51 protein-coding genes, 2 tRNA genes and 1 riboswitch (2 of these 54 cut by a window edge) are annotated in these 57,671 nt (G+C 45.7%); of the genes, 7 read left to right on the forward strand and 46 right to left on the reverse strand.

The features are described 5' to 3' along the window. The 10 genes from TCA2_RS02690 to TCA2_RS02735 all read right to left on the reverse strand — a co-directional run. Positions 1–550: the start of a cell wall metabolism sensor histidine kinase WalK gene (locus TCA2_RS02690; RefSeq protein WP_047909984.1), read on the reverse strand. 923 nt of this gene lie to the left of the window's left edge; 550 of the gene's 1,473 nt are visible here — the first part of the coding sequence; it begins with the start codon at positions 548–550; the stop codon falls past the left edge of the window. 1 nt (position 551) lies between these two features. Then, positions 552–1,241, reverse strand: a complete 690-nt coding sequence (locus TCA2_RS02695) for a response regulator transcription factor (protein ID WP_047909985.1) — start codon at positions 1,239–1,241, stop codon at positions 552–554. 174 nt (positions 1,242–1,415) lie between these two features. Then, complete coding sequence (locus TCA2_RS02700) at positions 1,416–3,077, reverse strand: S1C family serine protease (RefSeq protein ID WP_047909986.1); 1,662 nt, start codon at positions 3,075–3,077, stop codon at positions 1,416–1,418. 165 nt (positions 3,078–3,242) lie between these two features. Next, on the reverse strand, positions 3,243–3,902 hold the full coding sequence (locus tag TCA2_RS02705) for a response regulator transcription factor (RefSeq protein WP_047909987.1): 660 nt from the start codon (positions 3,900–3,902) through the stop codon (positions 3,243–3,245). Between the two features lie 36 nt (positions 3,903–3,938). Next, positions 3,939–4,967, reverse strand: coding sequence for a sensor histidine kinase (locus TCA2_RS02710; protein ID WP_047910236.1), 1,029 nt, complete (start codon positions 4,965–4,967; stop codon positions 3,939–3,941). Between the two features lie 4 nt (positions 4,968–4,971). Beyond that, positions 4,972–5,991: a cell wall-active antibiotics response protein LiaF gene (liaF, locus tag TCA2_RS02715; RefSeq protein WP_047909988.1), complete on the reverse strand. Its 1,020-nt coding sequence runs from the start codon at positions 5,989–5,991 to the stop codon at positions 4,972–4,974. Positions 5,992–6,184: 193 nt separating this feature from the next. After that, complete coding sequence (locus TCA2_RS02720) at positions 6,185–6,418, reverse strand: hypothetical protein (protein WP_052511688.1); 234 nt, start codon at positions 6,416–6,418, stop codon at positions 6,185–6,187. Between the two features lie 202 nt (positions 6,419–6,620). Further along, complete coding sequence (locus TCA2_RS27420; RefSeq protein WP_152557595.1) at positions 6,621–7,184, reverse strand: 3D domain-containing protein; 564 nt, start codon at positions 7,182–7,184, stop codon at positions 6,621–6,623. 105 nt (positions 7,185–7,289) lie between these two features. Further along, the gene (gene thrS, locus TCA2_RS02730) at positions 7,290–9,227 is read right to left on the reverse strand and encodes a threonine--tRNA ligase (protein WP_047909990.1); all 1,938 of its coding nucleotides are present in this window, start codon (positions 9,225–9,227) and stop codon (positions 7,290–7,292) included. Positions 9,228–9,579: 352 nt separating this feature from the next. Further along, positions 9,580–10,515, reverse strand: coding sequence for a putative sporulation protein YtxC (locus tag TCA2_RS02735; protein ID WP_047909991.1), 936 nt, complete (start codon positions 10,513–10,515; stop codon positions 9,580–9,582). Positions 10,516–10,697: 182 nt separating this feature from the next. On the opposite strand from TCA2_RS02735, the gene TCA2_RS02740 reads away from it, so the two are divergent. The 4 genes from TCA2_RS02740 (at position 10,698) to TCA2_RS02755 (ending at position 13,844) form a co-directional block, all read left to right on the forward strand. Next, positions 10,698–11,075, forward strand: coding sequence for a hypothetical protein (locus TCA2_RS02740; RefSeq protein ID WP_047909992.1), 378 nt, complete (start codon positions 10,698–10,700; stop codon positions 11,073–11,075). Positions 11,076–11,171: 96 nt separating this feature from the next. After that, entirely contained in the window at positions 11,172–11,666 is a 495-nt protein-coding gene (locus TCA2_RS02745) for a cation:proton antiporter regulatory subunit (protein ID WP_047909993.1), read from the forward strand. Between the two features lie 4 nt (positions 11,667–11,670). After that, on the forward strand, positions 11,671–12,912 hold the full coding sequence (locus TCA2_RS02750; RefSeq protein WP_047910238.1) for a cation:proton antiporter: 1,242 nt from the start codon (positions 11,671–11,673) through the stop codon (positions 12,910–12,912). Between the two features lie 38 nt (positions 12,913–12,950). Next, positions 12,951–13,844 (forward strand): YitT family protein, encoded by an 894-nt coding sequence (locus TCA2_RS02755; protein WP_052511690.1) that lies wholly within the window; start codon positions 12,951–12,953, stop codon positions 13,842–13,844. Between the two features lie 49 nt (positions 13,845–13,893). Here the strand turns inward: TCA2_RS02755 and mqnC are convergent, their stop codons facing one another. From mqnC to metA, 4 genes are all read right to left on the reverse strand, one after another. Then, entirely contained in the window at positions 13,894–15,033 is a 1,140-nt protein-coding gene (mqnC, locus tag TCA2_RS02760; RefSeq protein WP_047909994.1) for a cyclic dehypoxanthinyl futalosine synthase, read from the reverse strand. Between the two features lie 159 nt (positions 15,034–15,192). Beyond that, positions 15,193–16,362, reverse strand: a complete 1,170-nt coding sequence (locus tag TCA2_RS02765; protein ID WP_047909995.1) for an aminotransferase class I/II-fold pyridoxal phosphate-dependent enzyme — start codon at positions 16,360–16,362, stop codon at positions 15,193–15,195. Continuing rightward, positions 16,355–17,542 carry an aminotransferase class I/II-fold pyridoxal phosphate-dependent enzyme gene (locus TCA2_RS02770; protein ID WP_047909996.1) on the reverse strand — a complete coding sequence of 396 codons (1,188 nt, stop codon included), beginning with the start codon at positions 17,540–17,542 and terminating at the stop codon, positions 16,355–16,357. Before TCA2_RS02770 ends, TCA2_RS02765 begins: the two co-directional genes overlap by 8 nt. Before the next feature lie 36 nt (positions 17,543–17,578). Then, complete coding sequence (gene metA / locus TCA2_RS02775) at positions 17,579–18,496, reverse strand: homoserine O-succinyltransferase (protein ID WP_047909997.1); 918 nt, start codon at positions 18,494–18,496, stop codon at positions 17,579–17,581. 137 nt (positions 18,497–18,633) lie between these two features. Further along, positions 18,634–18,760, reverse strand: a riboswitch (SAM riboswitch). Between the two features lie 463 nt (positions 18,761–19,223). Between metA and corA the strand changes: the two genes are divergently transcribed. After that, positions 19,224–20,159, forward strand: coding sequence for a magnesium/cobalt transporter CorA (gene corA, locus TCA2_RS02780; protein ID WP_047909998.1), 936 nt, complete (start codon positions 19,224–19,226; stop codon positions 20,157–20,159). 82 nt (positions 20,160–20,241) lie between these two features. Here the strand turns inward: corA and TCA2_RS02785 are convergent, their stop codons facing one another. From TCA2_RS02785 to TCA2_RS02865, 17 genes are all read right to left on the reverse strand, one after another. Further along, the gene (locus tag TCA2_RS02785; protein WP_047909999.1) at positions 20,242–21,246 is read right to left on the reverse strand and encodes an HRDC domain-containing protein; all 1,005 of its coding nucleotides are present in this window, start codon (positions 21,244–21,246) and stop codon (positions 20,242–20,244) included. A 191-nt stretch (positions 21,247–21,437) separates the two neighbouring features. Then, positions 21,438–22,340, reverse strand: a complete 903-nt coding sequence (locus tag TCA2_RS02790) for an ROK family protein (protein WP_047910000.1) — start codon at positions 22,338–22,340, stop codon at positions 21,438–21,440. 21 nt (positions 22,341–22,361) lie between these two features. Beyond that, a complete protein-coding gene (locus tag TCA2_RS02795) occupies positions 22,362–22,970 on the reverse strand; it encodes an MOSC domain-containing protein (protein WP_047910240.1) in 609 nt (202 codons plus the stop codon). A gap of 279 nt (positions 22,971–23,249) precedes the next feature. After that, positions 23,250–24,140: a 5'-3' exonuclease H3TH domain-containing protein gene (locus TCA2_RS02800; protein ID WP_076312561.1), complete on the reverse strand. Its 891-nt coding sequence runs from the start codon at positions 24,138–24,140 to the stop codon at positions 23,250–23,252. Between the two features lie 129 nt (positions 24,141–24,269). Further along, positions 24,270–24,629: an arsenate reductase family protein gene (locus TCA2_RS02805; protein ID WP_047910001.1), complete on the reverse strand. Its 360-nt coding sequence runs from the start codon at positions 24,627–24,629 to the stop codon at positions 24,270–24,272. A gap of 4 nt (positions 24,630–24,633) precedes the next feature. After that, a complete protein-coding gene (locus TCA2_RS02810; protein ID WP_047910002.1) occupies positions 24,634–25,611 on the reverse strand; it encodes an RluA family pseudouridine synthase in 978 nt (325 codons plus the stop codon). Further along, complete coding sequence (locus TCA2_RS02815; RefSeq protein WP_047910003.1) at positions 25,608–26,177, reverse strand: cob(I)yrinic acid a,c-diamide adenosyltransferase; 570 nt, start codon at positions 26,175–26,177, stop codon at positions 25,608–25,610. Before TCA2_RS02815 ends, TCA2_RS02810 begins: the two co-directional genes overlap by 4 nt. A 13-nt stretch (positions 26,178–26,190) precedes the next feature. Then, entirely contained in the window at positions 26,191–26,733 is a 543-nt protein-coding gene (locus tag TCA2_RS26025) for a bifunctional adenosylcobinamide kinase/adenosylcobinamide-phosphate guanylyltransferase (protein ID WP_052511692.1), read from the reverse strand. A gap of 65 nt (positions 26,734–26,798) precedes the next feature. Then, a complete protein-coding gene (locus tag TCA2_RS02825; protein ID WP_047910004.1) occupies positions 26,799–27,353 on the reverse strand; it encodes a hypothetical protein in 555 nt (184 codons plus the stop codon). Positions 27,354–27,455: 102 nt separating this feature from the next. Further along, on the reverse strand, positions 27,456–27,719 hold the full coding sequence (locus tag TCA2_RS02830; RefSeq protein WP_047910005.1) for an aspartyl-phosphate phosphatase Spo0E family protein: 264 nt from the start codon (positions 27,717–27,719) through the stop codon (positions 27,456–27,458). Positions 27,720–27,830: 111 nt separating this feature from the next. Further along, the gene (locus TCA2_RS02835) at positions 27,831–29,045 is read right to left on the reverse strand and encodes an aminotransferase class I/II-fold pyridoxal phosphate-dependent enzyme (protein WP_047910006.1); all 1,215 of its coding nucleotides are present in this window, start codon (positions 29,043–29,045) and stop codon (positions 27,831–27,833) included. A 15-nt stretch (positions 29,046–29,060) separates the two neighbouring features. Continuing rightward, positions 29,061–29,561 carry an Lrp/AsnC family transcriptional regulator gene (locus TCA2_RS02840; protein ID WP_047910007.1) on the reverse strand — a complete coding sequence of 167 codons (501 nt, stop codon included), beginning with the start codon at positions 29,559–29,561 and terminating at the stop codon, positions 29,061–29,063. 172 nt (positions 29,562–29,733) lie between these two features. Then, positions 29,734–30,114 (reverse strand): spore coat protein, encoded by a 381-nt coding sequence (locus TCA2_RS02845; protein WP_047910008.1) that lies wholly within the window; start codon positions 30,112–30,114, stop codon positions 29,734–29,736. A gap of 16 nt (positions 30,115–30,130) precedes the next feature. Further along, complete coding sequence (locus TCA2_RS02850; protein ID WP_047910009.1) at positions 30,131–30,367, reverse strand: hypothetical protein; 237 nt, start codon at positions 30,365–30,367, stop codon at positions 30,131–30,133. A 143-nt stretch (positions 30,368–30,510) separates the two neighbouring features. Beyond that, positions 30,511–31,731, reverse strand: a complete 1,221-nt coding sequence (locus tag TCA2_RS02855) for an MFS transporter (protein WP_047910010.1) — start codon at positions 31,729–31,731, stop codon at positions 30,511–30,513. A 202-nt stretch (positions 31,732–31,933) separates the two neighbouring features. Then, positions 31,934–32,551, reverse strand: coding sequence for a hypothetical protein (locus TCA2_RS02860; RefSeq protein WP_047910011.1), 618 nt, complete (start codon positions 32,549–32,551; stop codon positions 31,934–31,936). 148 nt (positions 32,552–32,699) lie between these two features. Next, positions 32,700–35,063, reverse strand: a complete 2,364-nt coding sequence (locus TCA2_RS02865; RefSeq protein ID WP_047910012.1) for an endonuclease MutS2 — start codon at positions 35,061–35,063, stop codon at positions 32,700–32,702. A 149-nt stretch (positions 35,064–35,212) separates the two neighbouring features. Between TCA2_RS02865 and TCA2_RS02870 the strand changes: the two genes are divergently transcribed. Continuing rightward, positions 35,213–35,566, forward strand: a complete 354-nt coding sequence (locus TCA2_RS02870) for a phage holin family protein (RefSeq protein ID WP_047910013.1) — start codon at positions 35,213–35,215, stop codon at positions 35,564–35,566. A gap of 233 nt (positions 35,567–35,799) precedes the next feature. Next, on the forward strand, positions 35,800–36,183 hold the full coding sequence (locus TCA2_RS02875; RefSeq protein ID WP_047910014.1) for a cytochrome c oxidase subunit II: 384 nt from the start codon (positions 35,800–35,802) through the stop codon (positions 36,181–36,183). A gap of 66 nt (positions 36,184–36,249) precedes the next feature. Here TCA2_RS02875 and TCA2_RS02880 read toward each other — a convergent pair whose 3' ends face one another. From TCA2_RS02880 to TCA2_RS02950, 15 genes are all read right to left on the reverse strand, one after another. Beyond that, the gene (locus tag TCA2_RS02880) at positions 36,250–39,198 is read right to left on the reverse strand and encodes a hypothetical protein (protein ID WP_047910015.1); all 2,949 of its coding nucleotides are present in this window, start codon (positions 39,196–39,198) and stop codon (positions 36,250–36,252) included. A 144-nt stretch (positions 39,199–39,342) separates the two neighbouring features. Further along, positions 39,343–41,793: a phenylalanine--tRNA ligase subunit beta gene (pheT, locus tag TCA2_RS02885; RefSeq protein WP_047910016.1), complete on the reverse strand. Its 2,451-nt coding sequence runs from the start codon at positions 41,791–41,793 to the stop codon at positions 39,343–39,345. Between the two features lie 57 nt (positions 41,794–41,850). Further along, the gene (gene pheS / locus TCA2_RS02890) at positions 41,851–42,885 is read right to left on the reverse strand and encodes a phenylalanine--tRNA ligase subunit alpha (RefSeq protein ID WP_047910017.1); all 1,035 of its coding nucleotides are present in this window, start codon (positions 42,883–42,885) and stop codon (positions 41,851–41,853) included. A gap of 454 nt (positions 42,886–43,339) precedes the next feature. Continuing rightward, positions 43,340–45,259, reverse strand: a complete 1,920-nt coding sequence (abc-f, locus tag TCA2_RS02895; RefSeq protein WP_047910018.1) for a ribosomal protection-like ABC-F family protein — start codon at positions 45,257–45,259, stop codon at positions 43,340–43,342. Positions 45,260–45,661: 402 nt separating this feature from the next. Continuing rightward, the gene (locus tag TCA2_RS02900; RefSeq protein WP_047910019.1) at positions 45,662–46,813 is read right to left on the reverse strand and encodes an SGNH/GDSL hydrolase family protein; all 1,152 of its coding nucleotides are present in this window, start codon (positions 46,811–46,813) and stop codon (positions 45,662–45,664) included. A gap of 135 nt (positions 46,814–46,948) precedes the next feature. Further along, positions 46,949–47,019 (reverse strand) — tRNA-Gly (locus TCA2_RS02905). 10 nt (positions 47,020–47,029) lie between these two features. Then, positions 47,030–47,103 (reverse strand) — tRNA-Pro (locus TCA2_RS02910). Positions 47,104–47,364: 261 nt separating this feature from the next. Then, positions 47,365–49,497, reverse strand: coding sequence for a bifunctional diguanylate cyclase/phosphodiesterase (locus TCA2_RS02915; RefSeq protein WP_047910020.1), 2,133 nt, complete (start codon positions 49,495–49,497; stop codon positions 47,365–47,367). Positions 49,498–49,822: 325 nt separating this feature from the next. Then, positions 49,823–50,785 (reverse strand): aldolase catalytic domain-containing protein, encoded by a 963-nt coding sequence (locus TCA2_RS02920; protein WP_238546264.1) that lies wholly within the window; start codon positions 50,783–50,785, stop codon positions 49,823–49,825. Between the two features lie 96 nt (positions 50,786–50,881). After that, positions 50,882–52,183, reverse strand: a complete 1,302-nt coding sequence (locus TCA2_RS02925; protein WP_047910021.1) for a DUF4129 domain-containing protein — start codon at positions 52,181–52,183, stop codon at positions 50,882–50,884. Beyond that, positions 52,180–53,289: a DUF58 domain-containing protein gene (locus TCA2_RS02930; protein ID WP_047910022.1), complete on the reverse strand. Its 1,110-nt coding sequence runs from the start codon at positions 53,287–53,289 to the stop codon at positions 52,180–52,182. The genes TCA2_RS02925 and TCA2_RS02930 overlap by 4 nt, the downstream gene beginning before the upstream one ends. 3 nt (positions 53,290–53,292) lie before the next feature. Beyond that, complete coding sequence (locus tag TCA2_RS02935) at positions 53,293–54,264, reverse strand: MoxR family ATPase (RefSeq protein WP_047910023.1); 972 nt, start codon at positions 54,262–54,264, stop codon at positions 53,293–53,295. Positions 54,265–54,393: 129 nt separating this feature from the next. Continuing rightward, entirely contained in the window at positions 54,394–55,920 is a 1,527-nt protein-coding gene (locus TCA2_RS02940; protein ID WP_238546265.1) for a leucyl aminopeptidase, read from the reverse strand. A gap of 154 nt (positions 55,921–56,074) precedes the next feature. After that, positions 56,075–57,178 carry an ATP-binding protein gene (locus TCA2_RS02945; protein ID WP_047910025.1) on the reverse strand — a complete coding sequence of 368 codons (1,104 nt, stop codon included), beginning with the start codon at positions 57,176–57,178 and terminating at the stop codon, positions 56,075–56,077. Between the two features lie 475 nt (positions 57,179–57,653). Further along, positions 57,654–57,671: the 3' end of a hypothetical protein gene (locus tag TCA2_RS02950; RefSeq protein ID WP_047910026.1), read on the reverse strand. It continues 399 nt past the right edge of the window; the window shows 18 of its 417 coding nt (coding positions 400–417); the start codon falls outside the window, past its right edge; its stop codon occupies positions 57,654–57,656.

The following is a 57,671-nucleotide window of genomic DNA, read 5'->3' on the forward strand; positions in this document are numbered from 1 at the left end:
CTACACTCATGGCCAGAACGAGCGTAATGATGGACACATAGATCAGAATGAGCAGCAGCCTGTCCATTAAACGATCTTCGGATGCCGTAATTGTGCCTACTTGCAGCATACCAATCACCTGATCTGTCGATTGCAGCACCAATGGAAACTGATACACGAGAAAAGGGGAATTATCGACGGTCATTCTTGCCCAGCCCTCGCTCGTTCCCGCTTTCTCAAAGTCAGGCACGCTAAACCGATAATCACGTAAATTATCAGAAGCCACCGCTCTGTCGCTTGTATAGTTATATAATTGGACATAAATTTGTAAATCTGCAAGCTGATTCGCCTTCTCTGGAAGAATCAAATTCAGCTCCTCGGTAAAATCCGGATTTCGAACGAGCACAGCACTAATACGCTGACTGATACTCTTTGTCTGAGTGAGAATCTCGGATTCTACATCTTCGTATGCGTAATAATGCACAAGGGCGTAAATTACGGAACCAAATAGAAGCAGTACGGCAGCAAGCAAGCCTGAATACCATAAAGTCAGCCGTAACCGGATGGACATACTAGTTGTCTCCTCTCAGAATATAACCAGCACCACGAATGGTCTGAATTATACGTTTACCTCCGTGCTCTTCTGTTTTTTGCCGCAGCATTGCAATATATACCTCAAGCACATTCGACTCTCCACTGTAATCAAAGCCCCAGATCTTATCCATTATTAAATCTCTGGACAGCACACGCTTAGGATTCTGCATGAACAAATACAGCAGTTCAAATTCTTTAGCCGTCAGATCAAGGCGCTGTCCTGCACGATGTACCTCACGTGCATCATAATCCAGGATCACATCTTCAAATGTCAGTCGGTTGCTGCTGCTCTCATTTGTTTCCGTCTTACGTCTCAACAGCGCTCTGACCCTGGCGAGGAGCTCTTCCAGCGCAAATGGCTTAACAAGATAATCATCTGCACCAAGGTCAAGACCCTTGACCCGCTGCTCAATTTCGTCTTTTGCCGTCAGCATCAGGATAGGGACCGTGCTTCCCCCTTCCCTAAGCCGTCTGCATACTTCAAATCCATCCACCTTGGGCATCATCACATCGAGAACCACAACATCAGGATCGACCTCAAGCATTTTTTGTAAACCCTCTGCTCCGTTTGACGCCGTAAGCACGTCATACCCTTCAAAGGCAAGGCCTCTTCTAAGCATGGATATAATTTTATCGTCATCATCAATAATTAAGATCTTCGAACGCACCCCAGCATCTCCTTCTTTATCCCATTCAATGAATGGTTCTCTTTCTCTTTCTTCCTTATATTGTATCAGGCATCGCGTTTGCTTTCTATCTCATACGAAGAAGGCAAAAAAAAGCGAAAGGGCGTCTCCCCCTTCGCTTTCAGCTTATCAGATATTCATTCTGATACGTTACACTTACGGCGCAATGCTTTGTGAATTTTGAGTTTCCGTCGTGTCAAAGTCATTCCGATCGCCGATCTTTACTTTGACATCCATCGTGTTCCCATCTCTGTTTACATTCAATGTAATTTCATCACCGACTTTATGCGTTTGAATCTGTTCAATGAGATCGGTGGTTGTTGCATAGTTCTCGCCGTTAATTCCTGTAATAATATCATACGGACGAAGGTCTGCAGTATAAGCCGGAGATTGATAAACCAGGTTCATGACAACAGAGCCTTCTGTAAGATCAGTTCCCATCTGTTTCGCCACTTCCGGAGTCAAATCCATCAGAGACGCGCCAATGAATGGCTCTGGTTCTTTTGGGATTTCTTCATTATTTTTAAGCTTATCAACTACATTCAGAATAACACTGGAAGGAATCGCGAATCCAATACCCTGTGCATCTGCACTTACAGCCACGTTCATACCGATCACTTCACCCTGCAGATTGAGAAGCGGGCCACCCGAGTTCCCTGGGTTAATCGAAGCATCGGTTTGAAGCAGGTTGTTGTACTCATTCGCTTCACCTGTTGTTTCATCATTAATTGTAATCGTACGATCCTTCGCGGACAGCACTCCTGCTGTTACCGTATGCTCGAATCCGCCTGGGTTACCAATTGCGACGAGCCATTCACCTACCTGTACATCATCGGAGTTGCCCATAGCCGCGACTGGAAAATCATCGCCTTCAATTTTGAGCACGGCCAGATCCAGATCTGGACTGCTTCCGAGCAGCTTCGCTTCGTACGGTTTATTGTTGTCCTCCAGTGTGACCTGGATAACATCAGCACCCGAAACCACATGCTCATTAGTCAGAATATAACCGTCTTTCTCAAAGATAAATCCAGATCCTACACCCAGAGGAGTCAGTTGGCTGGAGGATTGTCCGTTGCTTCCATTTCCATTTCCATTTCCGTTTCCGTTTCCGTTGTTCGAGCTGCTTCCTCCGCCATTACCGCCGAAGAAGTATTGATATAGTGGATCATTATAATATGGACTTTGTCTTGAATTGCTTGATGCTGAATTTGAGAAGGTCTCAATTTCTACAACCGCGGGACTTACTTTGCTAACGACACCCGATATATCCTGTGAACCCACAGGCAATGAGGTCGTTACACCCGAGCCGCTTGATGTAACTGGCTCGCTGCTGGCTGTCTCGCCTGCTGAAGTTGTATTGTTCGATAATGCGGCTTCCGGGGTAAATAAATTCATACGATCGGATGTAAACATTAGGACCGCAATAACGAGCATACCTGCAATAAAGGAAAACACACCTGTTTTGAAATTCGATCTCGTTTTGGGCTTGCGATTATAATTCCAGTTCCGCTGATCTCCACCGCCTCCGCCGGAACCTTGAGCTTCACTATCGGAACGGTTGTAGGAGCCTCCGGAACGAGTGAAATGGCTTGAGCTTCTCTCAACCATGGTAGGTATAGGTTTAACGGGTTCAGGGGGTGTAACCTCTACATCGTTTGCCTCAGGCGTATGATTCTCCTTATCGGTATTCATGGATTGAAAGGGTCCATAGGAATAATAGTAAGAGCTGCTGTTTTCGGATTTGCGGGATTCATTAAATGATTGTTCACGCTCATCATCTTCACGACCGAATCTGTTATTGTTGTTATTGTCGCTCATGTCGTTTGACCTCCTAATCTCATATTACAGAAGATGTTCTATTAACTGTCTTTATTTTGTACTTTAAACCTTAAGTACACATTAAAAACAATTAAAAAGGAGATAAAACCGCATAATTTTCATGAAAGAACATATCGGATTGATCTGTTACAGGTAGTGAAGCGATTATGTATTTACCCAGCCTTTGCGATGAGCGTAGATGGCCAGTTGTGTCCGGTCCTCCATTTCACATTTCATCAGCAGATTGCTGACATGCGTCTTTACTGTCTTGATACTGATATGAAGCTCCTCAGAAATATCCTTATTACTCTTACCTTCGGCAATAAGCAGCAGCACTTCCTTCTCCCGCTCTGTCATTCCCGAATCATCTTCCTTGACGGTTTTTTGCCGCAGTCCTCTTGTCAGCGCTCTCGATATATCATTGGTCATGACAGGCATGCCTCTCTTTGCTCCTTGCAAAGCATAGATCAGCTCTTCTGCGGACACGGTTTTTAATACATAGCTCACCGCCCCGGACTCAATAGCCTCAAGTACAAGATGATCCTCCAGAAAACTGGTCAAAATAATGATTTTTACATTCGGGAATTCAGGCAGAATGGCTCTGGTTGCTTCTGCTCCGTTCAGCCGCGGCATCATCAAATCCATCAGAATCAGTTCTGGTAAGTCGTCTGCAGCACAGTTTCGAAGAAGCTCAATGGCATGCTGTCCATCCGTTCCCTCGAGAACGACTTCAAATGAAGGATCCAAACTCAGATACGTTTTTAAGCCCATTCTTACCATATCATGATCATCTACGATCATAATCTTTGTCTTCTGCACGCTCATTCATTCCTTCTCCTTTTATAATAGAAGATACTCAGGTCAGGCTTCATCTGGGAATTTGGGTATAAGCACCCTAATTGTTGTCCCCGCACCTGGCAATGTAATGATATCGACATGACCTCCGAGCTTCTCCGCTCTCTCTCTCATGGTCATTAAACCGTATGATCCCTGTCTTCCAGACGCATCTGCCTTAAATCCCTTGCCGTTGTCACTTACACTAAACGCAATTTGTCTGGGCTCCTCTCTTAGTGACAGGCTTACGAAGCTGGCTCCCGAGTGCTTTACAATGTTCGCCATCGCTTCTTGTATAATCAGAAACATTTGATGCTCGATCGCCTCAGAAATATCACCAATAATTTCCAGCTCTTTAACACCTTTCAGCCCATTCTGCCGACAATAATCCGGAAACCAGATTTCAAGCGCCTCAGCAAGACTTCGATTCTCGAGCTCAACCGGCCGCAGCTGGGCAATGAGTGCCCGCATCTGCTTCTGTGCAGTCTGAGACATCGTGATCAGCTGATCCAGCACCATCTTACCTTGCTCTTCATTCCGATTCTGAAGCAAAGTGGGCAAGGCAGAAGCGGACATATGAATGGCAAATAACTGCTGACTGACCGTATCATGCAGATCTCTGGCCATTCGCCGCCTTTCCTCAAGCACTGCGGTTTCAGCAGCCTTTTCCTTCTCCACAACCTCCTGCTCTCCCCACTTTTGCACCCATTTCACCTTGTGCTCCACGGCATCCATCATCGTATTAAACTGGCGGTACACACTGGAAAAAGAGGAATCCTCCGTTTCACTCATTCGAGTGGAAAGATTCCCTTTAGTCACCTGCAGCATGCTTAAGTCCAGCATATCAATTTTGCGCTGAATGCGCAGCCCCGCAATATATCCGATCACAATGGTTGAGATCACAATCGTAATTACGGAGTAGATCCAGGCTGGAGACTGCGTAAAATCACCAAGCCCCCTCCTGAGTGTCGTATAAATAATTCCGATGGTAATCAGACTGTTTGTGACAAAGAACAACAAGAGCTCCCATTTGGCTGTACGAAATATCATCTTCATCATTTTAACCTACCGAATTTACTTTAACGTCACCGATAAACACACTGACGATAATCCGTACTTTCTTCTCTGCTTCTTTGTAATTCGGTGTCTGGGCGCTGACATTCCCCATAAATCCACTCTTGGTTTCACTCAGTACGGTCATATCACCAATAAACGAATTGGAGTTAACGGTAATGCCAAGATCCATGTCCCTGGGTGTGTATACTTTGATGTCGCCAATAAACGCCGAAATATTAATTCTGGTTTCTCCATAAGGAATTTGGGCTTTGGTCAAATCAATAACGGTGTCTCCGATAAACTGCGATATGTTCGTAGGCTTGAGTTCATAATATTCTTCACCCAGCTTAATTTCACCTATAAATGTAGATTTGTTTATCTTTGAGTCATCATTATACGCGTAGCCCGTGTTCTTCTCGCTGTTGTCCCATTCATAGCTGTGGCTATACTCATGCTTATTCTTATGATGCTTGTTTTTATGGTTGTGATGTTTATGTTTGTGCTTTAGGTTGTCTTCGAAATGGAATTCTTCTTCTATTGAAGACTTCTTACTTTTGCTGCTCTCGTCCTGATCGTAAGTCTTTCCAAACTTCTGCTCGAACTGCTGATCCAGATCACTGTACATTGGAGGCTGAGGCTCAGCTGGAATATGATTCGGAAAAGGGCTTGAATGATGAGACTCCGAATCCTCTGTATGCTTGCGATCTCTTCTTCGCGGGCTAAGGAGGACATACAAACCGCCTCCCACAAGGGCAATTGGTATTGCATACCGGAACAAGTCACCGAATGAGAGCGACACGAATCCTAGATTTTTGCCCATAAAATAAATACCGAGCGCAAGCAGCACCAGACCGCCCACATTATTTTTTTCCTTTAAATTGATAAAACCGAGATACAGCAAGATAACCGGCCAGAACGTCGAAATGATATATCCCAAACTGATATCTCCGGTATACCTGAGCTGAAGAAACACCATAATCCCAACGCCAATAAGAAGGGCTGCACCTACAATTCTGTTAAACATAAGCTCTGATCTCCTCAACTGATTATTGACTTGCTTTAGCGAAAAACTGAATGGTACTGCTTGTATGTATTCATTATATGTCAATAACTTGGAATGAAGGAGCGGCGCTGGAATGAAATTCATCTCAGTCTCTAGACGGAGACACTTCCTTTTTATGTAAAAAACAGACCCCGAAGGGCCTGTCCTCTATACATTATTGTTTTTTGTTCATTTTAGACTGTTGAACTTTTTGTGCAGCAGCGTTTGGCTCTGTGCCAAATTCTGCATCATACTTCTCATCTGGTGTTTGGAAGTTATCTTGCACTTTGTTCGTTTTAGCTTGTTGAACTTTTTGTGCAGCAGAATTTTGTTCTGCTCCAAATTCTGCATCATACTTCTCATTTGGCGTTTGGTAACCTTGAGCGTTTTGAGAATTTGCTTTTTTCACTTGGTTCACCTCCCTTTTCACGCAAGTGAATGATCTGCATGCTGTTGTCTGGGCGGGGTGTCTTTCGATCCCCGAAAAGTATTATGTGACGATCAATGTGTTCTTATTCAGCTCCTTCAAAATTACAAATATATAAAAAGAGCCCAAAGAAATGAACAGAATATGCTGTCAATTTCTTCGGACTCGCCTGATCGTGCAGATATTAAATTTCCTTGTCAAGCAGTGCATCTGGGATAAATTTATTCACCGTTAATGCCTCTCCTAGCTGCTTGATCATTTGCTCTGTACATTTCCCATTCCCTTGCTTCACAACTTGCACCTGCACATCCCGCTTTCCCCATTCACTATATACTGCCTTGGTCGTGGGAAAATAAAGATCGATCTTGGAGCCTTTAATAGCGGAGCCTGTATCAGCTACAATTCCATATCCGTATCCAGGAATATACAGGACGGTACCAAGCGGAAACACCTTGGGATCAGCAGCAATGGTTGAAACCCCTTCTTTATTGCGGTGTACTTTGACGCCGGAATAGGTTATTCCATACTCAGGATGATTCGATCGTTTTCCTGTGGATTCATATCCTGCCGTATAACCCGTAGCTGTCACATTTATCGTGTGGAGCACCTGCTCGCTTTTGGGCGCAAGAACAGCCTCTGATTTCTCGGAGTCCCTCGCCACAGCCTGCGAATTACAGCACAGCAAGAAGTAACAGATCAGCAGGAATTGAAGTAACATCATACATCGCCGAATCATGCGATATTCCATAAGATGAACCTCCCTTTCATAAGCAGAGGTTCTCCATATCGAATCCATATTATGCAAAAGGATCAATTTCATCATGTGTAATGAAATTGATCCTCGCTGTTTTTTTTAAACTGTACGTGAATTAATTTCCTCTTTCAGCATCGCCACAACCTCTTGAAGCGGCTTCGCCCCAAGATCCCCCTCACCGCGTTTGCGGACAGACACACTGCCTTCATTCATTTCATTTTCGCCGACAATGAACATATAAGGAGTCTTCTCGAGCTGAGCTTCACGAATCTTATAGCCCAATTTCTCATTCCGCAGATCGGCATTTACTGAAATACCGGCACGCTTCAGCTGATCTTCAACCTGACGCGCATACTCTTCGAAGTGAATGGATACCGGAATAACTTTGGCCTGAACCGGAGACAGCCAGAGCGGGAAGTTTCCAGCAAAGTTTTCGAGCAAGAACGCAGTGAAACGCTCCATAGTTCCCAAAATGCCGCGATGGATCACGACTGGACGATGCTTCTGACCATCTTCCCCTACATATTCGAGTTCGAAACGCTCAGGCAGCAGGAAGTCCAGCTGTACAGTGGAGAGTGTCTCTTCCTTGCCAAGAGCTGTTTTAACTTGAACATCAAGTTTCGGACCATAGAATGCCGCTTCCCCTTCTGCCTCATAGAACGGCATATCAAGACCTTCTACAACCTCTCTAAGCATACGCTGCGACATTTCCCACATCTCATCGTTTTGGAAATATTTCTCTGTATCCTGAGGATCACGGTAAGACAGTCGGAATCTGTAATCATGAATTCCAAAATCTTTGTATGCAATCATGATCAGTTCAATAACGCGTGCGAATTCTTCCTTGATCTGATCCGGGCGACAGAAAATATGGGAATCGTTCAGTGTCATTGCACGAACACGGTGCAAACCAGTCAGCGCTCCTGACATTTCATAACGATGCTGCATTCCAAGCTCTGCAATACGGACAGGCAGATCCCGATAGCTGTGCATTTCATTTTTATATACCATCATATGGTGCGGACAGTTCATCGGACGAAGTACAAGCGCCTCGTTATCCAGCTCCATAGTAGGGAACATATCCTCCTGATAGTGCTCCCAGTGACCCGAAGTTTTGTATAGCTCGACATTACCCAGTACCGGAGTATATACGTGCTGATAGCCAAGACTTTCTTCCAGATCCACAATGTAACGCTCCAGTGTACGGCGCAGCTTGGCACCATTCGGCAGCCAGATCGGCAGGCCTTGACCTACCAGCTGAGAGAATGTGAACATGCCGAGCTCTTTACCGAGCTTACGATGGTCACGCTTCTTCGCTTCTTCCAAATAATGCAAATGCTCATCTAGCTGAGCTTTCTTGGCAAATGCAGTACCGTATACACGCTGCAGCATTTTGTTCTTGCTGTCACCGCGCCAGTATGCTCCGGCCACGTTCATCAGCTTGAACACCTTGATCTTGCCAGTGGAAGGGACGTGTGGTCCGCGGCACAGATCAAAGAATTCACCTTGCTCGTAAATGGAAATGATGCTGTCCTCCGGAAGATCACGGATCAGCTCCAGCTTGTAAGGATCACCAAGCTCACCAAAGATACGAAGTGCTTCCTCTCTGCTCACTTCCTTGCGGACGATCGGAAGATTCTCATTCACGATTCGCTCCATTTCCTTCTCAATTTTGAGAAGATCTTCGGGGTTAAGCCCATGCTCAAGATCCATGTCATAATAGAAGCCATCTTCAATGACAGGTCCTACACCGAGATGCACCTCTTTGTTCCCGAATAAACGCTTAACCGCTTGGGCCAGCAAATGAGCAGAACTGTGACGAAGCACTTCAAGCCCATCTGATGAATCTCCGGTTACGATCTCAACGACGGCACCTTCCCGAAGTGGAGTGGATAGATCCACCACAATTCCGTCCAGCTTACCCGCTAGTGCATTCTTTTTGAGACCACTGCTAATGGAAGCAGCAACATCTAGAATACTGGCTCCATTGTCGTACTCTCTGACTGATCCATCTGGCAATTTGATACTAACTGACATGTTTACTTCCTCCTCATCGCTTGTATAAGCCGGTGACGAAAGAGTGTATTCTATGCGAACGCAAAAAACACCCGTCCCGGCAAAGGGACGAGTGTGTATACTCGTGGTTCCACCCTAATTCAGCTGCTTCAGTTAAACTACACTGTACAGCCCTCATTTAAGCATGTATGATAACGGACATGATTCCGGCGGTTCTTACTAGCCTCCCCGTGAGGATAAACGTTCTGAACTGCAGCTACAAAGGGGTAAGTCTGTAGCAGGTAACCGGAGGAAATTGCAGCCTGATGTTCCCTCTCTCTGTACTGTCCTTCTCTAAGACCCTTGTCTTTGTCATCGCTTTTAATAAGCAGTATTATAATTCCAAAGTTTCCTCTTCGTCAAGTGACAATGAACCAGCTTCCGTTAAATTCCGGCAATGAACACAGCTCCGGCAGATCTCCACCTTATCTTCAAAGATTTGAGAGATCGTATGGATCAGCGGAAATTCCGGAGTTTTCGTATGCAGCTTCATTTTTTTAGGGGAAATCGAAATTAAGCGGCTAATAATCATATCTTCGACTTCCATCTCAAGCTCCATACCCGGCATTTCCATAATTACACTTTCTTCTTGCGGCATTGGCATCGGCTTATAGGCTTCATCCAGCAAAATAAAATCATGCTTGCCCTTATGAACCACATGAATTAAAGGAACCTTAGGATCCTGAAAATAAACAAAGTATTTCAATAAGCCCATGAATTCTTCATATTGTCGATCCATATAGAACTCGTCTAAAGCATATTCCACAATCTCATGCAGTTCATTCTTGTATTCCTGAAGGCGAAATTGAATGGCTCCCTCTAAGTGAACAACCGGTATGTCCTGAAGCGTATCTAGAATACCTCTTGTAAGCTTGCCATGTCTTAGCTCGCGAGTCCCCTGCTCTGTCTCCATTCTCGATTTCAACAGAGGTGCACATATGCGCTTCACCCGTTCCAGCTCGTCGGGCTCCATGTTGACGCATTCCCTTTCAATCAATCGCCTCAGCTGCTGCTCCTCTTTGCATTCAATGACATAATCCGCAAGACCGGATGCCATAATTTCATACATGCGCGGCAATCCATCTTGGAATCCGGGATGGTTCTCATATCCTTTGCAGATCCAGGCTGCCTTGCCCTCATGCTGACGATAAGAGAATCGGAACCCTTGTTTACTTATATGTAACCCCTTCGTCTTATCTTTGATGAAACGGTAAAAGTGTTCCGCTGTATCTTGGTCCTGGGCTTCCGTCCATACCACGAACAATTCCACAAGGCTCACTCCCTTCTCTTTCTTAGAATTATTATATGGTCAGCAAGAGGGGGATATACGAAGCGGCTTTTTGGAAAGGTTGTCATGTTTTCTCAATATAAAAGAAAATAAATACCTATTTGGAGTCGACACAAATTTGTGTTATTATTTTTATAACAGTATCATGCGAGGAGGGATAAGAGATGAAATACGACAGAACAGTATATAAATTCATATTTGTTGTATTTATTTGTATTATCCCGATCATCTCATTCCAGTATCCGGTGATTGAAGGAGACGTTGACAAGACCCATCTTCTCAAGGTGAAAGGCCATAGCGAGCCGATCTATGAAGAACCGATGGACAATACCATGAGCAATCATCCTAAGTCGATGATCAAGTCACCGGGGTTCCAGCCTAAAGCACTGAATGAGACGAATTTCCTGTTCGTGATGCTGGCGGTATTTATGCTGTTCGAATACCTCATTATTAATCCGCCCTTCAAGGCGTATTACGGCCTTATAAAGCGAAAGCTTTATTTGAAGCCTATAAAATTCACTTCTATGTTTGTTAGTGCTTAACTAGGACGTGTCTAGAGTTTTATGACACGCCCTTGCCTATACTATCTCTATACTATTATAACTAAAACATGATTTATAGGAGGCATTAACACAACCATGGAAATTCGTGAAACTGATCTGCCGGGTATCGGCCGAAAATTTCAGGCTACAACCAGCAGTGGAGATAAAATTGTTGTCGTTATTCATGACGACGGACGTCGTGAATTATATCACTTCGAATATGAAGACCCCGATCAAAGCATCTCCATGATCTCTCTTGAAGATTATGAGGCCCGTCAGCTGGCAGCGATTGTTGGCGGAATGACATACAAGCCTAAGCAGCTCGAGCGTGTCGAGATGACGCTGGACGATTTAATTATAGAATGGTACAAGATTGATGGAAATTACAATTGTGTCGGCAAGACCATTGGAGAGCTGGATATTCGTCAAAATTCCGGTGCGACCATTATTGCCGTTATGGAGAAGAATAACAAAAAGCATATCAGTCCTGGTCCGGATCTGCAGATTGCGGCCGATTCTACATTGATTGCAGTTGGTGAAAGACAGCAACAACAAAAACTAAAACAAATTTTAAAGGATGGAAGATGGTGAGAACGTGGATCATTTGGTACTAGAAGTCGGTCTGGCGATCGCTCTCATCGCGGCTGCCGGACTGATCTCGTCTAAACTCCGGTTCTCCGTTATTCCATTCTACATTTTGATTGGTATGGCGGTAGGACCTCATGCAGCTAAAATATGGCATCTCGACTTTCGTTTTATCGAGAGCGCCGGTCTTATAGATTTCCTTGGCCGTATCGGCGTATTGTTCCTGCTCTTCTATCTGGGACTTGAATTCTCAGTCGGCAGATTGCTGAAGTCAGGCAAGTCCATCGTCGTTGGCGGCAGTATTTATATAGGCATTAACTTTACACTGGGACTCGTTCTCGGCTTTGCCGGCGGCTTCCCGGTTGCAGAAGCACTCATCATTGCAGGTATTACAACCATATCTTCAAGTGCCATCGTAGCCAAAGTGCTTGTCGATCTGAAACGTACAGCCAATCCGGAAACGGAAATGATTCTGGGTATTATCATGTTTGAGGACGTCTTTCTCGCCGTTTATATTTCGATTCTGTCGGGTCTGGTGCTCAGTGACTCGTCATCCATCGGCGGCGTCATTATGTCAGCACTCATTGCACTCGGCTACATGCTGATCGTTATCATCCTGGGACGCAAGCTGGTACCTGTCTTGAATAAACTGCTTAATATCCGAAACAACGAGCTATTCTCACTCGTCATCTTCGGATCCTTATTCCTGGTAGCCGGCTTCTCTGAAACTATTCATGTTGCTGAAGCCATCGGGGCTCTGCTTGTCGGACTTGTTCTAGCAGAAACCACGCATGCGAAGCGGATTGAGCATCTAATTATGCCATTCAAGGATTTCTTCGGTGCGATCTTCTTCTTTAGCTTTGGACTATCTATCGATCCATTGTCTCTTGGAGGAGAAGCCGTATGGCTGGCCATTATTGCCGTAATTATTACCTTAATAGGTAACTTTACAGCGGGTATGCTTGCCGGAAAGAGTGCGGGGTTGTCTCCAAAGGCTTCCTCCAATATTGGTCTAACCATCGTCTCCCGTGGAGAATTCTCTATCCTGCTGGCAAACATGGCCGCAACGGGCGGACTTATGGCGATCATCCAGCCTTTTGCTGCGATCTATGTGCTTATTCTAGCGATACTTGGGCCTCTTCTAACTAAAGAGTCCAAACACATTTACCGTATGCTGGATAAAATCTTCAAGTTCAAGAACACGAAGAAGCAGCAAAAGTCTGAGATGCTGCAAGAAAAGACGATCGACTAATTTGAAAAAGCAAGGATGATGAATAAAGGAGGAATCGGATGAACCAGCCTCCACATTCTCCTCGTCCCATCGATGCGGGATCCAAGGTATCCAGGCAGCCTCATCGTGTCTGGTTGAAGAAGCTGTTGCTCGTAACCTTGGGCGGCATATTGGCTTCGATTGGGCTGGAGCTTTTCCTGCATCCGAATCAGCTCATTGTCGGCGGTGTCACCGGTATATCCGCCATGTTCGCCTATCAAATGGAGATGCGGCTTGGACTATTTTTATTCTTGTTTAACCTGCCATTCATTCTATTCTCTTATGGGAGAGTTCATAAACAATTTGCCATCGTCACTGTACTTGGCTTAACGGTATTCTCTCTAAGTGCATTAATGCTGCATTCTTTGCCTGCAGTCCTGACTCATCCGCTGGCAGCTGCCATATTAGGCGGATTGTTTCTTGGACTTGGCATTGGGCTCGTGCTGAATAATGGGGGAACCCTGGATACACTGGCTGTAAACCATATCAACTCTAACCTTTCTGGAGGAAAGAGATCCAAGAATAAGCTTGAACGTATTATCATGGTCATGAATCTTCTTGTTCTTACCGGAGCAGGCATTAAGTTTGGAGCTCAGCAGGCCATGTACTCGATACTTGCTTACTTGATTGCTGTTGAAGCCGTCCACTTTGCAATGAGGGGCTTCACCTTTAATCGTCAAGTTTGTATTGCCAGTATGCAAACCGATAAGCTGGAGCAGGCAATAAAAGTTAGGATTAACAGAGTACCCAAACCTTCGGCTGCAGCCAATCGAGCGCATGATCCAGACTGGAATCAAATACCGGTTCTCTATTATTCCATACATGTGTTTGAAACGAGACAGTTGAAATCCATCGTTCGTTCTGTTGATCCCCATGCTACTGTAATATTCGATATGGATGAAACAAAATCATAAGAATTAAAATAGCGCAGCAGGTATTGTACCTGCTGCGCTTTCGTTTGATCTAATTCTGCATTACAAAATCATTCTCAATTTTGCTGTTTGGACCGTCGAATACTCTCAGAATCTCGTATTTCGTATTCCGCTGTGCCGGTGTATTCCCTGTCTCACGAATCAGTTCAAGAATGGAATTAATATTCACTTTATGTGTAGCACCTGCGGCAGAAACGACATTCTCTTCAATCATCGTGCTTCCAAAGTCGTTACAGCCGTAACGAAGGGAGAGCTTACCGACCTCCGGTCCCATCGTTACCCAAGAAGACTGAATATTCTTGATGTTATCGAGGAACAAGCGGCTGATCGCTACTGTCTTCAGATACGCTTCCGGAGTTTGGCGCTCTTTTTTCAAGTTGGTGTTATCCGGCTGGAAGGTCCAAGGAATGAACGCCAGGAACCCCTCCGAATCGTATCCATTCTGGATGCATTCGTCCTGGGCGTCACGAACACGCTGCAGATGAAGCGCCCGCTCCTCCATCGTTTCACCAAATCCAATCACCATTGTTGCTGTCGTATTCATGCCGATTCTATGTGCGGTCTGCATGACATCCATCCAGTCACGCCATGAACCCTTAAGCCGGCTGATTTTGCGGCGTGTGCGGTCATCAAGAATTTCAGCGCCTCCGCCTGGGAGGGAATCAAGTCCCGCTTCATGAATCTGCCTAACGACTTCTTCAAGGGTCAAACCATCGGACACTTCTCGCATTTTCATAATTTCAGCTGGAGAGAAAGAGTGCATCGTAATATCTGGGAAACGTTCTTTAATTCCACGCAGCAGATCCGTATAATAGCTGAATGGCAGGTTCGGGTTCGTTCCTCCCTGCATCAGTATTTCTGTTCCGCCCACATCCTGGGTTTCTTTAATTTTTTGGAAAATCACTTCATCCGGCAGTACATAGCCTTCATCTGAACCCGGTCTGCGATAGAACGCACAAAAACGGCAGTACACGTCACATACATTCGTATAGTTGACGTTCCGGCCGATAACAAAGGTTGTGATGGGTTCGGGATGCATTCGCTTCATGATGACATGCGCAGCCTCACCTATTTTTTCGACTTCATCCGATTCAAACAAAAGAGTCGCGTCCTCCACAGTCAGACGCTCACCATTCAAAGCTTTATCTAAGATATGGTTTACTCCGCTCATACGGCAGCCTCCCTTATCGTTAATATGTAACAATAATAGAAATATTGTCTTGTCTATCGTAACATAGGTTAAATGTGAAAAGAAGCACCTATTATAAGCATGCTTCTTTTTCATCTAGATATATAGGTTCAAAATCTTACACAATCGTGTACTTTAATTCTACCGATTAGCTGCTAGTGCCTGATCCAGATCTGCAATCAGATCATCGATATCCTCAAGTCCAACAGAGAATCGCAACAGTCCGTCTGTAATTCCTCTGTCGAGCCGGAAATCCTGAGGCATCGCCGCATGCGACATCATCGCCGGGTAAGAGAGTATACTCTCTACCGCACCAAGACTTACCGCAACGAGCGGAAGCTTAACTGCATTCAGCACCTGCTTGGCACGCTCTCCCGACCCGACGTCAAAGGAGACGACGGCACCATACCCAGTGGATTGACTCTCATGAATCTCTCTTCCAGGATGATTCATAAGACCAGGATAGTAGACAGCATCAATATCTGAGCGATTGGTCAGCCAGGCCGCAAGCTTGGCTGCACTTTGCTCCGAATGCGCCATTCTTGCACCCAGTGTCTTCATCCCGCGCATAAGCAGCCAGGATTCTTGTGCACCAAGAACCGTACCAAGACCATTCTGAAGCTTCTTCAGCTCATTAGCAATGGCTTCTGTCCGGGCAACAGCAAGGCCCGCTAGCACATCGCTGTGTCCTCCGAGGAATTTCGTAGCACTATGCAGTACGATATCGACTCCTTGTTCAATCGGCCGCTGATAATAAGGGGTCATGAACGTATTATCAAGCAGTGTAATAAGTCCTTTCTCCTGAGCCCAAGCTGTCACACCTGCCACATCGGTAATACGAAGGGTTGGGTTCGACGGCGTTTCCATAAATACGGCTTTGGTATTCGAGCGATATGCAGCTTTGACCTTGTCCAGATCCGTCATATCCACAAATGTCGTTTCAATATTCATCCGAGTCAGAATCGTACTGAGCAGACGGTAAGTACCGCCATATACATCTTCCGTAGCGATAATGTGATCTCCCGCAGATAAGATCATTAGCGCACTGGAGATGGCAGCCATTCCGGAGGAGTATGCAAATCCGCGAACGCCTCCTTCCAGTAAGGCAATGTAGTCTTCTAGCGCCTGACGAGTCGGATTCCCTGAACGGCTGTAGTCATGAACCGGCGGAGCGAATATGTCATGATGATGAAAAGTAGATGCCTGGTAGATCGGCACACTGGAAGCCCCCGTGCCTTCATCTATCTCTGCCCCAAAATGCAAGAGCTTCGTATCAAATTTATAGGAGTCGTCACGGTCCTTCTTACTCATGTGCTGCGCCTCCCTCAAGCTCTTGATGAGCCTTATCAAATGCCTGGCTTAAATCAGCAACGATATCATCAATATGTTCTATTCCGACAGAGAAACGAAGCAGGCGCTCATCAACACCAATCGCGTCACGAATTTCTACCGGAATATCCGCATGGGTCTGTACAGCCGGATAGGTCATCAGCGACTCCACTCCACCCAGGCTCTCCGCAAAAGCTACCAGCTTGATGTGTCTCAGGACGGGCTCAACGTATCTTGCATCCTTCACTTTGAAGGACAGAATGCCCGTGTTACCGCTGGATTGTTTATTTTGAATATCATGTCCTGGATGATCTGTAAGTGCAGGATAATAGACATCTGTAATTAAGGAGTGCTCGAGCAGGAATTCGGCCACTTTGGTTGCGTTGTATTCATGGCGCTCCATACGCAGTGCGAGTGTCTTCATACCGCGCATAAGCTGATAGCTGTCGCTTGGAGAGAGTACAGCTCCGATTGAATTATGTAGAAAAGCCATCTCTTCCGACAGCTCTTTTCCCTTGGTTACGATGAGACCACAGAGTACATCATTATGACCGCCCAAATATTTGGTCGCACTATGCACGACAATGTCAGCCCCAAGCTCAATCGGGCGCTGGAAGTAAGGTGTTAGCAATGTATTATCTACAATCGACAATAGACCATGCTTTCTTGCCCAGCCGCACACTTTTTCAATATCCGTAATCATCATAAGAGGGTTCGTCGGTGTCTCAATAAAAATAGCTTTGGTATTTTCATTTCTTACACTTTCGAGTGCATCAATATCATTCGTATCCACATAGCTTGCAGTAATGCCATTCTTGGACAAGATCCGTTCCACCAAACGATACGTACCCCCATAGAGATCAAGCGAAATAATCAGATGATCTCCTTGTCCGAACTTGGCAAAGATCGTCATAATAGCCGCCATACCCGAGCTGCATGCGAATCCTGCATCACCAGATTCCAGCTCAGCTGCTGCTTCTTCAAGAACCTTTCGGGTTGGGTTCGTTGTACGAATGTAATCAAATCCGGTGCTTTGACCAAGCTTCGGATGTCTGAAGGCTGTGGATTGATAGATCGGGAAATTAACTGCCCCCGTTACCGGCTCTTTCACTGATCCAATCTGTGCTAATCGGCTTTCAATGTTTAGTTTGTTGTCTCCCATTCGTAAACATCCTCCTCTAAGTTAGGTAGAATTCACTTAAATCTGTGGTCCAATGTCGTACGGCGTCTCTTGGTACACATAATAGTTGAGCCAGTTAGAGAAGAGTAAATTCGCGTGAGCTCTCCAGGTAGATGGCGGAACCTTACTTGGATCGTTGTTTGGAAAATAGTTATACGGAAGCTTCACATCAAGCCCTTTGTCCTTATCCCGATCATACTCCCATTTCAAAGATAACGGATCGTATTCGGAATGGCCCGTTACAAAAATCTGTTTTCCATCCTCAGTAGCTACAATATAAACCCCAGCTTCTTCTGACTCGGACAGGATCTCAAGACCAGGAACCTGCTCAATATCTTCTCTTGTCACCTCGGTATGGCGAGAATGCGGTGCGAGGAATACTTCATCAAAACCACGAAGCAGCTTGACATGAGATTTGTTGATCGTATGATGGAACACGCCAAAGCATTTCTCAGGAAGCCCTACCTTCGGTACATTAAAGTGATGGTACAGACCTGCTTGAGAGGCCCAACATATATGCATTGTTGAGGTTACATTGGTCTTGGTCCATTCAAAGATCTGCTGGATCTCTTCCCAATACGTCACTTCCTCAAAATCCATCTGTTCAACCGGTGCACCGGTAATGATCATGCCGTCAAAGCGAAGATGCTTAATCTCATCAAATGTTTTGTAGAACATATCCAAATACTCTTGGGACGTGTTCTTGGACACGTGAGACTTGGGATGAATGAGTACAACATCAACTTGAATGGGTGTATTACCAATAAGACGGAGCAGCTGTGTTTCTGTCGTTTCCTTCGTAGGCATCAGGTTGAGTATCCCGATACGAAGCGGCCGGATATCCTGCCTGTACGCATGGCTTTCGTCCATGACAAAGATGTTTTCTCCTGCTAGTACTTCCTTGGCCGGTAGAGCGTCTGGGATTTTAATTGGCATTAATACTCCTCCTTATATGGTGTTTGAAGAGCGAATATCATGAGAGAGCATGGGGGAGCAGAATATTTCGTCCTAACACAAAAAGACCTCACTCAGTAATCGAGAAAGGTCATCTGTTCGTATTCGAAAATGCGCCTCTCTCATCTCTCAATTCGTCTGTACCCTTAATAAATAAGATCAGACGACTGCAAGAATTAGCACCGTGCGTATTCGCCGGTTGCCGGGTATCATCGGGCTAGTCCCTCCACCTACTCTTGATAAGATTTCGCTATATTTTATTGTCATATACCCATTACTATAATGATTAGATCGTTATTCGTCAAGAACTGGACTGTTCAAAATAAGCACCAGAAGACAACTCAAGAAAATAAAGCACCAGATGTGCTTCACATACATAGACTGCCTTTGAATAGTGTAATATTTTCATTCTTGATTGCTTAATTCGAGAGCGTTATACTAGTCAAGTGTTAAATATCTAAAATGATGGGGTGACGTAAAATGGAAGGCGACCCGAGGCCTAGCTGGCAGCCGAATAAATATAACTATATAGGATGTACCATCAGCTTGCCGGTTGGACGGGAGCGCATATTTTACGGGCGAGACCTCTTCTCTATACCTGCTTAAATTGTGTGACCCTTCACTTTACCAGCACTGATGCGTTCACTTTCCTTCGTTATTCAGCTTGTCCCTATAACATTTACGGGAGATTAATAAGGAGTGGATACACATGAAAATAAGACTGGTGAATGAAGGAGTTTTTACTCCGCTTGACAACATTGAAGATACAATTACTCCTCCCGCTGAAGGGTTCTACTGGATTGATGCAGATGTCGACGATCTGGCTGTGCTGCAGCCTCTCTTCTCCATGCATGATCTGGCCGTTGAAGACTGTCTCAGTGAGGAAGAACAGCGTCCAAAGCTCGAAATATATGAAAGCCATTATTTTATCGTTGTAAACAGCATCCGGTTTGATGATGAAGAAATATTTTTACGTGCCGTGAACCTATTTCTGGGTAGACATTATATTATTACGGTTACCAAGCAGAAGATTAACGAGCTTCGCACACTCAAGCCTATTCTCTGGGAGGAAGAAGTCAGCACACCTGACCGTTTCCTCTATTACCTTGTCGATTCGATCGTTGACAATTATTTTACAGTTGGTGACCGGCTTGAGGCACGGATTGATGAGCTGGAGGAAGACATTCTGATGCACACCAAGAAGTCGCATCTGAACGAGATCATTGGTCTGCGAGGTGAGATTCTGTGGTTAAGAAAGGCGCTGTCTCCACAGAAAGAAGTCATCAATACACTTAACAAAAAAGATCTGCGGTTAATTGATGATCAGCTTCAGAAATATTTCAGCGACATTTATGAAAATGCGGTGAAAATATCTGAAACCTTCGATACACTCCGCGATCTGATGGGGAACTTACGTGAGGCTTATCAGTCCAGTATTTCAAACCGTGCCAATGAAATCATGCGTGTGTTCACGGCGATTACTACGGTGTTCATGCCGCTGACTCTGATCACAGGCATCTATGGGATGAACTTCACCAACATGCCTGAACTAGATTATAAATATGCTTATTTTATCGTTATCGGTGTGATCTTCGTGCTCGGTCTATCGATGTATTGGATTTTCCGCAAGAAAGACTGGATATGACCTCATCTTCGATATTGTAAATAAAATGATGTAAGGGTCCAGAGCTGTCTAAGACAGCGTTCGGACCCTTTATATTTTTAATCTAGCCGACTTGTCGATCTGCTTCTGTCTGTCTTCTAAACCGAATACGAACCATGCGCAGACGCTCGTACAGCTGATCCAGCGGCCCTACAGAAGAAGGATCTTCGCCATATACACGCTGCAGTACCGGCTTCAAGAAGCCCGTGCCCAGCTCATCATAAGCATTCCAAATCTGCTCCTGCTCTTCATCGGTCATCCATACCAGCTCCTTGGCAATCAGTGCTTCTGTATCGTACCCTCCTTTCTCCAGCTCCTCGAGAAAATCAACCAATTCTCTCCGTGTTAATCCAGAGCTTGTGCTGATCTCATCCAGAGAAAGATTACTGGCAATACCTGATAATACAGTCTTCTTTAATGTAAAACGCTCCAGCTCCTGCTTATATTTCTGCTCCTTTTGCTTGAATACCCATGATTCATACTCTTCTTCATTCAGGGCTTCATGTACCCAATCAAGCGGAAATGCATGCTCTCTTGCTTCATTTGCCGTAATGGCCAGAATTTCCTCCCCGTACTCTGCCGCCTTATTATCACCGACACCCGGCAGCTCACGCAGCTCCTCAAGGGTATGTGGAACATAGGCACTGATCATTCGAAGCAGCCGATTGCTGGCTATAAAATAAGGGGCTTTCCGCTCTGTTTGAGCCTTCCTTCTCCGCCATACGCACAGCTCCTGATACAATTCCTCACGTCCATAGAGCTCGCTATAGCATTGCAGCTTGGTCGCCCCTTGGCTTCTCGTTCTTGTGTCCCCTGCTTCATGAAACACACCTTCAATCAGCGGTCTATATCCTTCGCTCATCTTGATCGCCAGCTGCAGGCGATAAATATGCATCATTTCATTCCATGACGTACCTTCATACCAAATGTCCGAGACCTCCTCTTCAAGGCTGTTCTTGTTCCAGCCCAGCTTCCACCTTCCTTCTTCCTCTCCAATCCATAACTGTGCATAAGTCACTTCCGCTCCGGGAGCCGTATTTGAAAGCTGGTTCATAAATACAATCTTCATGCTATTCGTCCTCCTCCTTAAGTCAGCCCAGCACGCATAACAAGACAACAAAAAAAGCACCCCTCCCACATTTAAATGCGAGAGAGGTGCTTCCTCATGAAATCCGTACTGTTCTGTTAGTCATCATCATACCATAATTGATAAATATTTCAAGAATGTATATGCCGTGTGTACTCAGAATTTTAATTCGTCTAGTTCAATCCCAGTTCGATTTTGGCTTCTTCTTTGGCCAGCTTGGCCAGTGCAAGCGCACCACAGATCCCGGCATTATCACCCAGTTCAGGATAAACGACATATTCGTCGACTCGCTCCATAATACTTGGATGCTGTACATAACCTCCTAGCAGCTTCTTCAGCTGTGCTCTCACTTGAGGGAAGAGCTGCTCCTGCTTCATAACACCGCCGCCCATAATAATCTTCTGCGGAGAGAGAATAAGCACGTAATTTACCAAAGCCTGAGCCAGATAATAAGCCTCCATCTCCCAAGCCGGATGATCTGCGGGAAGCTCGATGCCTTGTTTGCCCCAACGTTTGGATATCGCAGGACCTGCCGCGATCCCTTCCAGGCAGTCACCATGATATGGGCAAAATCCCTCATAAGTATCCTCCGGATGACGTCTTACACTAATATGCCCCATTTCAGGATGTGACAAGCCGTGAATTAATTGCCCGGATACTACCGCTCCTGCGCCAATACCGGTACCTACCGTAATATAAATGCAGCTATCCAGCCCTTTTGCTGCTCCCCAAGTATATTCTCCCAGCGCGGCTCCATTCACATCGGTATCAAAACTCATCGGAACCTGAAAATGCGATTTCAATTTACCAATGATATTATAACCACCCCAGAAAGGCTTTGGTGTTGTCGTAATATGACCATATGTAGGACTCGATTTAATAGGATCAATAGGTCCAAAAGACCCTACACCAAGTGCCTCGATCTTATGCTGTTCAAAAAAAGAGATCACCTGAGCCATCGTTTCTTCCGGCTTCGTTGTTGGAAAGCTGACTCTTTCAAATACCTCACCTTGCTCATTACCTACACCGCATACAAATTTCGTTCCACCAGCTTCAATTGCTCCAAGTACTCCCATGATTAACCCTCCGTTATTGTTCTAGGTTGTCTCCAGCTTTGCCAGCCGTTTGCTGAGTGTTTCTTTCCAGCTTGCCGCAAGAGCTGAGAGCGATAACAATTTCTTAATGGAGCTAACATCCGTCTTCCGGTGATGCATGATAACATTAGCCTCCATTACACTTAAGGAATCCTGTTCTCTTGATTGCAGCGTCAAGGAATCCTCTGAAGACACATAACCCTCTGTCAAGACACGAAAATAATAGCCCGTCAATCCCGTGGTCTGAAAATGAAGCGGAAGCTCTTTGTGCTGATGCTTCAGTCCAAGCTTGAAGCATGGCACTCGGGGCTGGCTGATCTGTACGACCGCTTCACCCAGCTGAAACGTATCGCCGATATATACATCGGTTTCACCAAACTCCGATACGGTTACATTCTCACCGAATGCTCCAGGATCGAGAGTGCGTCCCAGCAAATCCTCATACACCGGGTATGCTTGATGGCTGAAGACACATACCGCCTTATCCTCACCACCATGATTGACTAGATCCGCCTGTTCATCACCATGAAATCCTGTTCTGGATAAGAACAGCCGCTCCGTTGTAGAAGATTTGAATATCGCGGAATATATCTCTTTGCTGCCATTCATCATCTTCACTTTGCTTCCTACATTTAACGAAACCACACGGGAAGATGCAGCATCTCTCGTCAATTTTAACGCCTCCGTCTATCATTTGATTTCACTTTTATGTAATCGCTTACCAACAAGTTTGAACCTTCCGGGCACACAACTCAAGTACTATCATTACCCGAAATCGATTTTTGGTCAATTGGTAATATACATTTTTTTATATAAAAGAGTGCCGACCCATGATCAGCCAGCACTCCTTTTCTCTAATTCCTTAATCTTATCGACAAGAATAATACAATCTCAGCCGATCGCTACTCCCATTAATGAGCAGAGACTCTTCATCTCCAGCTCCTCAAATTTGCTAATGATCTGCGCATGATCCAGAACAAGCAAACTGCTCTCAAGCGAGCATGCAACAGGAACCTCGCAATGAATTTTTGCAAGCTTGCGAGATAAATGGAGCATGTCCATATCTGCTTCGATCTTCTTGCGAATGGACGGAGACAGATCATCCATATGCTCCAGAATTCCTTCAATGGAATCGTACTCTTGAACCAGCTTCATCGCCGTCTTCTCGCCGATTCCTCTCACGCCGGGGTAGTTATCACTCGCATCTCCCATCAAGCCCTTCATATCAATGATTTGCCGTGGATGAAGCTGCTTCTCTTCGTACAGAGATTCCGGAGTATATACTTTATAATTGCCGTGACCTTTTTTCATAATAATAACTTTGGTTCTTTCGTTCACCAGCTGCAGCAGATCATGATCACCAGACAAGATCATAACGTTCATGTCCAGCTCTTCATTGTATGAACGGCTGAGTGTTCCTAAGCAATCATCCGCCTCATATCCAGCAGCACTAATATTCGGTACGCCCAAGCTGTCCATTACTTCTTGAATCATAGTAAATTGAGGTACAAGATCTTCGGGAGCTTCTGGTCTGTTTCCTTTGTAATCAGCGTAATGTTCACCGCGGAACGTTCCGCCGCCCAGATCCCAGCAGCATACCACATGTGTCGGATTAAAGGTCTGCACTGCATCCCAGAAATAACGGATGAATCCATATACCGCATTGGTTGCAATTCCATCCTTGGTCCGTCTAATATAACCGCCTGAAGCTGTGGCATAATACGCCCGAAACAATACTGCCATACCATCGACTAACAATACCGATTGATCTTTTGTTTCTATACTCACGATTGTTAACGCTCCTGTTCTATTCCATGCTAATCTTTACTCCCCGTATTATAGCACAGCCACATCCACTGTTGGGGGTTAATCGCTGGAAAGAACACTGCTTCCTTATGCTAATTTTAGCAATCAGCTCCACATGTCTTGGTACTGTTCCTCCTTGAAGCCCACAGATACTTTATTTCCGTCAGTAACAATCGGACGCTTGATTAATCTGCCATTGGAGGACAGCAGCTCGATCTGCTCCTGGCTTGACATCTCTTTCAGCTTGTCCTTCAGATTCAATTCCTTGTACACCTCACCGCTGGTGTTAAAAAACTTCTTGAGTTCCAGCCCACTGTTATTAACTAGCTCTGTCAGCTTCTCTGGGCCTGGAGGCTCTTCAAAAATAGGGATCAGCGTAAGCTCATGTCCACGCTCTTCCAGCCATTTAACGGCTTTGCGGCAGGTGCCGCACTTTGCATATTGATATACTGTCAGTTTACTCATGTCGTTAAATCTCCTCATTATTACGATTCATAGTTGTCTTTAGCTTCTGATCCAGCCTCTGTATATCTTCTGGGAGCGGCGCGGTAAAGCGTACGCTATGGCCTGTGATCGGATGAACGATAACCAGCTCGCTCGCGTGAAGGGCCTGTCGCTCAATCCAAGTATGAGCGAGCGCAAGTCTTTCCGTGGAGGCAGCCGTCCAATCCGGTGAAGCTTGTCCATAGAATGAATCACCAATTAGCGGGCAGCCCAAATGCTTCATGTGTACTCTGATTTGATGCGTGCGTCCGCTCTCAAGCTTGATTCGTACTTTGCTGGCCCATTCATAAGCTGTTTCGACTTGATATAACGTCCTTGCAGCATAACCGTCCGTCGTTACAATCCGGCGATGTGGCTCATTCGGGTCACGGTCAATCGGTTCATCCACTACGCCCTTAGAAGGGACAGGATGACCGAAAACAACGGCCGTGTAATATTTATCAACAGTGCCTGCAATCATTTGTTCAGAAATATGCTGATGAATATACGGGTTCTTGGCAATACACAGCACGCCTGAGGTCTCTTGGTCCAGCCGATGCACAGGTCTAAAGCGAACCTGTTCCCCTTTTTGTGCCCAGTAATGCACGACCCCATTCGCAAGTGTTCCCGTATAATGTCCATGTGTCGGATGAACAATGATTCCGGCTTGCTTGTTCACGACGAGCAGATGCTCATCCTCGTATAATATGTCGAAGGGAATATTCTCAGGCAATATATCCGTGGAGGTTTCCTTCTCCATACGAAGCTCTACAAGATCTCCCCTGCGAACCTTGACACTGATATATACCCTTTCACCGTTTAACTGTATTCCCTGCTCTGTCAGCTTGAGCTTCGACATCAGCTTGCGTGACACACCTAATCTGCGCTGCAGAATCGTCTTCAGCAGCATCCCTTCATCTTCTGGTTGTACGGTATAGGTAATAGGTTCATAATACGTTATCATTTACTGCGGAACACCTTTTTACTTCGAATATATTCAACGTCCGGAATACCTGCACGAACATTAGCTGTACGGGCGATGACAAAGAAATAGTCCGACAAGCGATTCATATACAGCCTTACAGCTGGATTAATATCGGTATGTGAACCTAGAGTCACCATTCGACGTTCTGCTCTACGGCACACCGTCCTGCATACATGCAGGGCCGAAGAGAATGGGCTGCCGCCCGGAATAATAAATCGCTCAATTTGAGGATTCTCTTCTTGATGGAGATCAATCCACGCTTCTAGCTGACCAGCTAGCTCAGCAGATACTTTGTAATTCCCTTCTTCAATCTTGACAAAAGCCAGGTCTGATCCGCAATCGAACAGCTCTTGCTGAATTTGTCTTAACTCTTCGCACAGATCCTCGTACTTTGAATCGGTTTCGGCAAGGCTGATTGCCTGACCGACGAAGCAGTTGAGCTCATCGATCGTTCCGTAAGCCTCAATACGGTCATCATCCTTGGGCACTCTTGCACCGATGACCGAAGTTTTTCCCTTATCTCCCGATTTGGTATATATTTTCATCATTACCCTCCAATTAATAGCGAATCTGACCCTTGCTGATCTCTGCAGCTATTCCCGAGATCAGCATAAATACCTGGTCGCTTCTTGAAGCGATCAAATGGTTGACTTCAGTCATCCAGCTGACAAAGCACTTCTCATCCTCAGAAGGGTGGAAGCTTCCATGCATTTCATTTGTTACGATGAGTAGTAACCCTTGATAAGATACAATAACCTCTTTTAATAATTCCACTTTCGCCTTGATCTTCATTCGATCTGCTGTATTCCAGCAGGATTTCATTTCACCTGCCAGCCAAGCCGTCAAGCTATCTACAACGACGATTCGTCTCTCCGCTGCAAACAGGTTGGATTCACGATTGATATGATCCAGCACATCTGGCAGTGAATGCTCAGCACTTATATGTATTGTCCGAAGTCTGGCAGGTGTCCTTAGCTCATCGAGTCTGTCTTGATTGTCTGTTGCTGTAACATAGATCCCTTCACGGGCTAGTCTTGAGGCATAGGAAAGGGCAAATCGGGTTTTACCGCTGCTTACTCCACCTGTTACCATAATCAGCATTTTATAAAACCACCTACCTCAAAAAATAATATACAGCCCCTTCTGAGCAGATGATATATACATTCTTATTCTGTAAGCGCCTTTAAAACTTCTATCGACATTTGCTCATCCTGAGTCGAGATCGGAATCGTCGCAAACAGATTTTTCGCTGCATATTGCAAATCTATGAACATCGACATTTCTTCGAGCGGTATTCCGAATAAGTGCTCTCCTACGACCGGGTCACTAGACAGATCACCATTCTCGTCACGGGTATAAGTTTCTCCTTCGAAGACACCGCGGCTAAATTTTTCCTGATCGAAATCATTTTCGAGGGGAATGTTGGATCCATCTCTGCCGTACATCTTCATATCCTCTTCCGGTAAGATGATTAAATCATGATCCCTTGCAGCATACTCTACTAATAATTTATCCTTGGAATACATGGGACTTGCAGAAATTTCAATCTCCGTAGCTTCTCCGAGCTTCTCCTGCAGCTTTGTCTCCAGCTCTTCAGCAATCACAGACATATTCCCTTGGTTGTCAATCATAAATATGGAGAACTTATCTTCACCGCCACAGCCGGATAACATTCCGACGCATAATGCCATAATAGCTGCCATACTCCATCTGCCTCGCATGTATATGACTCCTCCTTTTTTCCCTTATTTCACATCATATCACAATTAAGATGGACAAAAAAAGAAGACCCGCGCTGGGGTCTTCTCTATAGAACTTATAAGCTAAGCTTTTTTAGGATAGGCCTTCATATATTCATTGATCTTTAAATCCAGCAAGCTGCTGATCTCGATCACAACGTCCGAAGTAAATGACTTCTCTTCCAGAAAGATTCGTTCCATCTTGCTGCGCAGGATATGAATTTCATCTTCCAAAGAAAGACCACGAGAAGATGCTTTCTCCGAGTTGGTGAGCCAAGTTCCGCTGCTTTCATTATCAACAGCATATTGACCACGATATGTCGGCAAATCATATTCAGCACAAAACAAGGTAACCCCTCCCCAGAATCTATATCCTAATGGATTATAACATACAACTTAACATATAGCAGTGATAAAAGTGACATTTTTCGGAAAATATTTGTTATGCTTACATTATTATTAACCCTGTTTCTCAAGTTTGTAAACAAAATTCCCGATTCTTTCTAAAGCTTCGTTAAGCTGAGCTAAGGATGTAGCGTAGGAGCAACGTAAAAAGCCCTCTCCTCCTGCTCCAAAAACACCGCCGGGAACAGCCGCTACTTTGCCATCCGTAAGCAGTCGTTCTGCAAAATCGTCCGACGTCAAACCCGTTTGCTGAATGCTCGGAAACGCATAAAAAGCTCCTTGCGGCTCATGGCAGTCCAGCCCGATATCTCGAAAGCCCTGGACGATAAGGCGTCTGCGCTGATTATAGGACTCAATCATCCGGTCCTTCTCTTCCATACCGTTTGTTAATGCCTCCAGTGCCGCAACCTGTCCCATGGATGGCGCACACATCACCGTGTATTGGTGAATCTTGAGCATCGCCGATATCAGGTCAGAATGGCCGCACATATAACCAATCCGCCAGCCGGTCATTGCAAAGGCCTTGGAGAATCCACTCACGAGAATCGTGCGGTCACGCATTCCGGGAATGGATGGGAAGCTGACATGCTTTTGATTATAAGTAAGCTCTGCATAAATTTCATCAGATATGACGATGAGATCATGCTTTTCCACAACCTCTGCAATGGGCAGCCAGTCCTCATAAGTCATCGTTGCCCCTGTCGGGTTACTTGGATAGCACAATATAAGTACTTTCGATTTGGGAGTAATCTTCGCTTCGAGCGCCTCTGCCGTCAGCTTAAAGTTATTCTCTGCCTTGGTCTCTACACCTACCGGAACACCGCCGCCAATCGATACGATCGGTGAATAAGCAACATAACATGGCTCGGGAACCAGAATTTCATCTCCCTGAATAATCAATGCACGCAGAGCAAGGTCAATCGCTTCACTGCCGCCGACGGTAACCACAATCTCATCCTTAGGATCATAAGGCGTATGGAAGCTCTTATCCAAATATTCGCTGATTGCTTCTCTCAGCTCCGGCATTCCGGCATTAGAGGTATAGCTGGTGAATCCACGCTCAAGTGAATATACAGAGGCCTCCCGCATATGCCAAGGGGTAATGAAATCCGGCTCTCCCACACCAAGTGATATGATTCCTTTGTTATCACCGACGAGATCAAAAAACTTCCGGATCCCCGAGGGCGGGATTTGCTGAACACGAGGAGCGAGATAAGAACTCATCGACCTAGGTTGTGCATCCTTCTGTTGATCTTGGTTAATTAACATATCTCATACTTCCTTTTATGGCGAAATCAAGAGCCGCTTATCTTCTTGATGCGGTTCAAAAATAATGCCGTCTTGTTTGTATTTCTTCAAAATAAAGTTCGTCTTCGTCGATAGCACTGAATCGATCGGCGACAATTTCTCGGATACAAAATTAGCGACTTCACGCAGATTGCGTCCTTCAATTTCTACAAGAAGATCATAGGCGCCGGACATAAGATACACCGATTTGACCTGTGGATACAAGTAAATACGTTCCGCGATCCCTTCAAATCCTCTGCCGCGTTCCGGTGAGATCTGTACTTCAATCAGGGCGGTTACTTTCTCATCGTCCACTTTGTCCCAGTTCACAACGGTTGCGTATTTAACGATAACATTGTCTTTTTCAAGTTCTGCCACTGCACTCTTCACATCTTCCTCCGTGGCTCCTAGGAGCGTCGCGATCAGGGCAGGGCTTCTTCTTGCGTCTTCTTTGAGTAAATCAAGCACTTTTAATTTCAAATCATTAAGTTCTGTCATGCATTTCCCTCCAGTGGTTATACGGGTCCGCTCTAACGGGCCATGCAACACTTCTTATCGAAGATTAAATATAATATTACATGAATTTATTATTACTGCAAATAAAAAAACCGTATCTCCCTTTAATCAACAGAAGATAACGGCTTTCGAGTGAATCGGACAAATTTCGTTTTTACATATAATTTGGCGTGTGAGCTTCGACGTTGGGCTGTTGTGCGTAGGGAGCATTGCCTGCTGACGCATTCTTAGACTGAAGAAATTGCGTAAGCTCCTGCTTCGTCTGTTTTTGCGTTTGGATCTCCTTGTTCAAATCCATCTGCAGTGCGTTGCCTGGAGCCTGATACATATTGTGCTGCTGCATTGTATTGAATATTTGGCCTTGCAGCTTGAGTGTGTTCATCGTGAGATCGGTGAACATCTGTCTAATGGTAGGACATGCTGCTTCTGTCGTAGCCGTCGTATGCTCTCTTACCGTTCTCTTGAGGTTATCTAAAATGGATTGCATCAGATCGGCTTCGGGCATAAACAATGGATTATTTAGCTGGTTGTTCATCTGTATTCCTCCTTCGTTAATTCATCGGATGTGTCGGTGCCAATGGTTGATGCTGCTCAAGTGCCTGAAGCAGTGTATCTGCATGCTGTTGATGCGTCATGATATGCTGTTCAAGGACTTGCTTGATCGCATGATTCTGAATACTCGCTGCTGTGGCAGCACACTGTTTAATCAGCAAATTTTCATTGGACAATGAATCGCTTATATAACTGAGCTCTTTACCAGTAATGGCCTGCATTTGTTGTGATTGCATAATATCCACCTCCTAAATTAAGTACGGATTAATACTTCCTGCTTAACATTTATCCATTCATAGATTCCCATCAGGAATCCTGCATAGCGCCTTACGTAGCTTGTCCTGACGAACAGATGAATATGTACGCTATGCACAAGATCTCACTTTGCAGGTGAGTTGTTGACGGGCTGAGCTTGTAACAGCCTCCGGATCATAAACCAGCTGAGTACAGGCGATAATCCCAGAATAATCATAAGCCACGTGATCGTCTGCGTAGACTGATTGATCTCAAGAACAATAATGAACATGACAATGCCCACTACTCTTCCGATCGTTAGACAAATTTCACGCAATACGACAAGCTCAACCCGCTTGGATACATTTTCGCCGCTGGTTCCCATTAAATCGAACACCGATGAAATCATAGGCAGAATATACAATGGCATGAAAATCGCTGAGCCGACCCCTTGCAGGAGTAAAGTTCCGTAATTGACGGTCCATAATAGCGGAAGTGTGAATATGAATAACAGAGCAGCCCCGACCAAAGTCCCATAGTAGCGATAAGCCGGCTTATACCATTTTCCAATAACATGGTAACTAACTAACGCCACGAAGGAAGTAATCAGATAAAATTGTCCCAGCTTCGCTTCCTGCGTTGTCGCAATGTATACGAGCAGATTTACCAAGAATGAGAATACACCTTCTCGAATCCCTTGAGCTGCAAGCGCAGGACCTGCCCATCTCCAAGGATTCCCCCTCTCACTTAATTGCTTCACAGGCTCGTTCCAGCTGTAAGTGCCTTCTGTCTTCCTCTTTTTTAAGAAAAAGCTGAATACGACCCCAATGCCAAAGACCAGCATAGAGATCATGAAGATATACTGATACCCTTGATTGGCTACGGACATAGAAATAATCATCCCAGAAATCCAGGGTCCGACAATCCCGACAAATGAACCAATCAAGCCCACCCAGCCGTTGAATAGATCACGATTATCACGATCCGTAACCTCGAAGTAAACGACATTAAAGGCAAGCCAAAATAATCCGAGAGACGCTCCGAGCAGTAACCCTAACGGCCAGATATAACTCACCGCATGCTGATCGAGCCCCAGTACGAGCAAATAGAACACACCGGATAACAAGATACCCAATCGAAGCGCATTCATTTTGTTATGTTCCTTCACCCATTTGCCGGCAAGCCAAAAGGTCAGCACCAGCCCGATTTGCTGACTGATCGTGAACCAGCCGATCATGGCAAAGTCTTGTTTGCTTTTCCATAAAAAAACGTTAAGAAAAGTACCGGATAAAGCACCAGCAAGTACAAACAGACCATTAATAAATAGGAGAAGCCTTGATTGTTTGTCGAGTGGAGTTTTACTCATGTGCTATTCCACCTCCACAAATTTTGTTTGGGCATAAGCATATGCCTGCTGAAACAATCCAATCTTAATATGTCCTTCCCAGTGAAAAAAAACGTTTCGTTCAACGAATTACTATAAATTGGATATTGGCACATAAAAAAGCACATGCTGCGCAAAAGCAGACATGTGCTTATATGTTCATAAATTCGAACTCAATGACTTGTTATTGTGAGCTAAGCCGCTTCACCATACGCAGCCGATCTTCGGTTGCCAGGCTATGTGTCGTCGTGAAGCAAGCAGGACATACATACATATGGATACCAAATGGCGCTTCTAATGGATGAAGTACGGATTTGGCAGGAGCAAATTGATCCTTCATTATCGTCTGTACTCCGGCATGAAGCATGAACTCACGACAGTTTGGACATTCAGGAACTTCTTCTTGATGATCCAATATGGATTGAACATTCTCTCCATACTTTGCCATGTTCAGGCCCGAATCTTCATAGGAATCCAGTGCTCGTACCGATGGAAGAATCGTATCTGTCTCGTCCTCCCACAGATTACTATAATCTTCGTCCGATTCGCTTGCTTGATCAGACTCCGTGTGGAGCAGCTCCTCTTCATCTTCGGTCAGTGTCACATTCAAAGTCCGATATCCTTCTAATGGCTCGGATTTGGAATCACTCTGGTCAGCTTCCTCCTTCATCGCATCTTCTTCTACTTCAACCGTTCCCTCCAGTGTGAGGGGATTGTTACAATAAGGGCACTCCTCTTCAGGTCCTAGCTCCTCATCCCACACAATTTCAGTTTGACACCATGGACATACAGTAGTTTCCACTCGATTTCAACCCTTTCTTCTTATCCCATTCTCATCTTCGCCTATTACCCATTCACCATATACACGATCCCTGCTACGAAAAAAATAACAGCCGCAGCAAACAGGACCCTGATCAAATTTTTCATGGGCGCCTCCTGTAACAAGGTAATTATTTCAATTCAGCAACGGTAACTCCCGTACCGCCTTCTCCGTAGTTGCCTAACCGGTAGCTCTTAACGTTCTTGTGCCTGCGAAGATATTCCTGAATTCCAGAACGGAGAACGCCGGTACCTTTGCCATGAATGAGGTACACCTGGCCCAAATTCGCCATAAAGGCTTCATCAATGAAGCGGTCTGCTTCAACCAGTGCCTCTTCAAGATTTGCACCTCTTAGATCAAGCTCTGATCTGACATGCTCATCCCGTGTACGCTTGACACCTGTTACATGTCTAGTCGCTCCCGCTCCTTGCTTCTGCGCCTGCGGTGTATCGATTAGCTCCAAATCCGTAAGTGCTACTTTCATTTTCATAATGCCAAGCTGAACCATGGCCTCCTTGCCAGCCAATTCAACGACATGACCTTTCTGATTCAAACTGGCAACCTTAACTTCATCACCAAGTTCAATTCTCCGAGCTTGAGCCGCTTTTTTAATTTTTTTCTTGCGCTCGGCTGGTTCGGCATCACTTAATGCTTTTCGTGCGGCGATGAGCTTGTGCTCCTTGACAGAAGCCCCTTCCTCAAGTGCCAGCTTGCGTAGATCACGAATAATTTCCTCAGACTCCTGGCGGGCTTTGGCAATGATCTCCCGAGCCTCCTGCTCCGCCTTCTCTATACGTCTGTCCCGCTGTTCTTCGAGCTTGTTAATCTCCTGCTCATGATGATCACGAAGCTGCTCCAGATCTTTTCTCAGCTTCTCAGCACGTTCCTTCTCCTGCTCTGCTGTCAGACGATTCTGCTCCAGCGAAGCAATCATATGCTCTACCCGTTGATCATCCTCTGTGACTTCCCCGCGGGCATAATCAAGAATATCAGACGGAAGTCCGAGACGCTCTGCAATGGCGAATGCGTTACTTCGTCCTGGTACACCAAGTAATAGTCTGTAGGTCGGACTCAGTGTATTGACATCAAATTCCATACTCGCATTAATAACGCCTTTGCGTTCATATGCATAAGCCTTCAGTTCGCTATAATGTGTCGTCGCAATGAGACGGCAGCCTGTGGAATGAATGTGTTCAAGGATGGCTATAGCAAGTGCAGAGCCTTCAGAAGGATCGGTACCGGCCCCTAGCTCATCAAATAGCACAAGGCTCTTCGGTGTCATTTCCGACAATATTCGAATGATGTTCGTCATATGGCTTGAGAAAGTACTAAGGCTCTGCTCAATGCTCTGCTCGTCACCGATATCGGCATAGATGGCATCAAATACACATAACTGGCTTCCATCCTCGGCGGACACAAACAAGCCGGACATCGCCATCAGACTTAGCAGTCCTACCGTTTTGAGCGTAACGGTCTTACCACCGGTATTGGGACCGGTAATAATAATCGAGGTATACGTATTGCCCAATTCAACATCCGTTGGAACAACGTGATCAATCGATATAAGCGGATGACGACCTTTCTTAAGCTTCATAAAGCCACGGTCATTCATGATCGGCAAGGTTGCTTTCATTTCCCGGGCGAGACGTGCTTTTGCAAAAATAAAATCCAATGTTCCCAGCAAATCGACATCGATGACAAGCAAGTCCGCTTGCTCTCCAACAAGAGCCGTCAATTTCTGCAGAATCACTTCAATCTCACGTTCTTCGCGCATTCGTGTTTCACGAAGCTTGTTATTCATGGCAACAATGGACTCAGGCTCGATAAAGAGTGTAGCACCTGAACCCGATTGATCATGAACAATCCCGCCAAAGTGCGCACGATATTCTGCCTTTACGGGAATAACGAAGCGATCACCGCGAATGGTGACAAGCTGATCCTGAAGCATCTTGGACACCGAAGATGAACGGATCATCGAATCGAGCTTTTCTCTAATCCTGGACTCCCCCGTTCTTAATTCACGACGGATTTGGGACAGATTAGCGCTCGCCGAATCTAATACTTCTGCAGAATCATCAATACATGATTTGATTGCATCCTCGAGCGGTTTTTGTTCAGACAATTGCTCACTCAGGAAGATTAGCTTGTCCATCTGAATTTCTTCCTGCATGCCATCCAGCAGGCGTTTAAGTCTCCGTGCGGTGTGAACCGTATTGTGGATGGAGAGCAGTTCATGGGGACTTAACGTTCCACCGATTCGAGCTCTCTTCACGGCAGAACGAATATCTACAATGCCGGTAAATGACGGTATTCCTTTTAATCGATCCACGTTAACAGCCTGGTCGGTTCCAGACAGCAGATTTTTAACTTCCTCAAGATCGCTGATTGGAACTAAATTTTCAGCGTTGTGTTTACCCATCTCTGTTTGCGTGTATAGAGATAATGTATTTAAAATTTTACGATATTCTAACGTATGCAAAATTTTTGAATCCAATGTGACAACTCCTCTCGGGCTCTATTTGTATTATAGCGAAAGAGCAGGACTTGTGCCATTTGAGAATGATGCCGCACATAAGAAATGCGGGATTGTTACATAATAATATTGCATACGTAGTCTGTTCATCAAAAAAGGAGGACAAAATCATGAATATTTTAGGAGCTATCGTCCGGTTTATTGTAGCCGCAATCGTATTGTTACTTGTTGGCTGGATTGTTCCGGGCTTCTCAGTAGGCGGATTTGGCAGTGCACTGATCTTGGCCATTGTGATCGCTTTGTTAGGCTGGGTCATCGAGAGTATCTTCGGAAAAAGAGTTACTCCATTCGGCCGCGGTATCGTCGGATTCTTGGTGAGTGCGCTCGTCATATGGCTGTCTCAATACATCGTCAGCGATGTGTCCGCGAGCATCCTGGGAGCCATCCTTGCAGCGCTAGTCATCGGGATTATCGACATTTTTGTACCAACCCCGTTTGATGCAGCTAAAGGGAATCGAAAATAAGTAAGCAGATGTGGAATCATCTGACACTCGAAAAAGAAGTCTCCTTATAAGGAGGCGTTTTTTTTCATAAATACAGGTCTCGCCTATTGCGTGATCCATTTAAAGAATTAATTATCGAGCTCTTTACGATTTGTTTGCAAAATTCTCACATAAGGAAATGTACAACCCCTACCTTCTGCGGTATCATGGTAGTGCATTATTCATTTTATCCATTACTTGGGGGGCCTTGTGTTATGAAAAAAGTCAGCTATCTGCTGTTCACCGTGATGCTGCTATTCGTGCTTGCTGCGTGCGGACAAGATTCAGCGAAGGATCAAGGCAGCGGTATTACTGAGCCTGAAGTTGCTGCAAGTGACGAGATCGTCATTAAAGCGACAGATTACGAATTTGATCAACCCGAGTATCGCATCAAAAAAGGGGTTCCTGTTCGTGTCGTATATGAGAATGTAGAAGGAAACCACGGAATTATTGTTCCCGGTCTTAGCCTTCAGCTTGATCGAGATACAACATCCAAGGTCATCACACCGGAAGAAACAGGTGAATTTGAGATTGCTTGTTCTGTATTTTGCGGTACGGGCCATTCCACAATGATATCTAAAATTATAGTCGAAGAATAATGAGCAAATAAGCCTGACCCAGCATCTCGTTAGATGCTGGGTCAGGCTTTTGCTATAATGCATAAATCAGCTCTGATCCTGCTCAATCAGTTCAATCCATTCGTTATACTCTGTCTGTAGCTTCGTGTATTCATCCTGCAGCTGACGATATTCATGTGCCAGATTCTCTGACTTGTCCTGCTGCATCTCACGCTCTACTTCCAGAAGGCGCAGCTGATGTGCTGTTACCTCATATCGTTCTACAACATCCTGGAGCTCGGACTCGAGAGCCTTCTTCTCCCCTTGCAAGGAATTCAAGCTCAATAAGGCAGAATCCTTCTCTCGTTCCAGCTCAGCCAACCGACCATCACCTGCAGCAACTTGCTTCTGCCAGCTGCTGACCTCATCAGCTAATTTGCTGCGATCTTCTTCCCATTCCTGCTGCTGTGCCGCCAGCTTCTCATATCTCGACTGGAATTCCTGCTTCTGATGCAAGGCTTCTTCCTGAAGCAGCATCCAATGCTGTTCTTTATGAGACCACTCTTCGAGCTCAGACATTAAGCTCTTCTCATGTTCATTCCATTGGTTCTGCTCAGCACGCAGTTTGGATACAGCTTCTTCAAGCTCCTCATATTTGAGCTGCCATTCAATAGCTTCTTCCTCCGCTTCATCCAGCAGGGATTGACGTTTCGACATCTGTTCCTTGACTTTGTCATGCTCAGCTTCGATCGCAAGCAATTGCTTGCGAATATTAGCCTGCTCTTGTTCGTATTCAGAAATGAGCTGCTTGTACTGTTGTTCCTGACTTACCGACTGCTCATAATCAGCACGAAGCGCTTCATATTGCTCCTGCAGTTCAGGAAGCTGCTGGGACAGTGCTTCTCGTTCAGACTGTACACGCTTCATCTCAGCAGCGGCATGCTCCAGATCACTGCGCACACTTTGCAGCTCGGCTTGCGTCTCTTCCAATCGTTCAGTCGCTTCAAGGACCTCTGTCTCCAGCGCACTAATCTCTTGTTTATGCTGCTCTGCTGCCATTCTCCAGCTCTTCTCGCTGCCCGACAGCGAAGCAACCTCATTCTGCAATTGTCGTGTTGCTGCATGAGCCTGCTCCAGCACTTTCTGCAGTCGCCGCTGCTCCTGCTCGGCCTTCTCACCCGCCTGCTTAAGACTGGAGATCTCGCGCTGACTCGCCGCATGCTGATCCTGAATCTTACGAAGCTGAGCAGAGCTTGCAGCTTCTTTGTCGATGGCTTCCTGAATTTTGGCCTTAAGCTGCTCAGCTATCTCTTGGGCCTTCGCCGCTTCCTGCTCTGCTGTACGTAGCTTGGCTTGAAGAGACGAGCTGTTATCCTTCACATCGGATATCTGCTGTTCAAGCTCCTGGATTCGGCGAGTATGCTTCGCAATCGTATCCTGCCCTTGTGAAGCATTGGATTCAAGCTCGGAGACGCGAGTCTGCTCCTGCTCCAATCTGCCGTTAAGCTCCTTCAGCTTGTCTTCTTCCTCAGCAAGCTGGGCAAGAGCTTCCTCCAGCTGATTCTCTGCTTCAGCCCGCTCTTCCTCGAGCTGCTTCTGAAGCACTTCAATATCCTGCTCAAGCTTCTGTTCACGCTCATTGTACTTACGCATAAGCTCTTCCTTAACGGAATTCAGCTCTTCGCGATACTGCTCATAAGCTGCTGCTTCAGCTCGCTCTGCTTCCTGAACAGCCATGCTCTCCGCTGCCTTAAGCCGTTCCTCCATCTCGCTCTTCGCTTCGATCAGTCGTTCCTCGTACGCTTCCTTGACTTCGGCAAGATCACTGTCAGCCTGCTGGAGCTGATGATTCAGATCATGAACTGAGTTCTCCAGCTTCTTGATCTGTTCCTCAGCTTGAGACTTGAAGTTGAGGAGTTCTGCACCCTTAGCCTCTTCATCCAGCAGCATTTGTGTTATTTCATCCACCTGCTGCTGTGCTTCAGCTTCGGCCTGAGCCTTAATAGATGCGACTTCTTGAAGCTGCGTTTCCTTGAACGCACTTAACTTCGCTTCTGCTTCCTCCTCTGCTGTGAGGATCCGTGCATCCGCTGCTGTCCGCACTTCTTGAATCTTGATATTTAGCTGTCCAAGCTTATCCTCGCTCGCCTTCAAAGCATTTTTCCATTCCTGCTCCTTGGAACTAAGCGTCTTCTGCCACTCCTGCTCTTTGAGATTCAATTGCTGCTCGAGCTTCGCATACTTCGCTGCTGCTTGGTCGGTTAGTTCCTTCAGCTTTGCCTCATGCTGTTTCTGAAGAGCCGCCTTCTCTGATTGCAGTCTTGATTCTAACTGATTCCGTTCCTGCTGAATCTTGTCTGCTTGTGCTGACTTCTGCTCAAGCTGCTTCCGCAGCTCCCGCTCCTTGGAAGCAGCTTCTTCGATAAGCTTGTTATGCTTCGCTTCCTGCTCTGCAGCTTCATTCTTACGTCTTGCTTCAAACTGCTCTGTCAGCTCTTTCTGCTTCTGCTGAGCCTGCTGCTGCCACTTCTTCTCATTCTGCTGCGAACGATTGAGAAGCTCGTTATAGCTGTGCTCGGCTTTCTTCAGCTCCTCTTCTCGAAGGAGTGTCTTCGACAGCGCCTCTTCCAGCTGCGATTTCAATGTTCGCTGCTCTTCATTACGTACCTTCTCCAGCTGCGCGAGTGCCTGCTGTGCATTTTGCTTCTCTTTATCCAGAGCAGCTCTTGCTTCTTCGAGCTGCTTAAATTTCTCCATCTGCTGTTCATAAGTATCCTGTAGCTTCGACAACTCACTTCCGAGCTGAGTCTTCTCACCGGTTACCATCTTCAGCTCATTCTTGATCTGTTGAACCTGCAAAGATTCCTCAGCCATATGTACTGCAGTCAAGACGGCAAGTCTCGGTGTATCCAGTCTGGAATGGGTCTTGGATATTGCATTCATTCTTTCGTCGACCAGGCTTGCAACCTGTTTCATATATTCGGCACTGCTGCCGACCAATTTATAAGAAGTCCCGTAGATGTCTACGGTGACGCGAGTACGATTAGGTGTAGTCACAGTTGTGCCCTCCTTCATGTCTGTCTTGTTGATTCTAAGTTGAAAAAAAATCACATCGAACCTTGATGTTTAAGGATTCGATGTGACTTAGGGCAATTCCTGCAATTTTTTTCTCAAAAAATAAAGGGTAAATCAGGAAAAAACTTATTTGCGAAGTTCAGCCCCGGTTTTATCGGACAGATCCGTCAGCACCTTCGTATGAACTGCCGTAATTTCCTCTTCAGTCAGGGTGTGATCCTTGTGACGATATGTTAGTGCAAGGGCAATACTCTTCTTGCCTTCTCCCACTTTCTCCCCTGTATAAATATCGAATACTTGTACCGATTGAAGCAATTCACCAGCAGACTCCCGGATCGAAGACATCAAGACGCCGGCCTCTACCGATTGCTCTACAACCACTGCAATATCACGGGAAACTGCAGGGAAGCGCGGCAGCTCACGATAAACTAGCGGAGGAAGAGCCTCATCATACAAGGCTTCAAGGGACAATTCCGCTATATACGTATCTCCTAGATCGTAGGCCAGCTGAAGCTCAGGATGGACTTGACCGAGTGTTCCTACGAGCACCTGCTCCTCACCGGAAATCTTCAGATATATGGAAGCCGACCGTCCCGGATGATAGTCCTTCGGCTGATTCGCAGCGTAGCTGATCTGACCTTCAAGTCCGAGGTATGCAAATATGGATTCCACAGCACCTTTAAGATCAAAGAAATCGACCTTCTCAGCTGTAATATTCCACTGCTTCTCAATGCGATTACCGGACAAGAGCAGAGACAGCACTGGAATTTCCTTAGGCTGCTTCGTCAGTGTCTCTTCTTCTGTATAAAAAACACTGCCGATCTCAAACAGCGCGAGACTCTCCTGCTTGCGGTTACGGTTGTACTGTGCTGCCTCCAGCATTTGTGGAAGTGCGCTAGTTCTCAGTACACTGAGCTCTTCGCTCATCGGCATAGCAAGCTTCACTGACTGGCTGCCTGCCGTCAAGGCTGAAAATAGTGTCGACCGCTCCGGATTAACGAAGGAGTAACTGATCATCTCCTGATATCCTGCGTTTGACAAAAGGCCACGCAGCGCTCTGCGGATGAGCTGCGGCTTCGTCAGTGATCCCGCAGTCGTAGGTCCTTCAATTACCGTTGTTGGAATATGATCGTATCCGTATAGACGGGCAACCTCTTCAATAAGATCCACATCCCGCGTAATATCTCCCCGGCGTGTTGGAACAGTGACAAGAAGCTCGTTCTCTTGAGCCGTCTCATAGGTGAAATGCAGGCGATCAAAAATCGCATGAATTTCCTCAGCAGAGAGCGATGTACCCAGATAGTTATTTACTTTGGTCACAGAGAGAGCAATCACTCGCTCTTCATTGGAGCCTGCTGTGGACTCCACAATTCCCGGATGCACATTTCCTCCAGCATAAGCACTGATCAGTGATGCAGCACGGTTCAATGCAGGAATGACAGAACCAGGATCTACATTTTTCTCAAAACGAAGACTGGATTCTGAACGCAGTCCGAGTTCGCGGGATGTCTTGCGAACCGTGGTGCCGTCGAACTTAGCTGATTCCAATAAGATATTAGCTGTATCACTCGTAACTTCGGAATTCTGTCCACCCATTACACCGGCAATTGCGACCGGTTTAGCACCATCTGTAATCAGCAGCATCGTGTCTTTCAGTTTACGTTCCTGGTCGTCAAGCGTAATCATCGTTTCGCCTTCGGTTGCTCGGCGAACGACGATACTGCCTCCCGACAGCTGATCCGCATCAAATGCATGCAGCGGCTGGCCATATTCGAGCATAACGTAGTTGGTAATATCCACGATGTTATTAATCGGGCGGATACCGGCTGCCATCAGACGATTTTGCATCCATAGCGGAGATGGCTTAATCGATACACCGCTAATATATCTAGCCGAGTAATGAGTGCATAGCTCAGGAGCATCGACTTGAACGGAGATATGGTCTGCTGCCGCTGAGCCAGACTCTTTAAGATCTGCTTCCGGTGCTGGCAATGTAATATCTCTGCTCAAGATGGCACTAACCTCGTAAGCAGCTCCAATCATAGATAATGCATCTGAACGGTTTGGCGTAAGATCGAGCTCAAGTACATGGTCATTAAGACCCAGTACCTGCTCAATCGGTGTACCTACTTCAAGCTCAGCCGGCAGTACGAGGATTCCTTCCTGCAGCTCTTTAGGCAAGAGCTTGTCATTTAGTCCGAGCTCTTTGGCAGAACAGATCATCCCTTGGGACAGGGCGCCGCGCAGCTTGGCTTTTTTTATTTCTAGACCGCCGGGCAATTTCGCTCCGACAAGAGCGACAGGAACTTTCTGGCCTGCGTCTACATTTTTTGCTCCACATACGATCTGAAGCTCTTCCCCAAGTCCTGCATCGACTTTACAAATGTTCAGCTTATCCGCATCTGGATGCTTCTCCTTGCTAATTACGTAGCCGACGACAACTTTGGTCACACCTTGATTTCGATTTTCTACAATATCAATTTCAATTCCCGCACGTGTGATGCGCTCAGCCAAATCCTGAGGTGCAACACCCTCTAGAGAAATATAATCAGATAACCATTCTGTTGATACTCTCACGTTACGATCACTTCCTTCTATTTATATAAGCTTCTAATTCAGTCTGTTGAAAGGGTATTATAATCTGGCAAATTGCTTCAGGAATGAGAGGTCACTGTTATAGAAATGACGAATATCATCAACTCCATATTTCAGCATTGCGATCCGTTCTACACCCATACCAAATGCAAAGCCGCTGTATTCCTTAGGATCATAGCCGCCCATCTCAAGTACGTTAGGATGAACCATACCCGCTCCTAGAATTTCAATCCAGCCGGTTTGTTTACACAAACGACAGCCAGCTCCTCCGCACTTGATACAGGTAACATCGACCTCAACACTAGGCTCGGTAAATGGGAAGAAGCTTGGACGAAGACGAATCTCTGTATGTGCTCCGAACATTTCACGCACGAACTGGAGCAATGTACCCTTCAGGTCACTCATCCGAATGTTTTTACCGACGACAATTCCTTCTACCTGATGGAACTGGAAGGAATGCGTAGCATCATCATCATCGCGCCGATATACTTTACCTGGAACAATGACCTTCACAGGGGATTCACCTTGCATTGCAAGCATGGTACGAACCTGTACAGGAGAAGTATGTGTACGCATCAGAATATCTTCTGTAATGTAGAAGGAATCCTGCATGTCACGGGCCGGATGATTCTTCGGCAGGTTGAGCGCTTCAAAGTTGTAATAGTCCGTTTCGACCTCTGGACCCTCAGCGACCTGATACCCCATACCGACAAAGATATCCTCAAGATCCTGGATAACCTTCGTTAATGGATGGAGCCCGCCTTCTGGCAGACGACGTCCCGGCAGCGTAATATCGATCGTTTCCTTCGCCAGGCGCTTCTCGGTTTCTGCTCTTTGAAATGCTTCCTGCTTCTCTTCAATTACAGCTTCGATTGCACCACGAACGTCGTTTGCCACCTGTCCAATGACCGGACGTTCCTCTGCACTCAGTGCTCCCATACCACGCAAAATTTCAGTAAGCGCACCTTTTTTACCTAAATATTTCACCCTTATATCGCCAAGTGCCTGTGCATCATTTACGCCTGCCAGCTCAGCAAGCGCATCATTCTTCAAAGCTTCCAATCTTTCTTTCATGGCGTTCAGCAGCCTCCTTCAATTGCCCTAAGATTTTGTTCAACAAAAAAAGGCCTTCTCTCCCGATGAAGGGACGAAAAGACCGTGGTACCACCCTTGTTAGATTCATGTACAGCTGTTCATATAGCTATCTATCCTCAGCCATATCCGCTCTACGATTTCAATCTCACTTTAGCACGTTCATAACGGGACGTGAACCGGTATCCTCTACTGACATACAAGGTATAAAGTACATACTGTCCATACCCTGTCTAATGTTCAAGGAACTGCTCCGGAGCGAACTTCGACAGCCTGATTTCGTAGAAACGCTCTCAATCTCTGGCGCTTCCTCCCTGTTCAAAGGCACTGTGTACTCTTCTCCATCTAAGCATTTGATTCGTTTAAGTCTTGCCTAGTTTGCTACATTATTATACGCAAATGCGTCTTCACTCGCAAGCCCCACAACCAAAATAGGCTATCCTCTCTCTTTGGAAGACCGCTTTTCCTTCTTTTGCAAGGCTGCCAGCTGTGAACGTATCTCCCGAATCTCTTGCAGTGTAGCACTGTCCATATAATAAGATTCAACATTTGCCCGTTGCCCGGAGTTCACTTGATCGTAACTAGACCCTGTCAGCAGTTCATTCAAACGATGCTGCAGCTGAATCCGCAGGTCTTCCTCCTCACGATCCTCCGGCGTTTCACTCTTTCTAGCCAAATGCTCCTCGTATTCCTGTACCGTCCCATCGAATATGCGTAAAGGCTCATGCTTACCCATGTGGAGCAGCTGATTAGCCAGCTTACGGACAAGTGTCCGATCGTGAGATACAAATACGAACGAGCCCTCGTAATTCAGCAGCGCTTCCTCCATGACTTCTCTAGTGTCAATGTCCAGATAATTGGTAGGCTCATCAAGAACGAGCAGGTTAGAACCGCTGAAGTACAGCCTTATAAAAGCAGCTCTGCATTTCTCACCCATGCTCAGCTCTCCAATCTTCTTGAACACGTCATCCCGTGAAAACAAGAAATTACCCAGCATGGTCCGCGCTTCTGTTTGTGTCATGAACGGATTAATGAGCAAGCTGTCGAGCAAAGTCATCTCTGGCTGTAGACCTTCAAGCTCCTGCGAGAAATAACCTATTTTGGTCTTGGGATGATGGTTCACCTCTCCTTTTTGCGGAGACAACTCGCCGGTGATCAGCTTTAACAGTGTCGTTTTCCCAGCACCATTCACGCCTTGGAGAGCAATCCTCTTCCCACGCTCAACGACCAGGTTAATCCCGGAGAATACAGGGGTTTGAGCGGCAGGGTAAGTGTACTCCACGTCTCTGAGCTGTAAAAATGTCCTTGCGCCAAATTCGCCATCCTTTAAATCTACACTGACTTTAGGACCCTCGCGCGGCTTCTCAACCCGCTCTCCCTCGAGCCTTTCAAGCTGCTTCTGCTTCGCGTGATATCTTGATATATTTTTGTTTGCCCTTGCCTTGTAATAACTCGCTGCTATTCTTGACTCGGTTACATTCCCTGCATTTCGGTGCGATATCTTAAACCATTCCTGGTATTTACGGATGGACTCCTCCAACGCCTGCTTAGCAAGCTCCTGCTGACGATATTTCGTCGCCTGCTCTCTGCGCTCGCGCTCCTTCTGCAGCTTATATTCCTCATAGCCTCCTGGATATTTATGAGTCCCCTCTGGAGTGAGCTCACAGATACTCGTGGCTACCCGATCTAAAAAAGTCCGGTCATGTGAGACAAAAACAAGGGTGCCTGAATAAGACAATATCCAGCCTTCCAGCCAGACCATGCTCTCATGATCGAGATGATTGGTCGGTTCATCAAGAATAAGCAGCCTCGGTTTTCTCGTTAACAGTGCTGATAGGCGCAGCCTGGTCTTCTGACCTCCACTTAGTGAGCTAAAGGAGCGTTCCCATAATTCTTCTCCAATACCGAGATGTGTCATCATTCGCTCAAGCTCCGCCTCTTTAGAATAACCACCGAAGGCTTCATATTGCTCAAGGATCTCTCCATAGCGTTGAAGCAAATCGGGAGAAGGATCAGGTTCAGAGGCGAGCTGTTCCTCGACCTTCTGAAGATCCATTTTTAATACTCCCCAAGTTCCGCTCTCTACATAGGCAATCTGCTTAACACTCAGATGTTCCTCCGGTTTAAAGTCCTGACGCATAAATCCGATTTCCTCAGACTCAAGATGGACGGTTAATGTACCTTCCGTCGGCTGTTCACTGCCTGTCAGAATATTTAGCAGCGTCGTCTTGCCACAACCATTCCGTCCAAACAGAGCAATACGCTCATTCTCATTAACCTCCATATTGACATGTCCGAACAATTTCTTTCCGTTCCAATCCTTACTAATCTCACGCATATGAATAAGTGTTGTCATACCGTATCTCCCTCTTTCTGTACAAAAGCTAAAACACCGCAGGCAAGGAGCCTGCGGCTTAGACGTTCATCTATAGAAGAAGCGTACTTTGGAGGATAGGAGGACAGGTAAAGATACACCTGCGGTACGTGAGCAAGCAGAGCTGACCGGTTCAAGTCCAGCACGAGGCCACGGATCAGACAGCACAAATAACCACACGTATCCTATCAGTAGAAATAAGCACACTTGTCCCTAGATACGTCAGCCGCATACAGCTAACCTGCTTCACCATCGGTTTACAGTTATCTCCAGGATTTCGTGTGTTTTACTCCATGATACGTGTGGTTACCTCTCATTCATCATAATTGTTCCTAGTATAGCATGAACTTAAAGAAAGGCAAATATGCAAATGCCTAATTAAGATTATAATAACTTCTCCGGAAACCATTTTAGGAAAGCGTCCGCTACCTGTTTACCTGCTTCACCGTTCGGGTGCGGATCAAATTCATTGCTCATGTATTTCTGCTGAATACGGTGCTCATCCGGTGCTGAACAGGACAGTACTTCTGCGATATCAAATACATAATCCACACCTTCAGGCGGTCTTGTGCGTAACGTCTCGTTCACTGTACGCCAGATTTCTTCCCTCTGCTCTACAAAATTAAACGGAGGAACGGTGAAGAGAATAATCTGAGGATTAGCCTCCGTATTTTGCTTCAGTTTCCGAACAATGACTGTCAGATCTTCAAGCAGCTCCTCGCTGCTGCGCGCGCCAATATCAATGTCATTGACACCCAGCACTACAGCTACGATATCGCCTTGCCTTGCTTTCAGTAGCCATGGCCCATCACTAGCCGCATCATAGGCTCTTGCCCAGCCTGATCCAATATTCCAGACACTGTATTCTGCACTTAATCCGTCTGCAATACGGGCAGCCCAATTTTCATAGCCGTCTTTAGGTGTTCTTACTCCCTGTGTAATAGAGTCACCCAGGAAGACCATACGATGCTTCACTTGTCGTTTATAACCGATAAATGCCGGCAAGACCAGCTGATTCTCCAGCTCGGTGAAGGATGCTCCCGATTCCTCTGAAGCCTTACTCCCTTCTGCAGCATAAGCAGATACAAGCAGTCCATCCGTGTTGTAGGGAAATGACTTCCCTGCCGCTTGCGTCGACAGGGTCCAGGTAAATACCAAGTCACGCCCCGGCAGCACATCGATCGTAAAGACATCACTCCAAAACTGCTCTCCAGGCTGTACGTGCTTCGTATATTCTCCTTCAAATGTAATCGGGGTTCCCGAGCCTGGAACGATACTTCCATCCCGCTCTTCCTGACTTACAGCCACATATGCCGACTCAATCTTCCATTCTCCCCCAGGCATGCTCCCTTTGGCTACAGCTCCCACATCCCAGGTAGAGTCCACCGCATTACTGTGCCAAAATTTCATTTCCAGCGGTTCATTCTCTCGAGGCTTGAAGTACGTTCGATATGTACGTGTGAATGCGGTTTCCTCAATCATTACAAAATTCGTTGCCGTTGACACGGCGGTTGCAGATACGTATTCCCCCAGCATTTCTAATCCACCCTTTTATTCATGTTGTAAGTGTTCAAGTCCAGATAATTCTCCATCATTATACTCCAGCTTCAAAAAACAAATCTATAATCCTATAGAAAAAAGCCTCGCGAAAAATCGCAAGGCTCTCAGTGAAGCGGGTGATGGGAATCGAACCCACGCTACCAGCTTGGAAGGCTGGAGTTCTACCATTGAACTACACCCGCATATATACAATCGGGATGACACGATTTGAACATGCGACCCCCTGGTCCCAAACCAGGTGCTCTACCAAGCTGAGCTACATCCCGTCATCGTTATGTATTCTTACTTAATTGGTGACAACTAATAATATATCACTCACCGTTTATTCTTGCAATAGTTTTTTTGGTATGAGAAGTATTAGAAGCTTTCTAGATAGAATGAACTCATAGATTAAGTGGATAGAACTGTTGTACGGTTATGATGCTAATTAAACAACGCTGCTGCCTATCAATTTTCAACTCTTTATAGTTATAAATTGATTCATTCTAGTATTTATGTATGTCCTATGTTCATTCTATCTAGCCTTTCTAATTATAGACAGCTACCTTTAAGAATCGGGTTTCAAAATCTTCAGACCTAAGGGGTTTGCTGAAAAAGTATCCCTGACCTTCATGACAGTGCTGTTCCTGCAGAAATAGAAGTTGTTCTTCATTCTCTACACCTTCAGCAGTGACCTTAAGCTGTAAATGCTTGGCCATAGAGGTTATCGTAGATACGATGGCCTTGTTGCTGCGGTCCTCCATCAGCTCACGAACGAAAGACTGATCAATCTTCAATCGATCGATTGGAAGCTTCTTAAGATAATGTAACGAGCTGTAGCCGGTCCCAAAATCATCAATGCTAATCTGTACACCTAACTTCTTGATCCGATCCAGAACATCAATTCCCTGATCAAAGTCCAGCATCGTGCTCTCTGTAATTTCCAGTTCAAGACATGTCGGATCAAGGCCCGTATCGAGCAGAACGCGCTGAATTCGATCTGTCAGATGCACATCCTGAAATTGCCGGATGGACAGGTTCACAGAGATCGACAAGGGTCTGTACTGCTGCTGCCATTTTCGATTCTGGGAACACGCCTCCTGAAGCACCCATTCTCCAAGCGGTACTATAAGCCCGCTCTCCTCTGCGATGGGAATAAAATCGGCTGGTGAAATCGTCCCTTTGACCGGATGCTGCCAGCGAACGAGTGCCTCAACACCAACGACCTCATTCGTTCTTAGATCGATTTGCGGCTGGTATTCCAAGTAAAATTCTCCACGCTTCAGGCCCTTTCTGATGTCATGCTCTATCTGCAGGCTTTTCTGTGCCTCCCGTTTCATCGAGACTGCATATCGGTTCAGATCCATCCCATGATCCTTCGCGAAATGAAGGGCTGTATTTGCATTACGAAGTAATTCCTCGGGTGAACTTCCATCAAATGGATAAAGACTTATACCAGCAGACGGGGTAAGGTACAGCTCACGGTCCTTCAATAATAAGGGCTCTTTAAATTGCTGAAGTATTTCACTTACCTGCCTGTTTAATAATTTTGTTTCAACAAATTCACTTAAAACGACAGCATATCGGTCACTGTCCAGCGAGAACACCTCGATTTTGCCGCCTCTGTATTGCTTTATGCGTTCTCCTGTTGTTTTCAGCAGTTGATCACCGAACTGATAACCAAGGGAATCATTTATGATCTTAAAACGGTTGATGTTGATGACCAGCAGACCCACCGTCCGATTCTCTGAATAAGCAGAATGCATACAATCACGTAAATGTAAGATCAAAGATCTCCGATTCGGCAATCCCGTGACTTCATTAAAATGAGCCATGTAGTTCAGCTGCTCTCGGGTGACGGTTTGCCGCTCAAGCGGAATTGTGACATAAAGGTTGAAATACACCTCTTGAAAAATTAAATAGGCCAGCAGCTGAAAAATCATGGACAGCGTAAAAGAGAGATCCGATACGTCTTGAATCTGCAGTATAAAGCCTTGACTGACAATACAAAATATCATACCAAGTATAAGGTTCTTGCTCACATTCATTGCTCGTTTTACCTTTGAAAATAGCAGCCCCAGAAGAGCCAATATTAAGAAGGACAAAAGAGAAATATGTATCACATAATGAATTGGATTTACAATCTCGTTCAAGGGGTCATAAATGCTAAAGATGTAGTCAAGATTGTCGTTGTTTTGTAGAAGGAGAAGCAGGACTGCCATATATAGTAGAGCAGCGCCTAATCCTATAGATTTATGGATGGGACGCTCCTGGGATTTCGGAGAAGAAAACCCGAGATAAAGCATACCCATTACACAGAGCAACCGAGTCAAAAATACGATGATTATGACATCGGAGGTATCCACCAGCAGCTCATTTCTGAAGGAAATTCCGCTATAGTGTATGAATAATAGCAATTCCAAAAAACCTGCTGCAAAAAATACAGAAGCAATATACTGCCCGTTATGTGTTCTATGCCCCTGTTCCAGTAGCCTTGCCTGGTTAAAAGCAGAGAAGCAGATAATTAACGAACAAAGAGAGATGCCCATTCCAAATAAATTAATCATTTCCTGACTAAGCTCTGAAGATAAGGAAGGCATTATCCATGGGTTCAAGATACATAATATAAGACCAGCACCCGCAGTCCATAAGAACTTGGGATGTCTCAACTTAATGCTCATAGCATTTATTGATGCCTCCTAAATATTGTCCGTAAAGTACATTTTTTCTTATGTTAGCGTATAATTTACAGTTGAGATGTGACATATTCCAACATTTTCTTCGATATCCACTGGACTATAATACCATTTAATCAGCAAACTTTGTACTATTTTTTTGATTTATACATGCGTAAATGCGTAAATTATAGGTATTAAGACTCAAACACAGAAAAACACTCTCTACAATTTTGTAGAGAGTGCCTAGTCATGGAATATTGCGAGCAAAACGGCTAGTGCTCAACCCCAGGATCGACTCATCGTTCCTAATGGGATTAATGCAGAATCCTCACTTATCAAAGTTTACTTCGGGTGTAGTAAGCGTATCATAAAAATCTACGACCCGATCTTTGTCATCTGAATTACGAAGTGCCATGGCAGAGCGAGGATGCTCGTCAAGATGACCTGTTATCATATATGGGAGGATATATCCCCACTCTTCTTTCTCACGTAAAGGTACAAGGAGCTGCTCCAGCGCATCAAGTACAGGGCGGAGCTTGTATTTGGTTCCTTTCAAATGAGCGATTAACAGCTCCGTCGGACAATTTCCGGCAGCACGGCCCATTCCATACACGGAAGCATCCAGCAGTTCAACACCAAGCTCAGAAGCGATTAGCGTGTTGGAGAATGCGAGCTGCATGTTATTGTGGGTGTGAACACCAAGCCGTTTGTTAGGCAGATGAAGCTTGAACTTCTCAACCAGATATTTAATGTCACTGTGATCCAGGCTTCCATATGAATCGACAATGTATACAACATCAACTACGCTCTCATTGATCATCTCAAATGCTTCAAGAAGCTCGTTCTCCATCACATTAGATAACGCCATAATATTAAGAGTCGTTTCGTAACCACGCTCATGGAAGATGCGTACCAGCTCTAGACCCTTGTCCACATCCTTGATATAGCAAGCAACACGGATCAAATCCAGCATACTTTCGCTGCGGGGAAGAATGTCATTTTCGTCTACTCTTCCGATGTCTACCAGTGCGGACAGCTTGGTGTTGCCCTTTTGCGGAATGACCTTTCTTAAGAAATCATCGTTCAAGAAGCGCCAAGGCCCTGCTTTATCGGCACCCTTCAGCAGCTTAGGGGAGTTTTTATATCCAACCTCCATATATTCAACGCCTGCTTCATTTAAGCTCTCATACAGCTTCTGTACAAATTCCACACTGAAATCCCAATTATTCACGAGGCCGCCGTCTCGGATTGTACAGTCTACTATCTTGCTATGATTTGTCATCGTCTTCATGGCTAAGCTCCTTTGTATGCCTACTTTATTTCTCTCATGATACTTGAACGTGGAATGAAAAGTAAAGTGAAGCTTGGCCTAATCTGACACTCTAGCTTACTTATGTGCCTGATCAAGCGGTTGAATCTCTTCGGGAGATATCTGCTGCTCTCCATATCTGACTTTGTTATATAAAGCTATCAACTGGTGTAACAGTTCTTCTCTATACGGAAAATGCCTATGATGGATTTCTTTATGTTCTGTCAGCCATTTCCCTAACTCATTAGGCGTGAGTGATGAAGGCGGGGGTCCTGCTTCCTTACCCGCCTGCTCTATAACAGATTTATAATAATAACGAATTCTCTGCTCTGGTTCGACCGGGACTCGCTGCTTACGGAACTTGCGAAAAAAATCTTTCTTCGGTCTGTTCTCAATCGTCTCCGTTATATCGATATAAGCAATTCTTTCTGGGATTGGAGCCTCGTCTTGGGGTGTGCTTCTGGATTGAAGATATGCGCTTACCTTCTTGAGCAGCCTCCACAGACCATAACCAATTAATAATAAGAAGGCGAGCACTGCGAGCATGACCAACGCGTTCAGTACCCAATCCCATACGGGGGATGGTTCACTTGAAGGTTCCGCTTCAGCGGGAGGGAATAGAAGTCCTTCCGAAGGAAGCTGGGGGATCGTCTCGGGTATTTCTTCCGAAGGCTCTCCATCAAACAATGTACGAAACCAGCTCGTAAATCCGTTCCACAGGTAATTAAACAACTCCGACAGATAATTAAATGACCCCAAGATGATGACAATGACCAGGAAGAGGAGCATCCGTGTCCGGTTCAGCTCGGAAAAACTCTTTATTTGCGGTCTCTTACCTTCCATGTCTAAGGTGGCCCGCCTCATTTCGCGTGAATGTCTTGTCCATACGTAGACTAGAAATCCGATGATACCGGCCGCATAAATACTCATCGTATGATCATCCAGTATAGGTACTCTCGTGGCAATCACGCTTAATGCAAGCAGTGAAATAAGTCCCGTATATTGCAGACGATCCGCAGGAGCCAATCTTAATCTTCGATTACCTAGAGAGAATCCGCGAAATGCCGCTCCCGCTCCTGCCACTGCTGCCAGAAGTACAGGGATCAAAGTTTGATTTGCTTGGAATAGAAGCGTTCCGATTCCGGAGATGATCATTCCAGCTATAAATGATACACTTCCAGCCATAAGCCTGTTATGAATTGCTGATCTGAGCCATATTGCTGCCAGGAGACCTATCCCGAGCAAGATGAAAGTATAAACAGGGCTCATCGACAGTCCAAAAACAGAGAGCAGTACAATTAACGGATAAACATAGACGAGCTCCATCAAGCCCAGCATATACACTCGTATAGGTACCGCTTGATCATGATCCTTACTCATCTTCCTGCCTCCTTGTACTCCTGATCTGAATCAAGGTATACAATGCTGACTTTATTCCCGCCGCTTCTAAGTCGATGCAGCTGTTCCTCCATTCCAGGCGAGACAAAAGGCGTAATTAACAAGTAATCCTGCCGTTCCCCTGAATCAAGCTGCCTGTCTGCCTCATCCATGAGCACCTGATCCATCGGCATCAAACACTTCAGTTGTACTTCAGCCATGGCGTGCATTATATATTCTGCGTGAAGAACCCCATAGTCAGCATCAATTCGTACGAGTGAATTTGATCCTAAAGCGTATGCATTATGCATAAATCCTGTTTTTAGTCCTTTGCTCACTGCATCATTCACCGCTGTTGCGGCATAGGATAGACCTCTCTCCGCCATACCGGGCTTCGTTACGACACTCCACATGTCACTGGATTCCTGAATATTGAATATAATGAGCGTTTGCGGATCTGAACTGTAGCCTTGTTTATATACCTGCAGTTGTCCCGTTCTCGCACTTGCTGTCCAATGAATTCGATTCATCGGATCACTCGCTCCATATTCTCTGACACCAAGAATAAGAAACGGATCCTCTACGATCCAGCGGGATACCTCAAGCTCGCCTTGCCAAACCTTATAGCTCGTCGGCATTTCGTGATCAGCAAGGAGTGCAGGGAATACGGTGATCTGAACCGATACAGGCTGCTTCTTCGCGTGGGAATAGACACCCAGAAGGTCACCACCTGTCATGGTCACCGTTTCCAATTGATACACACCCCGATGCTGACAAGTAAAGAAATGCTTCCGCGTAATTCGGGTATAAGGCTTAAGCGAGAACAAGCTTTGATGATTTTGATAAATATCTCCTCTGCTGATGCCAAGTTCAGCGCCTGTATGAAATATAAAAGAAGCCGGCATCATTGCCTCTAAGCGAAGCCAGGGTACGGGAAGTCTTTTCTCATTCGAAATCTTCTCGACCATCTCAAGCTCATCCCCGGCATAACACTGCTGCTTCGCAAACTCGCGCTGATACGAAATTCTCTTCAGTGCAGGTACTCCAAGCAGGATACCTTGAGCAAGAACAAGCAGAAGTCCAACGACAAGAAACCACAGAAGCTCCATCGTTTATTGCACACTGCTTTCTACACTTGTTCTGTCGCTCGGCACAGGAATTTGTGAAATGATATCACTTAACAGCGCTTCAGCCTTCCCCTCCTGCTGCTTGGATCGATGTTTGAATACGAGCCGATGTGACAATACAGGCAGCGCTAGAGCCTTTATATCATCAGGCAGTACATATTCTCTGCCTTGTATGGCTGCCCGGGCCTGTGCTGCCTTAAGCAGCGCTTGTGTTCCTCGCGGGCTTACGCCCAGCGCAATATCCGGATGATGTCTTGTTGCGTCAGCGATAGCTATAATATAGCGCATCAAATCTTCCTGGACGCGAACGGCTGTATACACCGATTGTGCAGCTACGATGTCACGCTGGGCTACAACCGCAGATACACCTGTTATGAAATTCCCGCTTATCGTACGCCGCAAAATTTCTACACTTTCCTCCTGAGTAGGGTAACCCATGCTCATCTTGAGCATAAAGCGGTCCATTTGTGCCTCTGGTAATGGAAATGTCCCTTGATTATCTACAGGATTTTGGGTAGCGATGACAATAAAAGGCTTTTTGAGCTCATGTGTGTGCCCATCCACACTGATCTGTCTCTCCTCCATGCATTCCAGCAAGCTGGATTGTGTTCTCGGTGTCGCCCGGTTAATTTCATCAGCAAGAATTAAATTAGCGAATAGAGGACCTTCCCGAAATTCAAACTCTCCTTCCTTCTGATTATAAAAATGAATACCCGTCAGGTCAGAGGGCAATAGATCAGGAGTAAACTGGACTCGTCTAAATGTACAATCTAAAGAGGCTGCCATCGTTTTGGCCAGCAAAGTCTTCCCGGTACCTGGTACATCCTCAAGCAGTATATGACCTGAGGCAATCATCGCGATCAGCATTAAATCCACTGTATCATCTTTGCCCACAATGACTTTTGCCATATTTGCTCTGAGCTCGGCTGCCACTTGTGCGATTTCTTGAATTTCCATAACGATGCTTGACCTCCCCATATTCGTAAACGTTTTCATATTAATACAGTGATTTTACCATAACCCTATATTCCATGCATGTTTTTCCAAATGAAAAAGACCTTGTGTATATCACAAGGCCCGCCTCACTTATTGATTTATTATATATTCCGCAATGGTTCTTACCATCGCTCCGGTTGCTCCTTTGGGATGGACACCTCTCTCTTTCGATACATAAGCGGTTCCCGCAATATCCAGATGGATCCACGGCATCCCTTCAGCAAAAGTACCTATAAATAGACCCGCAGTGATAGAAGCTCCGTATCTCCCTGTACTGTTACGCAGATCGGCTACCTCGCTTCGCAGCATTTCTTCGAACTCAGGATAGGCGGGCAGAGGCCACACCTTCTCACCCGTCCGTTTGGAGGCTAGTATGAATTCATTCATAAAAGGGTCGTCGTTAGATACCGCTCCTGTAGCGACGTCACCTAGCGCTGATACAACCGCCCCAGTCAGCGTAGCTACATCAATAATCCTGGTTGCTCCGAGCTCCTTCGCATAGGTTAATCCATCAGCGAGCACGAGCCTTCCTTCTGCATCGGTGTTTAAGATCTCAACGGTCCTGCCGCTGAGTGTAGTGATAATATCTCCCGGTTTGAAGGCACCTCCTGAGGGCATATTTTCGGCGGAGGGAATGACAACAATCACATTCTGCTCTGGCCGCATCAAACATAGAGTATGCAGTGCACCAAGTACCACAGCCGCCCCGCCCATATCACTTATCATGTCCTCCATCCCAACACGAGGCTTTAGTGATATTCCGCCAGTGTCAAACGTAATGCCTTTTCCGACTAGACCGATAATTTCTCCTTCCCAGGAGGTCTTCCCCTGATACTTCAGGACAATCATCCGGGGAGGATTCACACTCCCGGCTCCTACCGACCAGAGTCCGCCCATTCCCTTCTTAACAATGTCGTGCTCATCCAGCACTTCGAATTCAAGACCATGCTGCTCGGCGAGCCTTAGGGCTGCATTGGCAAGATCACGAGGAACAAGCATATTGCCAGGCAGATTCGTCAAGTCTCTAGCTAGTATCGTTCCTTCTGCGAAAGCCCTTCCCCTCTCCATACCGGTTCGCCACTGCTGCTCATGTTCGTCCTGATACACTTTATCCTGATGAAATATAAGCCGATCCGGGCCAGTATAGGCCTGTTGTTTACGTTTGTATGTTTTGCGGCGATAGGTGCCCAGTATAAATCCCTCCGTTAGAGCATGAGCCACAACGGCAATATCCTGAGACTGCGAATAAGTAAGTAAGGAGGACGGCAATGCAAATATGACTTGATCTGCGCTCATCTTCACTGCTGATTTTGCAGCCCGCACTGCAGTCAGGCGAAGCTCTTCAGGCGTTAGAGGGTGTTGTCCCGTTCCGACTAATATTAGTGTTATTGCTGCATCTGATTGCATGACGGGTATGGTAAACAATTGATTCTCAGAGCCTTGGAATAAGCCTCGTTCCTTCACAGAGGCAATCGCTTCCTTCCATACTTCAGGAAAATGTCCCGTAATCCATTCTGCCTCGCTTACCAAACAAATGACCGCTTGCGCTTCAATCGACTCGATCGGAATGTCTGATTTCCATAACGCTTCAATCTTCGTATTCATCATCATATCCATCCTTCAGCCAGCTAATAAATAGGATCAAATTTATATATCGCCATATTTTCATACTACTCCTTTAATATACCCGCCATGACAAATTAAAAAAGATCAGAGAACAAAAAAAGATCAGAAGCAGTGTATGCTTCCGATCTAAGAAGTAACGCAACGATTATACGATGGGAAGAGAAATCTTGAATTCTGTTCCTTCCCCAGATTTACTGTCAACGGATATGGTGCCTCCATGATTCTTAATAATTCGATAGCTTACGGACAAGCCAAGCCCAGTGCCGGCTTCCTTGGTCGTAAAGAAAGGATCAAACAGTCTCACTAAAGTATTGTGATCCATACCCTGCCCGTTGTCTCTAATAGAGATTACGACATTTTGGCCATCCTGCTGTGTCTCAATCTGGATAAGCCCTGAATGGTCTTCACCTACATTCTCAATGGCATCCATTGCATTCTTGACCATATTCAGCATGACCTGCTTTATTTGTTTCACGTCGATGGACACATACAGCGGATGATCAGCATTGTCCATCTCTATTTGACATCCTTTCATCAATCCTTCGCTTTCTGTCAGCAGCACCACTTCTTTGAGTAAAGACTGAACCGGGATCACGGTTTTTTGCGGGGCAGAAGGCTTGGATGAATTAAGGAATTCATAAATAATATCATTCGCTCGATCAATTTCTGTAAGTATAATTCTCGCATATTCATCCTTGCCTAACTGAATAAGGTGAGGTCTTAGCAATTGGATAAACCCTCGAATGGCGGTAAGCGGATTGCGAATTTCATGAGCGATGGAGGCTGAGATTTGTCCCAGCATGGCCAGCTTATCGTTCTGATACGCGGTTTGCTCGATTTGCTTGAAATCCGATACGTCCTTTACACTCAGCAGAAAGTTGCCGTCCATCTGATCTCCGTAAGTCATCGTGATGAGCCAATGCTTCCCATATTCGTCGAGCACCTCATGATAGCGCTTACGATGGAAAATGGTTTCCCTGAATATCCTCATTATCTTTTTCTTTTTGAACCGGCTAATGAATGGATGGCGTACGAGCTGAACTACATCACAGCCGAGCAGTTGATGGCGCGGCAGCTCTAGCAATCTGGCCATCTGCAGATTAATGAAAGTAAGAACCCCATCCCTATCAAATAACATGATTCCGCTATCCAAATGTTCTAGAATATTCTCATAATTGCTGTTATCTAGATGCTGTAGTGGAAATACGTCGTTTGCAGAAATCAATGTGTTCTGAAACTCACTGATCATACTCAGGCTCCCCCTTTACACGTAAATGGAACTTGCCGATCGGACTACTAATCGTCACATAGATGATGACGAGGCTTCCCGCTATAGATCTAAACCAGCGTCGACCATACAGACACAGGGGTCTTTCGTGTCATACGACTACGTTACGCTTCAGATAAGGCACCATTAACATAAGAACTGGAATGAAGTATGAATCACTGCAGTATGGAGGTCTATGAGGTTTAAGCTTCGGGTGCTGATCGTTTGCTTACTCGCTGTTAGGCTATGTTTAGCGTGATCTACCGTCATGCAGAGTTTTTGGGGATGTCTATTTAATCATAGACAATTTTACCAATTTGAGTCAACCGAAGATACTGTCGAATTGTTGGATATTAAGCAGATATAACCTTTTCTGTAGAAAATAATTGGTATGCATCCTAAATCTAAAGCCCCCGTTAATAACGGAGGCTTCATCTTCACGCATCGGTATTTTCGGTTATCGGCCTGTCTGATT

The organism is Paenibacillus sp. TCA20 (assembly GCF_000732325.1).
Lineage (GTDB): Bacteria > Bacillota > Bacilli > Paenibacillales > Paenibacillaceae > Paenibacillus > Paenibacillus urinalis.

Coding starts and splice junctions, on each gene's coding strand:
- TCA2_RS02945 (WP_047910025.1), bottom strand. CDS start 57,178: ATGATCAGTGAGTTTCAGAACACATTGATTTCTGCAAACGACGTATTT.
- TCA2_RS02710 (WP_047910236.1), bottom strand. CDS start 4,967: ATGAAGATGATATTTCGTACAGCCAAATGGGAGCTCTTGTTGTTCTTT.
- TCA2_RS02870 (WP_047910013.1), top strand. CDS start 35,213: ATGAATATTTTAGGAGCTATCGTCCGGTTTATTGTAGCCGCAATCGTA.
- pheS (WP_047910017.1), bottom strand. CDS start 42,885: ATGAAAGAAAGATTGGAAGCTTTGAAGAATGATGCGCTTGCTGAGCTG.
- TCA2_RS02770 (WP_047909996.1), bottom strand. CDS start 17,542: ATGGGAGACAACAAACTAAACATTGAAAGCCGATTAGCACAGATTGGA.
- TCA2_RS02850 (WP_047910009.1), bottom strand. CDS start 30,367: ATGCAATCACAACAAATGCAGGCCATTACTGGTAAAGAGCTCAGTTAT.
- TCA2_RS02700 (WP_047909986.1), bottom strand. CDS start 3,077: ATGAGCGACAATAACAACAATAACAGATTCGGTCGTGAAGATGATGAG.
- abc-f (WP_047910018.1), bottom strand. CDS start 45,259: ATGACAACACTTATTCATATGCGTGAGATTAGTAAGGATTGGAACGGA.
- TCA2_RS02875 (WP_047910014.1), top strand. CDS start 35,800: ATGAAAAAAGTCAGCTATCTGCTGTTCACCGTGATGCTGCTATTCGTG.
- TCA2_RS02930 (WP_047910022.1), bottom strand. CDS start 53,289: ATGGAGCTTCTGTGGTTTCTTGTCGTTGGACTTCTGCTTGTTCTTGCT.
- TCA2_RS02900 (WP_047910019.1), bottom strand. CDS start 46,813: ATGCTGGGGGAATACGTATCTGCAACCGCCGTGTCAACGGCAACGAAT.
- TCA2_RS26025 (WP_052511692.1), bottom strand. CDS start 26,733: ATGCTGATTATGGTAACAGGTGGAGTAAGCAGCGGTAAAACCCGATTT.
- TCA2_RS02915 (WP_047910020.1), bottom strand. CDS start 49,497: ATGAGCATTAAGTTGAGACATCCCAAGTTCTTATGGACTGCGGGTGCT.
- TCA2_RS02855 (WP_047910010.1), bottom strand. CDS start 31,731: ATGAGTAAAACTCCACTCGACAAACAATCAAGGCTTCTCCTATTTATT.
- TCA2_RS02705 (WP_047909987.1), bottom strand. CDS start 3,902: ATGAGCGTGCAGAAGACAAAGATTATGATCGTAGATGATCATGATATG.
- TCA2_RS02795 (WP_047910240.1), bottom strand. CDS start 22,970: ATGATGAATGGCAGCAAAGAGATATATTCCGCGATATTCAAATCTTCT.
- TCA2_RS02925 (WP_047910021.1), bottom strand. CDS start 52,183: ATGAGTAAGGATCATGATCAAGCGGTACCTATACGAGTGTATATGCTG.
- mqnC (WP_047909994.1), bottom strand. CDS start 15,033: ATGAGCGGAGTAAACCATATCTTAGATAAAGCTTTGAATGGTGAGCGT.
- TCA2_RS02810 (WP_047910002.1), bottom strand. CDS start 25,611: ATGATAACGTATTATGAACCTATTACCTATACCGTACAACCAGAAGAT.
- thrS (WP_047909990.1), bottom strand. CDS start 9,227: ATGTCAGTTAGTATCAAATTGCCAGATGGATCAGTCAGAGAGTACGAC.
- TCA2_RS27420 (WP_152557595.1), bottom strand. CDS start 7,184: ATGGAATATCGCATGATTCGGCGATGTATGATGTTACTTCAATTCCTG.
- TCA2_RS02765 (WP_047909995.1), bottom strand. CDS start 16,362: ATGAGTAAGAAGGACCGTGACGACTCCTATAAATTTGATACGAAGCTC.
- TCA2_RS02755 (WP_052511690.1), top strand. CDS start 12,951: ATGAACCAGCCTCCACATTCTCCTCGTCCCATCGATGCGGGATCCAAG.
- TCA2_RS02840 (WP_047910007.1), bottom strand. CDS start 29,561: ATGACAGAACTTAATGATTTGAAATTAAAAGTGCTTGATTTACTCAAA.
- TCA2_RS02815 (WP_047910003.1), bottom strand. CDS start 26,177: ATGAAAATATATACCAAATCGGGAGATAAGGGAAAAACTTCGGTCATC.
- TCA2_RS02790 (WP_047910000.1), bottom strand. CDS start 22,340: ATGGGAGTACTTGGAGCAATTGAAGCTGGTGGAACGAAATTTGTATGC.
- liaF (WP_047909988.1), bottom strand. CDS start 5,991: ATGTTTAACAGAATTGTAGGTGCAGCCCTTCTTATTGGCGTTGGGATT.
- TCA2_RS02825 (WP_047910004.1), bottom strand. CDS start 27,353: ATGCGAGGCAGATGGAGTATGGCAGCTATTATGGCATTATGCGTCGGA.
- TCA2_RS02940 (WP_238546265.1), bottom strand. CDS start 55,920: ATGGATATGATGATGAATACGAAGATTGAAGCGTTATGGAAATCAGAC.
- TCA2_RS02835 (WP_047910006.1), bottom strand. CDS start 29,045: ATGTTAATTAACCAAGATCAACAGAAGGATGCACAACCTAGGTCGATG.
- metA (WP_047909997.1), bottom strand. CDS start 18,496: ATGCCAATTAAAATCCCAGACGCTCTACCGGCCAAGGAAGTACTAGCA.
- TCA2_RS02920 (WP_238546264.1), bottom strand. CDS start 50,785: ATGAAGACGATGACAAATCATAGCAAGATAGTAGACTGTACAATCCGA.
- TCA2_RS02740 (WP_047909992.1), top strand. CDS start 10,698: ATGAAATACGACAGAACAGTATATAAATTCATATTTGTTGTATTTATT.
- corA (WP_047909998.1), top strand. CDS start 19,224: ATGAAAATAAGACTGGTGAATGAAGGAGTTTTTACTCCGCTTGACAAC.
- TCA2_RS02845 (WP_047910008.1), bottom strand. CDS start 30,114: ATGAACAACCAGCTAAATAATCCATTGTTTATGCCCGAAGCCGATCTG.
- TCA2_RS02805 (WP_047910001.1), bottom strand. CDS start 24,629: ATGAGTAAACTGACAGTATATCAATATGCAAAGTGCGGCACCTGCCGC.
- TCA2_RS02785 (WP_047909999.1), bottom strand. CDS start 21,246: ATGAAGATTGTATTTATGAACCAGCTTTCAAATACGGCTCCCGGAGCG.
- TCA2_RS02935 (WP_047910023.1), bottom strand. CDS start 54,264: ATGGAAATTCAAGAAATCGCACAAGTGGCAGCCGAGCTCAGAGCAAAT.
- TCA2_RS02745 (WP_047909993.1), top strand. CDS start 11,172: ATGGAAATTCGTGAAACTGATCTGCCGGGTATCGGCCGAAAATTTCAG.